51 protein-coding genes and 1 tRNA gene (1 of these 52 running past the window's edge) are annotated in these 57,671 nt (G+C 40.7%); 35 read left to right on the top strand and 17 right to left on the bottom strand.

Annotated elements, in window-relative coordinates; translation table 11 throughout:
* The first annotated feature begins 224 nt into the window (after window positions 1–224).
* The 9 genes from BLQ57_RS10400 (at window position 225) to BLQ57_RS10440 (ending at window position 9,389) form a co-directional block, all read left to right on the top strand.
* Entirely contained in the window at window positions 225–851 is a 627-nt protein-coding gene (locus BLQ57_RS10400) for a hypothetical protein (protein WP_087939218.1), read from the top strand.
* Window positions 852–918: 67 nt separating this feature from the next.
* On the top strand, window positions 919–3,345 hold the full coding sequence (locus BLQ57_RS10405) for a heavy metal translocating P-type ATPase (RefSeq protein WP_087939219.1): 2,427 nt from the start codon (window positions 919–921) through the stop codon (window positions 3,343–3,345).
* 1 nt (window position 3,346) lies between these two features.
* A complete protein-coding gene (ccoS, locus tag BLQ57_RS10410; protein WP_087939220.1) occupies window positions 3,347–3,538 on the top strand; it encodes a cbb3-type cytochrome oxidase assembly protein CcoS in 192 nt (63 codons plus the stop codon).
* Entirely contained in the window at window positions 3,531–5,654 is a 2,124-nt protein-coding gene (gene ccoN / locus BLQ57_RS10415) for a cytochrome-c oxidase, cbb3-type subunit I (RefSeq protein ID WP_087939221.1), read from the top strand. Before ccoS ends, ccoN begins: the two co-directional genes overlap by 8 nt.
* 12 nt (window positions 5,655–5,666) lie before the next feature.
* Window positions 5,667–5,852 (top strand): CcoQ/FixQ family Cbb3-type cytochrome c oxidase assembly chaperone, encoded by a 186-nt coding sequence (locus tag BLQ57_RS10420; protein ID WP_087939222.1) that lies wholly within the window; start codon window positions 5,667–5,669, stop codon window positions 5,850–5,852.
* On the top strand, window positions 5,849–6,784 hold the full coding sequence (locus BLQ57_RS10425) for a cbb3-type cytochrome c oxidase N-terminal domain-containing protein (protein ID WP_087939223.1): 936 nt from the start codon (window positions 5,849–5,851) through the stop codon (window positions 6,782–6,784). Before BLQ57_RS10420 ends, BLQ57_RS10425 begins: the two co-directional genes overlap by 4 nt.
* A 52-nt stretch (window positions 6,785–6,836) precedes the next feature.
* Window positions 6,837–8,249, top strand: a complete 1,413-nt coding sequence (gene ccoG, locus BLQ57_RS10430; protein ID WP_087939224.1) for a cytochrome c oxidase accessory protein CcoG — start codon at window positions 6,837–6,839, stop codon at window positions 8,247–8,249.
* A gap of 7 nt (window positions 8,250–8,256) precedes the next feature.
* Entirely contained in the window at window positions 8,257–8,682 is a 426-nt protein-coding gene (locus tag BLQ57_RS10435; RefSeq protein WP_087939225.1) for a FixH family protein, read from the top strand.
* Window positions 8,682–9,389, top strand: coding sequence for a sulfite exporter TauE/SafE family protein (locus BLQ57_RS10440; RefSeq protein WP_240507789.1), 708 nt, complete (start codon window positions 8,682–8,684; stop codon window positions 9,387–9,389). Before BLQ57_RS10435 ends, BLQ57_RS10440 begins: the two co-directional genes overlap by 1 nt.
* 29 nt (window positions 9,390–9,418) lie before the next feature.
* Here BLQ57_RS10440 and hemN read toward each other — a convergent pair whose 3' ends face one another.
* Complete coding sequence (gene hemN, locus BLQ57_RS10445; protein ID WP_087939296.1) at window positions 9,419–10,777, bottom strand: oxygen-independent coproporphyrinogen III oxidase; 1,359 nt, start codon at window positions 10,775–10,777, stop codon at window positions 9,419–9,421.
* Window positions 10,778–10,950: 173 nt separating this feature from the next.
* On the opposite strand from hemN, the gene BLQ57_RS10450 reads away from it, so the two are divergent.
* Window positions 10,951–12,042 carry an alkane 1-monooxygenase gene (locus BLQ57_RS10450; RefSeq protein WP_087939227.1) on the top strand — a complete coding sequence of 364 codons (1,092 nt, stop codon included), beginning with the start codon at window positions 10,951–10,953 and terminating at the stop codon, window positions 12,040–12,042.
* Here BLQ57_RS10450 and BLQ57_RS10455 read toward each other — a convergent pair.
* From BLQ57_RS10455 to BLQ57_RS10465, 3 genes are read right to left on the bottom strand one after another with little or no spacing between them, the layout of a single operon-like run.
* A complete protein-coding gene (locus BLQ57_RS10455) occupies window positions 12,031–13,074 on the bottom strand; it encodes a VWA domain-containing protein (RefSeq protein ID WP_087939228.1) in 1,044 nt (347 codons plus the stop codon). The two genes, BLQ57_RS10450 and BLQ57_RS10455, sit on opposite strands and share 12 nt — an antisense overlap.
* Complete coding sequence (locus tag BLQ57_RS10460) at window positions 13,055–13,954, bottom strand: hypothetical protein (RefSeq protein ID WP_087939229.1); 900 nt, start codon at window positions 13,952–13,954, stop codon at window positions 13,055–13,057. The genes BLQ57_RS10455 and BLQ57_RS10460 overlap by 20 nt, the downstream gene beginning before the upstream one ends.
* A complete protein-coding gene (locus tag BLQ57_RS10465) occupies window positions 13,947–14,825 on the bottom strand; it encodes a DUF58 domain-containing protein (RefSeq protein ID WP_087939230.1) in 879 nt (292 codons plus the stop codon). The genes BLQ57_RS10460 and BLQ57_RS10465 overlap by 8 nt, the downstream gene beginning before the upstream one ends.
* A gap of 107 nt (window positions 14,826–14,932) precedes the next feature.
* On the opposite strand from BLQ57_RS10465, the gene BLQ57_RS10470 reads away from it, so the two are divergent.
* Both BLQ57_RS10470 and BLQ57_RS10475 read left to right on the top strand, forming a co-directional pair.
* Complete coding sequence (locus BLQ57_RS10470) at window positions 14,933–15,277, top strand: DUF4296 domain-containing protein (RefSeq protein WP_240507790.1); 345 nt, start codon at window positions 14,933–14,935, stop codon at window positions 15,275–15,277.
* A gap of 5 nt (window positions 15,278–15,282) precedes the next feature.
* The gene (locus tag BLQ57_RS10475; RefSeq protein WP_087939232.1) at window positions 15,283–17,670 is read left to right on the top strand and encodes an endonuclease MutS2; all 2,388 of its coding nucleotides are present in this window, start codon (window positions 15,283–15,285) and stop codon (window positions 17,668–17,670) included.
* Between the two features lie 27 nt (window positions 17,671–17,697).
* Here BLQ57_RS10475 and BLQ57_RS10480 read toward each other — a convergent pair whose 3' ends face one another.
* The 6 genes from BLQ57_RS10480 to BLQ57_RS10505 are packed head-to-tail and all read right to left on the bottom strand — an operon-like array spanning window position 17,698 to window position 23,347.
* Window positions 17,698–18,186 (bottom strand): hypothetical protein, encoded by a 489-nt coding sequence (locus BLQ57_RS10480; protein ID WP_087939233.1) that lies wholly within the window; start codon window positions 18,184–18,186, stop codon window positions 17,698–17,700.
* A 57-nt stretch (window positions 18,187–18,243) separates the two neighbouring features.
* Window positions 18,244–18,864 carry an ABC transporter ATP-binding protein gene (locus tag BLQ57_RS10485; RefSeq protein ID WP_087939234.1) on the bottom strand — a complete coding sequence of 207 codons (621 nt, stop codon included), beginning with the start codon at window positions 18,862–18,864 and terminating at the stop codon, window positions 18,244–18,246.
* A gap of 2 nt (window positions 18,865–18,866) precedes the next feature.
* Complete coding sequence (gene lpxA / locus BLQ57_RS10490; RefSeq protein ID WP_087939235.1) at window positions 18,867–19,646, bottom strand: acyl-ACP--UDP-N-acetylglucosamine O-acyltransferase; 780 nt, start codon at window positions 19,644–19,646, stop codon at window positions 18,867–18,869.
* Window positions 19,643–21,037 (bottom strand): bifunctional UDP-3-O-[3-hydroxymyristoyl] N-acetylglucosamine deacetylase/3-hydroxyacyl-ACP dehydratase, encoded by a 1,395-nt coding sequence (locus tag BLQ57_RS10495; protein ID WP_087939236.1) that lies wholly within the window; start codon window positions 21,035–21,037, stop codon window positions 19,643–19,645. Before BLQ57_RS10495 ends, lpxA begins: the two co-directional genes overlap by 4 nt.
* 38 nt (window positions 21,038–21,075) lie before the next feature.
* Window positions 21,076–22,098: a UDP-3-O-(3-hydroxymyristoyl)glucosamine N-acyltransferase gene (lpxD, locus tag BLQ57_RS10500; RefSeq protein ID WP_087939237.1), complete on the bottom strand. Its 1,023-nt coding sequence runs from the start codon at window positions 22,096–22,098 to the stop codon at window positions 21,076–21,078.
* A 16-nt stretch (window positions 22,099–22,114) separates the two neighbouring features.
* Window positions 22,115–23,347, bottom strand: coding sequence for an HD domain-containing protein (locus tag BLQ57_RS10505; RefSeq protein WP_087939238.1), 1,233 nt, complete (start codon window positions 23,345–23,347; stop codon window positions 22,115–22,117).
* Window positions 23,348–23,407: 60 nt separating this feature from the next.
* Between BLQ57_RS10505 and porX the strand changes: the two genes are divergently transcribed.
* Genes porX through BLQ57_RS10520 form a run of 3 tightly spaced genes read left to right on the top strand, consistent with a single transcriptional unit; the run spans window position 23,408 to window position 26,610 of the window.
* Complete coding sequence (porX, locus tag BLQ57_RS10510; protein ID WP_087939239.1) at window positions 23,408–24,964, top strand: T9SS response regulator signal transducer PorX; 1,557 nt, start codon at window positions 23,408–23,410, stop codon at window positions 24,962–24,964.
* 13 nt (window positions 24,965–24,977) lie between these two features.
* Window positions 24,978–25,409: a tRNA (adenosine(37)-N6)-threonylcarbamoyltransferase complex ATPase subunit type 1 TsaE gene (gene tsaE / locus BLQ57_RS10515; RefSeq protein ID WP_317042223.1), complete on the top strand. Its 432-nt coding sequence runs from the start codon at window positions 24,978–24,980 to the stop codon at window positions 25,407–25,409.
* Window positions 25,399–26,610 (top strand): alanine dehydrogenase, encoded by a 1,212-nt coding sequence (locus tag BLQ57_RS10520; RefSeq protein ID WP_087939240.1) that lies wholly within the window; start codon window positions 25,399–25,401, stop codon window positions 26,608–26,610. The genes tsaE and BLQ57_RS10520 overlap by 11 nt, the downstream gene beginning before the upstream one ends.
* Here the strand turns inward: BLQ57_RS10520 and BLQ57_RS10525 are convergent, their stop codons facing one another.
* On the bottom strand, window positions 26,611–27,084 hold the full coding sequence (locus BLQ57_RS10525; RefSeq protein ID WP_087939241.1) for a response regulator: 474 nt from the start codon (window positions 27,082–27,084) through the stop codon (window positions 26,611–26,613).
* 201 nt (window positions 27,085–27,285) lie between these two features.
* On the opposite strand from BLQ57_RS10525, the gene BLQ57_RS10530 reads away from it, so the two are divergent.
* The 5 genes from BLQ57_RS10530 (at window position 27,286) to BLQ57_RS10550 (ending at window position 34,031) form a co-directional block, all read left to right on the top strand.
* Window positions 27,286–29,553: an Rv1355c family protein gene (locus BLQ57_RS10530; protein WP_087939242.1), complete on the top strand. Its 2,268-nt coding sequence runs from the start codon at window positions 27,286–27,288 to the stop codon at window positions 29,551–29,553.
* A gap of 4 nt (window positions 29,554–29,557) precedes the next feature.
* Entirely contained in the window at window positions 29,558–30,244 is a 687-nt protein-coding gene (locus tag BLQ57_RS10535; RefSeq protein ID WP_087939243.1) for a hypothetical protein, read from the top strand.
* Window positions 30,241–32,340 (top strand): sensor histidine kinase, encoded by a 2,100-nt coding sequence (locus tag BLQ57_RS10540; RefSeq protein ID WP_087939244.1) that lies wholly within the window; start codon window positions 30,241–30,243, stop codon window positions 32,338–32,340. The genes BLQ57_RS10535 and BLQ57_RS10540 overlap by 4 nt, the downstream gene beginning before the upstream one ends.
* Window positions 32,333–33,418 carry a hybrid sensor histidine kinase/response regulator gene (locus BLQ57_RS10545; protein ID WP_087939245.1) on the top strand — a complete coding sequence of 362 codons (1,086 nt, stop codon included), beginning with the start codon at window positions 32,333–32,335 and terminating at the stop codon, window positions 33,416–33,418. The genes BLQ57_RS10540 and BLQ57_RS10545 overlap by 8 nt, the downstream gene beginning before the upstream one ends.
* Window positions 33,419–33,491: 73 nt before the next feature.
* Window positions 33,492–34,031 carry an inorganic diphosphatase gene (locus BLQ57_RS10550; protein ID WP_087939246.1) on the top strand — a complete coding sequence of 180 codons (540 nt, stop codon included), beginning with the start codon at window positions 33,492–33,494 and terminating at the stop codon, window positions 34,029–34,031.
* Window positions 34,032–34,048: 17 nt separating this feature from the next.
* Here BLQ57_RS10550 and BLQ57_RS10555 read toward each other — a convergent pair whose 3' ends face one another.
* Both BLQ57_RS10555 and BLQ57_RS10560 read right to left on the bottom strand, forming a co-directional pair.
* Window positions 34,049–34,507 (bottom strand): hypothetical protein, encoded by a 459-nt coding sequence (locus BLQ57_RS10555; RefSeq protein ID WP_087939247.1) that lies wholly within the window; start codon window positions 34,505–34,507, stop codon window positions 34,049–34,051.
* A complete protein-coding gene (locus BLQ57_RS10560; RefSeq protein ID WP_087939298.1) occupies window positions 34,494–35,099 on the bottom strand; it encodes an acyl carrier protein phosphodiesterase in 606 nt (201 codons plus the stop codon). The genes BLQ57_RS10555 and BLQ57_RS10560 overlap by 14 nt, the downstream gene beginning before the upstream one ends.
* A 62-nt stretch (window positions 35,100–35,161) precedes the next feature.
* Between BLQ57_RS10560 and BLQ57_RS10565 the strand changes: the two genes are divergently transcribed.
* From BLQ57_RS10565 to BLQ57_RS10580, 4 genes are all read left to right on the top strand, one after another.
* On the top strand, window positions 35,162–37,090 hold the full coding sequence (locus tag BLQ57_RS10565) for an AAA domain-containing protein (RefSeq protein WP_087939248.1): 1,929 nt from the start codon (window positions 35,162–35,164) through the stop codon (window positions 37,088–37,090).
* Between the two features lie 122 nt (window positions 37,091–37,212).
* A complete protein-coding gene (locus BLQ57_RS10570; protein ID WP_087939249.1) occupies window positions 37,213–37,422 on the top strand; it encodes a hypothetical protein in 210 nt (69 codons plus the stop codon).
* Between the two features lie 57 nt (window positions 37,423–37,479).
* Window positions 37,480–38,652: a DUF4221 family protein gene (locus BLQ57_RS10575; protein WP_169712733.1), complete on the top strand. Its 1,173-nt coding sequence runs from the start codon at window positions 37,480–37,482 to the stop codon at window positions 38,650–38,652.
* A gap of 1 nt (window position 38,653) precedes the next feature.
* The gene (locus tag BLQ57_RS10580) at window positions 38,654–39,697 is read left to right on the top strand and encodes a hypothetical protein (protein WP_087939251.1); all 1,044 of its coding nucleotides are present in this window, start codon (window positions 38,654–38,656) and stop codon (window positions 39,695–39,697) included.
* Between the two features lie 61 nt (window positions 39,698–39,758).
* Here BLQ57_RS10580 and BLQ57_RS10585 read toward each other — a convergent pair whose 3' ends face one another.
* Window positions 39,759–40,295, bottom strand: coding sequence for a DUF4924 family protein (locus BLQ57_RS10585; protein ID WP_087939252.1), 537 nt, complete (start codon window positions 40,293–40,295; stop codon window positions 39,759–39,761).
* Between the two features lie 275 nt (window positions 40,296–40,570).
* Between BLQ57_RS10585 and lepA the strand changes: the two genes are divergently transcribed.
* The 4 genes from lepA (at window position 40,571) to BLQ57_RS10605 (ending at window position 43,926) form a co-directional block, all read left to right on the top strand.
* Window positions 40,571–42,358, top strand: coding sequence for a translation elongation factor 4 (lepA, locus tag BLQ57_RS10590; protein ID WP_276206189.1), 1,788 nt, complete (start codon window positions 40,571–40,573; stop codon window positions 42,356–42,358).
* A gap of 106 nt (window positions 42,359–42,464) precedes the next feature.
* Complete coding sequence (locus BLQ57_RS10595) at window positions 42,465–42,827, top strand: four helix bundle protein (RefSeq protein WP_087939254.1); 363 nt, start codon at window positions 42,465–42,467, stop codon at window positions 42,825–42,827.
* A 55-nt stretch (window positions 42,828–42,882) separates the two neighbouring features.
* Window positions 42,883–43,764 (top strand): bifunctional methylenetetrahydrofolate dehydrogenase/methenyltetrahydrofolate cyclohydrolase FolD, encoded by an 882-nt coding sequence (gene folD / locus BLQ57_RS10600; protein WP_087939299.1) that lies wholly within the window; start codon window positions 42,883–42,885, stop codon window positions 43,762–43,764.
* Between the two features lie 78 nt (window positions 43,765–43,842).
* A tRNA-Leu gene (locus BLQ57_RS10605) sits at window positions 43,843–43,926 on the top strand.
* A 65-nt stretch (window positions 43,927–43,991) separates the two neighbouring features.
* Here the strand turns inward: BLQ57_RS10605 and BLQ57_RS10610 are convergent.
* On the bottom strand, window positions 43,992–45,518 hold the full coding sequence (locus tag BLQ57_RS10610) for a hypothetical protein (RefSeq protein WP_087939255.1): 1,527 nt from the start codon (window positions 45,516–45,518) through the stop codon (window positions 43,992–43,994).
* A 352-nt stretch (window positions 45,519–45,870) separates the two neighbouring features.
* On the opposite strand from BLQ57_RS10610, the gene BLQ57_RS10615 reads away from it, so the two are divergent.
* The 7 genes from BLQ57_RS10615 to BLQ57_RS10645 all read left to right on the top strand — a co-directional run bounded on the left by BLQ57_RS10615 (window position 45,871) and on the right by BLQ57_RS10645 (window position 54,601).
* The gene (locus BLQ57_RS10615; protein WP_087939256.1) at window positions 45,871–46,410 is read left to right on the top strand and encodes a DsrE family protein; all 540 of its coding nucleotides are present in this window, start codon (window positions 45,871–45,873) and stop codon (window positions 46,408–46,410) included.
* Between the two features lie 135 nt (window positions 46,411–46,545).
* Complete coding sequence (locus tag BLQ57_RS10620) at window positions 46,546–48,429, top strand: amidophosphoribosyltransferase (protein WP_087939257.1); 1,884 nt, start codon at window positions 46,546–46,548, stop codon at window positions 48,427–48,429.
* A 116-nt stretch (window positions 48,430–48,545) separates the two neighbouring features.
* Complete coding sequence (locus BLQ57_RS10625; protein ID WP_087939258.1) at window positions 48,546–49,598, top strand: M42 family metallopeptidase; 1,053 nt, start codon at window positions 48,546–48,548, stop codon at window positions 49,596–49,598.
* A 60-nt stretch (window positions 49,599–49,658) separates the two neighbouring features.
* Window positions 49,659–50,636 carry an App1 family protein gene (locus BLQ57_RS10630; RefSeq protein WP_087939259.1) on the top strand — a complete coding sequence of 326 codons (978 nt, stop codon included), beginning with the start codon at window positions 49,659–49,661 and terminating at the stop codon, window positions 50,634–50,636.
* A 127-nt stretch (window positions 50,637–50,763) separates the two neighbouring features.
* Window positions 50,764–51,642, top strand: coding sequence for a diacylglycerol/lipid kinase family protein (locus tag BLQ57_RS10635; RefSeq protein WP_087939260.1), 879 nt, complete (start codon window positions 50,764–50,766; stop codon window positions 51,640–51,642).
* A 138-nt stretch (window positions 51,643–51,780) separates the two neighbouring features.
* A complete protein-coding gene (locus BLQ57_RS10640) occupies window positions 51,781–52,524 on the top strand; it encodes a 3-keto-disaccharide hydrolase (protein WP_394331264.1) in 744 nt (247 codons plus the stop codon).
* A 964-nt stretch (window positions 52,525–53,488) separates the two neighbouring features.
* Entirely contained in the window at window positions 53,489–54,601 is a 1,113-nt protein-coding gene (locus BLQ57_RS10645; RefSeq protein WP_420835608.1) for an ATP-binding protein, read from the top strand.
* An 80-nt stretch (window positions 54,602–54,681) separates the two neighbouring features.
* On the opposite strand, the gene BLQ57_RS10650 is transcribed toward BLQ57_RS10645, so the two are convergent.
* Both BLQ57_RS10650 and BLQ57_RS10655 read right to left on the bottom strand, forming a co-directional pair.
* Window positions 54,682–57,315, bottom strand: coding sequence for a valine--tRNA ligase (locus tag BLQ57_RS10650; protein ID WP_087939263.1), 2,634 nt, complete (start codon window positions 57,313–57,315; stop codon window positions 54,682–54,684).
* A 207-nt stretch (window positions 57,316–57,522) separates the two neighbouring features.
* Window positions 57,523–57,671, bottom strand: the 3' portion of a protein-coding gene (locus BLQ57_RS10655; protein WP_087939264.1) for a RagB/SusD family nutrient uptake outer membrane protein. The gene runs 1,231 nt beyond the window's last position; the window shows 149 of its 1,380 coding nt (coding positions 1,232–1,380); the start codon falls outside the window, past its right edge; the stop codon is at window positions 57,523–57,525.

Below are 57,671 nucleotides of genomic sequence, written 5' to 3' on the forward strand. Positions count from 1 at the left end.
AGGGTACAGGAACATTGACAACTACATTAACATGATTTATTTCATTGCTGGGAAACTCAAATTCGACTACCCACTATATTCCACATAGAGCCAACAAGATAGATAAACTAAATTCTATTTATTTATTATAATTGTCAAAAACCTGATTTTTATCAGTTATCTATCTGGATTTAGTCACACTCTCAGAAAATGCTTCGCGGTAGTTTTGAATCAAAATAACTGCCATGGAGATCAAAACCTCATACGCTGCTAAATTCCACCTTCCAGAGCAAATTCTGAAGGAATATTACTGTCCACAACTCACTGCTGACTTTTCTCCATCCGATTATGAAAGGGAGTTTTGTGAATCAGACGAAATACCTTCACTTATCAGCGTTGATCTCTATAAAGTACTGGATTGGCTTCATGGAAGTGATTTGCCAAAACCTTTGGAAAAAGAAGTTTGTGAGATTCCTGTTTTACTCTATGTTTCTGATTTTTCAACGCAGCATCTACTTTTTCATTACGACGGAACTCCTCAATCAGCCAATCTGATCAAAAGGTATATAGCTCTTTTTTCTAATCTTATTTCAGATAGTAAGGCTACGATTATCTCCCCAAGTTTTATCCCAAAATCCAAAATCAGGGAAGAGCAAGAAATCATCCAATTGGTTTCTCAGTCAACTAGAGAAACCAGTTTTATCAAGTTTAATTTTTCAAGAATAGGAGACTTTTGGTCCTATGCGGTCAAGCAAAACTGCACCTTGCTAGTGACGACAAAAGAATATCAAGCGGATTTAGCCAAAGTTCTCTTTCATTTTTATAAAGGTAAAATGTGGAGTTCAAGGCTTTCTTTTTATCTTTCAGTATAGGGAAAGGAAAAGTGGTTATGAATTCTATTGTTTTATTTAAGATTACCAGTATATAATTTCTTGATCGATGTCTTCTACTATTCAAAAATCTGACCTCAAATGCTACCATTGTGGAGAACAATGTGAGAATGATTCTTTGGCTATTGAAGACAAAGTTTTCTGCTGTCAAGGTTGCAAGCTAGTCTACGAAGTACTTGCTGAAAATGATCTTTGTACCTACTATGACTTAGAGGCTTTTCCAGGAGAAAGTCAGAGGACTAAGACTTCGAGATCCAATAGGTTTGATTATTTAGACGATGAGACTACAGCTTCGCAGCTATTGGACTTCAAGAATGAAACTGAAAGTCATGTGACTTTCTATATCCCTTTGATTCATTGTGCTTCCTGTATTTGGCTACTCGAAAACTTGTACCAAGTGCATCCCGCCATTAGCTTTAGCAGAGTTGATTTCATTAAAAAAAAGGTACAGATTAAGTTCTTACATTCTAAAATCAGTCTGAAAGAAGTCGTATCACTTTTGTCTACTATTGGGTACGAACCTAAAATCAGCCTCTCCACCATAGACCAAAAGAAAAAGCCTGCCGCGGACCGTAGAACCATTAAGCGTTTAGCTGTTGCGGGTTTTTGTTTTGGTAATATGATGCTTTTTAGTGTCCCTGAATATTTTTCAGAAACCGAACTAATAGCTGAAAACTTTAGGAATCTCTTCAATTACCTAAATGTGATTTTAGCTTTGCCTATCGTTTTATATTCAGCCAATGATTATTATTTATCGGCTTGGAATGCGGTAAAACAGCGTACAATCAATATGGACGTGCCAATTGTGCTGGGGATTATCGCCCTGTTTTTCTATTCCCTTTATGAAATTTTTATTTTTGGTAATGCTGGCTATATGGATAGTTTGGGTGGGCTTTTGTTCTTTCTTTTATTAGGAAAGATTTATCAGCAAAAGACCTTTGCTACCCTAGAATTTGACCGAGACTACAAATCTTACTTTCCTATAGCAGTCACTCGGATGGTGCAGGATCGAGAGGAGGTAATCCCCGTGACCCAATTAGAAGTTGGCGATTTAATTTTGGTCAGAAACGAAGAGCTTATCCCTGCTGATGCTCTACTCTTAAGTCCATTCGCGAATATAGATTATAGTTTTGTCACTGGAGAAGAGGTTCCCGTTCCTAAGCAAAAAGGAGAATTAATCTATGCTGGCGGAAGACAAAAAGGGGAGGCGGTTTTACTCACCGTACAGAAATCTCCTTCTCAGGGATACTTGACTGATCTTTGGAACAATGAGGCTTTCGAAAAGGGCAAAGAAAATTTATTAGAACCACTTTCTAACAGAATTTCCGGCGTATTTACTTGGACAGTTTTGGCAATTGCATTTGTTGCATTTGGTTTTTGGTTCGGTACCGATTTATCCATAGCAGTCAAAGCTTTCACCTCGGTTTTGATTGTGGCCTGTCCATGTGCATTGGCAATGTCCACGCCTTTCACCCTCGGGAATACGCTAAGAATATTTGGAAGAGGGAAATTTTATCTGAAAAATGCAAGCGTAGTTGAGCGTCTTGCCCTAGTCGATACAGTCGTTTTTGATAAAACGGGCACACTGACAGATCCTAAACAAGCTCAAGTTCATTATACAGGAGAGCCCTTGTCCTTAGAAACAAAGGAGATTCTCAAATCCATGGTATCTCGGTCTACTCATCCTTTAAGCCATAGAATTAATTTTTGGTTAAAAGACACACCTAGGATAGGGGTCCAAGAGGTTGAGGAAATCAAAGGGAAAGGAATTCAGTGTATTTACAAAAACCAAGTGATTCGCTTAGGTTCTGCAGCATTTACGGGCTTTAGTCATCAGTCTACAGATCAGATTGGTAACTATGTCTATTTAGTAATAGAAAATACAGCCATTGGCTATTTTAATATTCAATCGGGATTGAGGAAAGAGGCAGATCACGTGGTGAAGTCGCTCGACCCAGCATATGAACTCCATCTCTTATCTGGTGATCATCCTCATGAGCAAGCTTCTCTTCAGGAGAAGCTTGACTCCTCAATCCGATTTAATTTTCTACAGGGACCCCAGGATAAGCTTAATTACCTAAAAGCACTCAATCTTCAAGATCGCTATACTTTGATGGTAGGTGATGGTTTAAATGATGCAGGGGCTTTACAAGAAAGCACGGTGGGAATAGCTGTAACGGATACGGTAAGTCATTTTTCGCCTGCAAGCGATGCGATATTGGATGCCTCAGCTTTCAATAAGATTCCAAGTTTTCTGGAGTTTGCAAAACAGAGTAGGTCGATTATCAAAGCCAGTTTTGCTTTAAGTTTCCTGTATAACATCGTTGGGATTACACTGGCAGTACAGGGGATATTGAGTCCGGTTATCTGTGCGGTATTGATGCCTTTGAGCAGTATCTCTGTGGTCATTTTCACCACTTTATCTACCAATGCGGTAGCTTGGAAAAAGGGTTTATTAAATCAAAAAAGCAACTGATATGGAAGTCATTTTTCTTTTAATAGCGATCAGCCTGGTATTGGCAGTCACCTTTCTGATTCTCTTTTTCAAAGCAATGAAGGGAGGCCAATTTGACGATGACTATACTCCCTCGGTAAGGATTCTATTCGATAATCATAAGAAAACAACAAAAAAAGATCAACCAACAAAAAAACCTAAGTCCTATGAATGAAGCTACACTGGAGAGGTTCCATTATGACAATAAGATTGTCAAGTATTTTGGAGCAGCGACGATTATCTGGGGCCTAATCGGAATGCTTGTAGGGGTACTAGCCGCTACACAGCTTTTTCTACCCGAGGCCAATTTGGGGAATCCTTATACCACCTTTGGTAGGATTAGACCCTTGCATACGAATGCTGTGATTTTTGCATTCGTGGGAAATGCAATATTTGCTGGCGTGTATTATTCCATGCCTAGATTGCTAAAAACCCCCATGTGGAATAAAACCCTGAGTTGGTTTCATTTCTGGGGCTGGCAATTGATTATTTTGGCTGCCGCCATTACATTACCTTTAGGTTTTACTACTTCCAAAGAGTATGCGGAGCTGGAGTGGCCGATAGATATTGCGATTGCGATTGTATGGGTGGCATTTGGTGCGAATATGATCGGAACCCTTATTAAAAGAAGGGAAAGACATATGTACGTGGCCATTTGGTTTTACTTGGCCTCATTTATCACAGTAGCTGTTTTACACATTTTTAACAGCTTGGAGCTTCCTGTTAATTTCTGGAAAAGTTACTCAGCTTATGCCGGGGTTCAAGATGCTTTGGTACAATGGTGGTATGGTCACAATGCAGTTGCATTTTTCTTAACCACTCCTTTCTTGGGTTTAATGTATTATTTTCTTCCTAAAGCGGCCAATAGACCTGTTTATTCTTACAAACTTTCTATTGTACACTTTTGGTCTCTTATTTTCCTCTATATGTGGGCGGGTCCTCACCACTTATTGTACACCGCACTTCCTGAGTGGGCTCAGGTTTTGGGGACTGTTTTCTCAGTGATGTTAATTGCTCCTTCATGGGGTGGAATGGTTAACGGTCTTCTTACCTTGAGGGGTGCTTGGGACAAAGTGAGAGAGGAGCCTGTATTGAAGTTTATGGTTGTGGCGATTACCGCATACGGGATGTCAACTTTTGAGGGGCCAATGCTTTCCCTTAAAAATGTTAACGCGATTGCCCACTACACTGACTGGATCGTGGCTCACGTACACATTGGTGGTTTGGGATGGAATGGTTTCCTGACCTTCGGAATGTTGTATTGGATGTGGCCAAGGCTTTTCAAAACCACTATTTATTCTAAAAAATTAGCCAATGCTCACTTCTGGATCGGAACTTTAGGGATTATTTTCTATGCCTTACCTATGTATGTAGCTGCTTTGACTCAGTTCTTGATGCTTAGAGAATTTGATGAGATGGGTAGACTCGCTTATGGTAATTTTCTACAGACCGTGGTACAGTTAGTGCCCATGTATGTATTAAGAGCTTTTGGAGGGTTATTGTACTTGAGTGGTGCTGTCATCATGGTTTATAACATGTATAAGACCGCCAAAAAGGGTGTCTTCCAGGAGTATGAAGAAGATCAAGCTCCCGCATTGACCAAGAGCTACAACGCTACCGGTGAGTTTTGGCATAGAGCATGGGAAAGAAAGCCTATTTTCTTTACGATTTTGGCTACGATCGCTATTGCCATAGGTGGAGCTATAGAAATTATACCAACTATTCTGGTGAAGTCAAATGTACCGACTATATCCTCTGTCAAGCCATATACTCCACTTGAGCTAGAAGGAAGAGATCTCTACATCGCTAATGGTTGTGTAGGTTGTCACTCTCAAATGATTCGACCTTTCCGATTCGAAACCGAACGATATGGTGAATATTCCAAAGCAGGTGAATTTGTCTATGATCGACCATTCCTTTGGGGCTCTAAGAGAACTGGCCCGGATCTTCATAGAATCGGTGGTAAGTATCCGGATTCTTGGCATTACTTCCATATGGAAAACCCCGGATCGATGTCTCCCGGATCATTGATGCCTCCTTATCCTTGGATGACGACTAATTTGATGGATTACTCAGATCTTCCGGCAAAAATCCGCACGCTTCAAAAGTTAGGAGTCCCTTATCCTGAGGGCTACGATGAGCAAGCGATGGAGGAATTAGATGCTCAAGCAAATCAGATTGTGGATAACCTAAAGGATGCCGGTGTCGAAGTATTGCCCCATACAGAAATTGTAGCACTCATTGCTTACTTGCAGCGACTGGGCACAGATATCAAAACAGCCTCAAATTAAACTTCAGAAATCATGTATAAAGAAGTATTAAGATCAATCGAAAATATAGAGATCTACCCCATAATATCCTTGCTGATCTTTGTTTTGTTTTTTCTCGGAGTATTCGTTTGGGTAAAAACTATGCCAAAAGATGTGGTAGATCATTTGAAGTCTTTGCCTATGGAAGAAGACGAAGAAATAACCAAAAAACAGCCATGAAAAAGTTACTGACCCTCACTATGATATTGAGCTCTGTTTCAGCCAATGCTGCTTGGGCTCAAAGCGAATCCTCTTCTTGGTATACGGACTTACAAGCTATGGATTCTGGTCAATTGACCTTATTGATTATTCTAGCCATTGTATTAGGAGTGATTTTGTTACTTCTGGTACTGATGGTGTACTTGATGTCCTTCATGGCAACTGTGCTTCGAAAAGAAAATCCCGAATTGGTCAAAGAGCCAAGTTGGTGGGATAAATTTAAGGAGCGCTTTGTGACAGGCAAGATGGATGAGGCCGGTGGACAAGCGGAGCGTCAAAAAATGATGGCCGATCACTCCTATGATGGAATCACGGAGCTTGATAATTTTATGCCTCCTTGGTTACAGTGGGTATTTATTTTATCCATTGTCTTTGCCGTGGTATATTACGTTCATTATACGGTGCTAGGTACAGGGAAAACAGGTATTGAGGAATACCAAGAGGAGTTGCGTCTTGAGGCAATCGCTGCTGAAAATAGACAAGCCTCCATGGTTGCCTCCATTGATGAAACCAATGTAGAGTTTGATGAGTCAAGTGGATCACTTAGTGTCGGGAAGTCAATTTTTGAAGCCAATTGCGCTGCCTGTCATGCCAATGATGGTGGTGGCGGAGTTGGTCCAAATTTGACGGATGATTATTGGATACACGGAGGATCGATTCAAGATGTCTTTAAGGTAGTCAAATATGGAGTAGTCAGCAAGGGAATGGTGCCTTGGGAAGATCAGCTGAGCCCACAGGAAATGCAGCAGGTTTCTAGTTATATTCTGACCTTGGTTGGTACCACTCCTGCTAATCCGAAAGATCCTCAGGGAGATCTATTCACTCCTGAGGCTGAAGCTGAATCTGCAGAAGATGAAGTGACAGAGAGCACAAGTGAAGTAGCAGCTCTTTGATACATTTAGGACGTCGGGAAGCTTTCCCGACGTTCTTTTAAAATACCTTATCATGGCAAAGAAAAATCCACATCTAAAACCTGACACCTTCAGGGATTCATTAGCTACAGTCCAAGAAGATGGAAAGAGAAACTGGGTATATCCTAAAAAAGTAAAGGGCTTCTTTTACAAGTACAGGACTTACCTTTCATGGATTTTACTTGCCGTTTTATTCGCTGGGCCCTTCATTCAAGTAGATGGAAGGCCATGGTTGCTATTCAATATTTTCGAAAGGAAGTTTATTATTTTTGGAGCGGTTTTCTGGCCACAGGATACCCATCTTTTGATTTTTTTGCTACTTATTTTCTTTGTATTTATCATTTTGTTCACAGTTGTTTTCGGGAGAATCTGGTGCGGATGGGCCTGTCCACAGACGCTTTTTATGGAAATGGTATTCAGGAAAATAGAATACCTGATTGAAGGAGATGCCAATCAGCAGCGTAAATTGAATGAGGCCCCCTGGACAGGAGAAAAGATTTTCAAAAAAGGAATAAAATTAGCTGTGTTTGCTAGTATATCTCTTGCTATAGGACATTTGGTGATGGCCTATTTGATAGGAGTAGATCAGGTCGTGGAAATTGTATCAAAACCTCCTGCTGAGAACCTGGCTGGTTTTATAGGGTTAGTTGCTTTCTCGGGTATATTCATGTTTGTGTTTACCTGGTTTAGAGAGCAAGCATGTATTGTGGTGTGTCCTTATGGACGATTGCAAGGGGTTTTGCTTGACAACAACTCCATTAATGTCATGTACGATTATGTCCGTGGAGAGCCGAGAGGGCCTATTCGGAAAAGTGAACAAGAAGTCTCTACCAAAGGAGATTGTGTAGATTGTAATTTATGTGTCCAAGTCTGTCCCACGGGTATAGACATCCGAAATGGCATTCAAATGGAATGCGTCAATTGCACCGCCTGTATAGATGCCTGTGACGAAGTCATGGTCAAGGTAGATAGACCAAAGGGACTGATCCGATATGCTTCTGAGAATAGTATCAAAGAAGGTTTTCAAAAACTAATCACCAATAGAGTAAAGGCTTATACGGTAGTCTTGGTATTGCTTATTGCAGCTTTCATTACGCTGATTGCGACTCGAGATGTTCTTGAGGCTACAGTGACTCGGTTTCCGGGGATGACTTATCAGCTTCGAGATGATCAGACCGTATCTAATCTTTACCAGATTACATTGATAAACAAAACTTTTGAAAATCAAGAGGTAAAGTTGGAAACATTAGTTCCAGGATATAAAATAGAAAAAATTGGAGGTGACTGGATATTAGAACCGCAGTCAAAGGTAGAAGGAAGATTTTTCTTAGTAAAAGAACAATCTGAGGTTAATATACCTCAAGAAAATGTAATACTCTCGCTAATGTATGAGGGGGAGGAAATCGAACAAATAGAAACGAGCTTTATGGCTCCCGTGACTAAATAAAATAACTATGGACTGGGGAAAGGGAATCTTATTGAGCATTATTGCTTTCATTGCCATCATTATGACCATGGTGGTCATTTCGGTAAGGATGGAAGGGATCGAATTAGTGACAGACAACTACTATGAGGAAGAAATCAAATATCAAGATAGGATTGATGACACAAATTCTACTCTGGAATTGAATAGAGAGGTTTTGACCTTTGAAGCTGCCTCTAAGTCAGTCTTATTGGATTTACCAGTAGGGTCAAAAGGAACCCTCAACCTCTTCAGGCCTTCTGAAAGAGCCTTGGATCAAGAATTGGCTGTTTTTATCGAAGATGAAGGAATGAAAAGAGTTTCCATCGATCATTTGAAAGCGGGGTACTGGAAGGTTCAGCTTTCATGGACAGAAAATGGAAAGTCCTATTATCAAGAAAAAAAGATTACAATCTAGTGTTACTTTGGACAGCTTTTCTTTTGGGTTTTCTTGGTTCCTTTCACTGCGTGGGCATGTGTGGGCCTATTGCATTGGCAGTGGCAAACTCCAAAGAAAACACCTTTCTGCATCACAAGATATATTATAATCTAGGAAGGAGCGTCACCTATGCTTTTCTAGGCCTGATTGTAGGAAGTTTGGGCTTTACACTGTCTCTAGCAGGAGTACAGCAATGGTTTTCCGTGGCTATGGGACTGATAATTTTAGTACTTGCTATGAGTTATAAAAAGGCCGATCAGTTTATGGCCATACCAGCTTTATCCGGAATAGTCAGGTGGATCAAGTTGAAACTATCATTTTTTCTAAAAAAGGGCGGAAGTACAGCATTTTTCGCCACAGGCTTGGCTAATGGACTTTTACCTTGTGGGATGGTGTATATGGCGTTGATTGCAGCTTTGGGTCTACAAAATCCGCTTCTTGGTGCCTCCTATATGCTTTTCTTTGGCTTGGGTACTATACCGCTTTTGATGGTATTAATGTACTCAGGGAGTGTAATTCCAGTTAAGATTCGGATGCAGTTTCAAAAAGCCATTCCCTATGTAGGAGTGTTGATAGGGTTGATTTTTATAGTAAGAGGCTTAGGGCTCGGCATTCCAGGCTTGAGTCCAAGTTTTGAAATTTTTGATTATGGTTCAGAGCAATTTGAAATTACCATGTGCCACTAAACGGATGAATGGGCTTTTTTTTGGAAGGCTTAAATAGCTTTACTGAACGTCAGCTTTTCCTGTGATTTAGAAATCATTCTTAAATCAAACTGCATACAAATTGATCTGATCAATGCCATCCCGATTTCAGTTACTTCAATGGTGTTTCTATTGATTAGCATGAGGTTTTCTGCCTGCATTTCCTGAAGATTGTTAAGATTTTCAGAAGGCATCCTGTCCAGGATAACTTCAGGTATGCTGGCTTTTCCCAAACAAATCAATTGAAGAATTATTTCTTTTATGATCAAATCCTCTTCACTCAAGCGATGACCTCTTTGGATTGGCCACTTTGAATCACCGATGATATCTTCGTATTCGGAGATGGATTTTTCATTTTGTGCATAGGCCAAATAAATATCACTGATACTACTAGCTCCCAATCCAATCAAAATTTTGGATGGGGAAGTCGTATACCCCATAAAATTCCTATGAAGTTTTCCGTCCTTCTTGGCTAAGCTTAAGGGATCCGTGGCTTTTGCAAAGTGGTCCATTCCTATTTCCTCATAGCCCATTTGAAGAAGTTTTACTTTACCGTACTCATATAGTGCTCTTTTTTCTTGTTCAGAAGGCAGATGCTTTTCAAAGCTTTTTTGGGCAGGAAATGCACTCGGGACATGCGCATAGCTATAAAATGCGATACGGTCAGGAGATAAAGATTTCACCTCTTTAAAAGTGGATTCTAGGCTCTCTAAGGTTTGATGAGGTAATCCATAGATCAGGTCAAAGTTGATAGAGCTATACCCCAGTCGACGAGCATTTTCTGTAGCCTCTCTTACTTTTTCGACAGGTTGTATTCTGTGGATAGATTGTTGGACTTTGAGGTCAAAATCCTGAATTCCATAGCTTACTCGATCAAATCCCAATTCTGCTAAGACTTGTAAGTGCTCAATGGTAGTATTGTTGGGATGACCCTCAAAGCTAAATTCTTTTTCTTCCATAACATCAGCCCCAATTAGGATCTTGCTCAAAAGGAATTTCAAGGATTCTGGACTGAAGAAAGTAGGAGTGCCTCCGCCAAGATGGATTCCGGCTAGCTTTGGTTTTTCATCAAATAATTGGAGGTATTTGTGCCATTCTGCTAATAACGAAGCGATGTACGGCGACTCCACTTTGTGATTTTTAGTGATTCGCTTATTGCAGCCGCAGTACGTGCAGAGACTCTCGCAAAAAGGAAGATGTATGTATAGCGTGATCCCTTCTGATTTTCCGTAAAGATGAAATGATTTTTTTAGCAAGGATTCCCAATCTTCGTCTAGCAAATTATTTTCCCAGAGAGGAACAGTGGGGTAGCTAGTATATCTAGGCGTAGGTTTATTGTATTTGGTGATTAACTCGGCGGGTAATGTCATTTTCAAAAGCTTTTGGCAAAAATGGCTTGAGAAAAAGTTAATTTTGATGATATACATGGTCTGGAAAACTGATAAAAGTCAGATTTTAGACTCGTCTTCCAAGTTTCTTTTGAACCACCTGTTTTTCTTTAGACTGGAATCACTTATTTTGAGTGGGTTAATACAGGAGAAAAATGAAAAAAAGCTTTAAAAAGATAGGGTTCTTTAGTGCGCTTATTTTACCAGTTTTACTAATTGGTGGCTACTATTTAGGAGGTTTAGCTTTATTTTCTATTCATTTCTTTGTTTTCTTTCTGGTGCCTTTGATGGATTATATTCTTGATCAAGATCATGAAAATGTCCCCAAGGAGTATATTTCTCAAGTTTCAAGAGATCGATTTTATCGATGGGTTACTTACGGGTGGGTTTACGTGCAATTGATTGTTTTGGGCTGGGGGATTTATGTGGTTTCAGCGGACTCGTTGTCTTTCCTTGAGTGGCTAGCTTTAGTTTCAGGAATGGCCCTTGTCACTGGAGGTGTAGGGATCACTGTAGCGCATGAGCTCGGGCATAAATCTTCATCATTAGAGCAATTTTATGCTAAATTATTACTCATGACGGTGGGATACATGCACTTTTTCATAGAGCATAATCGAGGTCATCATGTAAGAGTGGCTACTCCTGAGGACCCTGCTACAAGTAGGTATGGAGAAGATTTTTACAGTTTTTGGTTTAGGTCGGTTTGGAGAGGATATCTCAGCGCTTGGAAGATAGAAGGTGAGCGACTTTCGAAAAAAGGAATAAAATTTTGGTCTGCTAAGAATCAGATGATTCAATTTTTATTGTATCCTATTCTCTTTGTAGGAGTAGCATTTGCTGGGGTTTCCATTTTGCAAGAGCGTTTGGTTTGGGAGATTCCGATTTTCTTTTTTGGACAAAGTATCTTGGCATTTAGTCTTTTGGAAATCGTGAATTACTTGGAGCATTATGGTATGGAGCGTAAAAAACTCCCCAATGGCTATTATGAAAAGGTAAGCCCACTTCACTCTTGGAACGCCAGTCAACAGGTGAGTAATTTCTTGTTATTTCAGCTTCAGCGCCATTCTGATCATCATGCTTTTGCCCACAAGCCTTATCAGGTCCTGAATCATTTTGATCAAAGCCCACAGTTGCCTGCGGGTTATTCGGCTATGATTTTGGTAGCATTGATTCCTCCTGTTTGGTTTAAGATGATGAATCCCCGATTGGAAGAATGGAAAAACAAACAATTGGAATCAGTCCAATAAATAGTTGTTAAGGAAACTGCTCTTTAGCATCATCCAAATCAGAAAGAAAAAGATCCCCCAAAACAGATATATCCGGTAGTAATCTGTCGTCTCTTTGTAGCGATTTTCGATGATCTCTGTTTTCTCCATAGTATCAATTTGATCAAAGATATTCTGGAGTGCATTGCCGTCTGATGCTCTGAAAAATTCAGCTCCTGACACATTTGCTATTTCTCTGAGGGTTGTCTCATCCAAGTAGCTTTCCACCATCTGAGGTCGTCCAAAAAAATCTGTACCATAAGGGACCATTCCGTCCTTGCCTACTGCGATGGTATATATTTTGATTTCCAAAGCCGCTGCCAATTGGGCGGCAAAAAGTGGATCGACATTTCCCGCATTGCTTTCTCCATCACTCAAGAGGATCATTACTTTTGAGGCAGATTCAGCTTCTTTCATTCGATTGGTTCCCGAGGCAATTGCCGATCCGATCGCGGTACCCTTAGCTTCCATCATATCAAATGAGATCTCGCTGATAAGATCGGTCAACAGCTTGTAATCATTAGTCAATGGAGCCAAAGAATAAGCTTCGCCTGCAAATACAACCATACCGATTCGATCCCCTATCCGTCCATTGATGAATTCGATCGCGGTATTTTTGGCAGCTTCAAGTCGATTAGGCGTAAAGTCCTGAAGATCCATGGATTCTGATATATCCATGACCAGCATGATGTCTATTCCTTCTGTAAACTGTTCCACGCGTTCATTGCTACGCTGGGGTCTAGCCAAAGCTAAAATTATCATCCCGAGGGCCAAGAGGAAAAAGCCAGTTGGGATCAGCCTCAGGTAGGTCCAAGGATTGTTACGTGCTACTCTTTTGGGTAGGGAAAGCTCTAAGACTGGATTTTTCAGAAATTTGATAAACTTCCTGATGATCAGCAAAAGAGGAACTGCCCAAAGAAGGTTCAGCAAAAAGGGTTTTTCCCACTCGTAGGTACTGAAGGTCTCCGGTAAAAACCACGACCAGCTAAAAAACTCATTTAGTTGCTCGATCATGTTTTAGTTGGATTAGTTTTTCTTGATATTTAGTACGTGCGAACTCCAGGAGGTAATTGTTGGCTTCTTGATATTCCCCGGTCTTTCCGGCATAGATGAGGATCTCTACGGACCTGAGCGAACTGAAGACTTTGGGATCATTCAGTTTTACTCCGATTTCACTTGCAGTCCACTCTTTTACAGGCAGACCGGTCAACTGCTCCAAGTAGCCTTTCCAAAGTCCCAAAAGCTCATCCCCAGCCTGGGTGGTTTTTTCTGTTTCTAGCTTGATTGTGGATTTAGTCCATTCCTTTTCAAACCTCGACCATTGTTTTTTCAGGCTGTTTTTATGCCAGAAACGCTTCACTCTATCCGCAAAAAGCCAGTAAAGTATTCCTACAAAGACCAAAAAGGCTAAAATCGATAAGCCCAGAAGGATCCAGTTCCATCGCTTCTCGATCGGTTGATAGACATTGTTTTCTTTAAATACTAACTGCTCGGGAATGCTATCAAGCGTAAGCTTGAGTTTTAGTTCGGCCTCGAGAGGAAAATGGGTAATGCTATCATAGCGACTCAATTCAAACACAGGAAGTGTCAGATAACTACTTGGATCTAGTGAGAAATTGGATAGAAAATAGATCGTACTATCCTGAGTGATTCCTTCGGTAGTGGAGGAGATGAATGTTTTTTTCTCCAAAAGTACAAAGGGACTGAAATCAAAGGTCGTATCCGGAAAGGTCAGCTGCTTGTTGGAAGGATAGTTGGCCTTGAGTACATATCCTACTCGCTCTCCAAGCTTGGCCGAATCTTGTGTAAAATAGGCATCCACACTGACTTCTTGCTGCGCAAAAAGCGGTGAAATTGGAAGTAAAAAAAGAATGAAAAGCCAAATTTTACCCACGTTTCATACTTTTATTTCGGTACCTGAATAGCTCTATGAGGGGCAATACGATATCCTGTGTGGTATCTATGGATAAATAATTGATTTGATTTTTTTTGCACAAGTCTTTAAGATTAGCTCTCTCGGTAGTGAAGGTATCAGAGATTTTTTTTGAAAAACTGCCAAATGCTGTATTCACCCAAGTAGTCCTTCCTTTTTCCTTGTCAAAAACAGGAATGATCCCTAAAGAGGGTAAAGCTGATTCTCTCGGGTCGGTTAATTGTATGGCGACAAGATCATGACGCTCGGCCAAAGCTCTAAAAGGTCTCTCATAGCCGTCATCGATAAAGTCAGATATTACTATAATTATGCTACGTTTTTTGATCAAATTAAGTGCAAAAGTAAACATCGCCGTGAGATTAGTCTTGAGTGATTTGTTTTGATGATCAAAAATCCCGCGTATCATCTTCACGCCTTGCTTCCCCCCTTTGCCCGGAAGGATTATTTTTTCCTTTTCATCCGAAAAACTGATCAATCCCACCTGACTGCCTTCGAAAATAGCCGCTAGAGTCAATACTCCACTGATGATTTTTCCTTGATCTATTTTTTTATTACCAGCCTGTCCTATATCCTGGGATCCAGAAATATCGAGTAAGAAATAGACAGACTGATCTTTATCTTCCCTGAAGGTCTTGACAAACGTACCATGACCCTTTGCAGAAACTTTCCATTCTATGGTACGTACATCATCTCCGTACTGATAGGGCCTAAGATCATCAAATTCAAGCCCGGAACCTTTGAATATTGATTGATATTCTCCCTGCAAGTGGTTGTTGGCCACTTTTCTGATCATAATTTCATATTTCCGAAGTTTACTAAAGAGCTGATTCATATCAGGGTGATTTGAACTGCCTAAGTTATGGTACTATGAGCAATTATAAAATTTCACTTACAGGAAGGGTAAGGAGATTATCCGTTAAAAAAACCTAATTTTGTGTTGTGAACAGATACATAGCTTTATTACTTATTTCCATGTGCTTGATTTCCTGTGAAAAAAAGGAAAAACCCACCGGAATTCTGAATGAAGATAAAATGGTCAATGTCCTGATAGATATTCACGTGACCGAAGGAATTTCCAGTGCGATGCCCGTTCCTTATGATTCTTCTCAGGTATTGTATAAATTATTGGAAAGGGAAGTTTTTTTAAAACATGAAGTCACAGATTCTGTTTTTACCGAGAGTATGAGGTATTACTTACAATACCCCGATCGAATGGATCATATTTACGCTAGAGTGATCGATTCATTGGTTGTACTTGAATCCAAGCCTAAAAGCGAAGAATAACGCTGATGTTATATCCCAAAAACCTCGAACAAAAAATTAATTTTCAGAAGATCAAAGAGCTGCTCAAGGAGGAATGTACTTCTCCTTTAGGGATGGAATATGTCGATAAAGTTTCTTTTTCTTCCGACTCTAGATTAGTACAGAAATTACTGGATCAGACAGATGAGTTTTTACAAATCTTGATTTCTGGAGAGCTTTTCCCTTCTTCCAACTTCACTAATCTGAATCCTTATCTTGAAAAGGCCAAATTGGAAGGAGCCTTCCTGGATCAGGATGAATTTCATGAAATCAAACTGTCCCTACAGACCTTACAGTCTTGTTTGAGGTTTTTTGCGAAGCATGGAGAGATTTATCCGGCACTCAGTCAGTTGTTGGGATTAGTTATAGATCTTGATTTGGGGCTGTTGAAAGCTATCGAGCTCGTAGTAGACGAAAAAGGTAAAATTAGGAGTAATGCCAGTAAGGAGCTACAGCTGATCAGGAATCAAATCATTTATGAGGAGGGCAGGTTAAGGAAAGTCATGGAGCGGATTTTCAAAGAGGCTCGCGCCAAAGGTCTGACTCCTGAGGATGCTTCGATTACCATTCGCTCAGGAAGATTGGTGATTCCAGTGGCTGCAGAAAACAAAAGGAAACTTCGGGGTTTTATCCACGATGAGTCCGCTACAGGTCAGACGGTATTCATGGAGCCTGAGGAAGCACTGGATATCAATAATGAAATCCGTGACCTAGAGTACATGGAGCGGCGAGAGATCATCAAAATCTTAACGAAGCTCACCGACCGGCTTCGGCCTTCTATACTTCTTCTTCGGAAAGCTACTAATTTTCTGGGTCTAATAGATTTTATCAGAGCTAAGGCCAAATTTGCATATAAAACTAACAGCGTTAGACCCGTTTTGGTCAAGGAGAGGGTGATTTCTTGGACTAAGGCCAAGCACCCCTTGCTGGAGTTGGCATTAAAAGCACAGGGTAAGGAGGTAATACCGCTCAGTATTGAACTAGGAGGTCAAAATAGACTGTTGGTTATCTCCGGACCTAATGCTGGCGGTAAATCCGTCACATTAAAGACTGTTGCCCTTCTTCAGTATATGCTTCAGTGTGGGATCTTGATTCCGGTCCATCCGGATTCAAAAAGCACCTTGTTTGATAATTTTTTCATCGATATTGGTGATGAGCAAAACTTGGAAAATGACTTGAGTACTTATTCCTCTCATTTGATGAGTATGAAATACTTTACTCAATTTGCAAATAAGAAAACCATCCTTTTCATAGATGAATTTGGGACAGGAACCGAGCCCCAATTTGGAGGGGCTATTGCAGAGTCTATCTTGCTGTCCCTTAACAAGGCAGGAGCTTTTGGAGTGGTGACTACCCATTATGGAAATCTCAAGCAGGTAGCGAGCAAAAATCAGGGCTTAGTCAATGGTGCCATGCGCTATGATGTCGAAAAACTAGAGCCTTTGTATCAATTGGAAATTGGTAAACCAGGCTCTTCTTTTGCCTTGGAGATCGCATCGAAAATCGGAATCTCAAATGAGATTTTAGGCTATGCCAAAGCTCAAATCGGAGAAGATAGAGTTAGGTATGATCGATTGTTGACCAAGCTGGAGAATGAAAAAAACCAATATGCCGAACTATTAAAAGAAGTTACCGATAAAGATAAACTGCTCAAAATCCGACTCAAAGAATACAACGAATTGAAAGAGTCGCTGGAGCAAACCAAAAAACGCTACATCCAAGAAGCCAAGCAAGAGGCTAAACAACTCCTAGACGAGACCAATAAACGCATAGAGTCCACTATCAGAGAGATCAAAGAAGGGAAAGCTGAAAAGGAAAAAACCCTTCTATTGAGAAAGGAACTTGAATCGTTTAAAGAAAAAGTCAAACCAGAAAAACAAGTAATCAAAGATCCAGAAGTTAAGGTATTGGGTGGGAAAATAGAAACAGGTGACTGGGTCAGATTGAAAGATAATGGCGCTATTGCTCAGGTATTGCAGCTAAAATCCAAAGAAGCTGACATCGCCATAGGAGAGTTGAAATCGACAGTGAAACTTAACAGGCTTGAAAAGATTTCGAATACTCAACTGAAAAAGGAACAAAAATCATCGAGTTCAAAAGGGGGATTCAGCACGACACAAAAAATGATGGATTTCTCATCCAATTTAGATCTTAGAGGAAAGAGAGGGGAAGAAGTGCTGCCTTTGATTCAGAATTTTGTCGATGAAGGCAATATGCTGGGATTGAAAGATCTTCGGATCGTACATGGAAAAGGGGACGGGATTCTCAGAGAGATTACCCGTAATTTATTGCGGACTATGCCACCGGTTAAAAAGGCAGAAGATGAACACGCGGACCGTGGAGGGGCTGGTGTAACACTGGTAACTTTGAAATAAAGAAAATCAGCAGCTCGTTTTTAGAGCTTACTTCTTTATTAGGTTGAAAATATAGCTTCCGGCAAGCGCAGCGCTTTGATTCATTCTTCCACTTGGTGCGGGGATATTAAATTCCAGCCGAAGGTTTTCGCCGGTAGCAGTGAAGGAAATTTCTCTTCCTGCAGCAGGACTTTGCCCTGTCAGGGTAAGCTTGTCAAAATTAGTCCCCGCAAAGCTCCAATTTCCAGAGTTATCAAAGAGGTCATTGTTGTTTCGAGTGGTGTAGGTTTTTGAAGAACCTGAGTTGAGAATGATCTCAAAATTTTGATAGAGATCGGTGACATCATTACCTCCCCTGCTGACTGAACCTCCATTAGCGATGGACCAACTCTGAGATCCTGAGCCTGTCAATGCTTCTATTGCTAATTCTTCGGGTGTTTTTTCTGGCGGTTGAGGATTAGGATTGTCATCACCGCATGCAAAAAAGCCTAGGGAAACGAAAGTGATCAAAACGATTTTAAACAATGCTGCTTTCATACTATTCTTATTGTACCAATAAAATTAAGAGTTGAATCCGAAGATCAAAGCATTCCTCTACTTATAATCTTCCAAGACAATTTTCTTTTCACAAAACTCAAATTCCCGGGGCTCATTGGAGCAGATGATCAGGATTTGGTTTTTTGAATAAGTACCAACCATTTCCAGATACCAAGCAATTCCTTTCTTGTCCAAATTCGACGTCGGTTCGTCCAAATATACCACGTTTGATTGAGAAAAAAGTGCGAGTCCTAATTTTAGCCTTTGCTTCATCCCTGAAGAAAATAATGCCACTTGTTTGGTTTTATGTGCTTCAAGGTAAAGGATTTCCGGAATCGATTCGATTTGGATTCCTTTTTTGGGACGTTTAAACTTGAAATGAAATTGAATAAGCTCTTGTAGGTTGAGTTCCTCAGGAAGCTCCATGTAGGGAGCTGATATTGTGATGTTTTTAAACCAATCTGACTCTGGGATCAGCTGATCGTCAATATGGTAGGAGATTTTACCCTGACTCAGCGGGATAGCTCCGGCTAGGCATTTTAACAGGGTGGATTTGCCAGATCCATTGCTTCCTGTAACAGCCATGGCAGTGCCCGAAGAAATCTCTAAGCTTAGATTTTTAAAAATCCATTCGTATTGAAATCGCTTAGAGGCTCCTTCTAGACTGATTTTCAGCATGATTAGTTAATGTAGCCTTTCATGACTCCACGCTCTGAAGAGCGGATAAAGTTCAAGATCTCATCTCGCTCTTTGGTAGCAGGTAGATTGACTTCGATTTCCTCGAGTGCTTTACTATTGTTGAGACTGTTGAGGAAAAGATAGCGGTAGACTTCCTGAATATGGGCAATAGTCTCACTTGTAAAGCCTCTTCTTCGAAGTCCTAGAGAGTTGACCCCTGCATAGGATAGCGGCTCCCGAGCAGCTTTGGTGAAAGGGGGGACATCTTTCCGAACCAGTGAACCACCGGAAATCATGGAATGCATGCCGATTTTCACAAATTGGTGAATCGCACTGCTTCCTCCGACTATGGCCCAATCATCAATAGAGACATGACCTGCTATCTGTACAGAATTGGCGATGATCACATTGCTACCAATGACACAATCGTGTGCCACGTGCACATAAGCCATCAGGAGACAATTGCTGCCTATGACAGTGGTCTGCTTGTCCACGGTCCCACGACTGATGGTGACACATTCGCGAATGGTAGTATTATCTCCGATGATGACGGTGGATTCTTCTCCTTGGAATTTTAGATCCTGTGGAATTCCAGCGATGACAGCACCGGGAAATACTTTACAGTTTTTTCCAATGTGTGCACCTGGAAAAATAGTGACATTAGGACCTATCCAAGAATTATCACCGATGGTCACATCTTTGTGGATCATGGTAAAAGGATCAATGGTGACATTGTTCCCGATTTTGGCTCCTGGATCGATGTGTGCTAATGGGCTTATCATGACTCTTTTCTAGTTATACTTGCAGTCATGACTGCTTCACAAACTAAGGTATTTCCTACATAGGCTTCTCCTCGCATTTTGGCGATACCTCTGCGGATCGGCGCCAAAAGCTCACATTTGAAAATCAAGGTGTCACCTGGGAGTACCATTTTTCTGAATTTGCAGCTTTCAATCCCCAAGAAGTAGGTCCAATAATTCTCTGGATCATCTACCGTGCTCAATACAAGTATCCCTCCAGTCTGCGCCATGGCTTCTACTTGGAGTACTCCAGGCATTACAGGGTTGGCGGGAAAATGACCCATAAAGAAGGGCTCATTCATCGTTACATTTTTGACTCCTGCTACCACAGTCTCATCCAAATAAATGATTTTATCTATCAACTGAAAAGGGTATCGGTGAGGAAGGATATTGCTGATCTGATTGATATCCATGACAGGAGGTAGCTTCGGGTCATAATGTGGAATGTGTGAAGCCCCTGCTTTTTCCATCGCTCTTTTTAGTTTTTTGGCAAAAGCCACATTGGCGGCATGTCCTGGCCTTGCGGCTAAGATTTGTGCTTTGAGTGGTCTACCGACCAAAGCTAGATCTCCTACAACGTCGAGAAGCTTGTGTCTTGCAGGCTCATTTCGATAACGAAGATCCACATTGTTTAGAATGCCTTCTTTCTTGACCTCTACCCGTTGCTTGTTAAACATTTTGGCCAGATTAGCGAGTTCTTTTTCTTCCACCACTCTGTCGACTACAACTATGGCATTATTAAGATCTCCCCCCTTGATGAGATTGGAGTTGTAAAGCATTTCTAGCTCGTGCAAAAAGCAAAAGGTTCGACAGGAAGCAATTTCGGATTTAAACTGCCCGATATCTGTAATGGAGGCATGCTGACTACCCAAAACCGGGGAATTATAATCTACCATTACAGTCACTCGGTAATTGTCGGTTGGAAGGGCTACCATTTCCACTTCTCTAGAAGGATCCTTGTATTGGATACTTTCTTGTACTTCAAAAAATCTTCTGAGTGCATTTTGTTCTTCAAAGCCAGCATCCTCAAGCACTTCAATAAACTGAATGGAAGATCCGTCCATGATGGGCGGCTCGGGTCCATCTAGCTGGATCAAAACATTGTCAACTTCCATTCCTACTAAAGCAGCCAAAACATGCTCTACGGTGTAGACTCGCGCGCCATTTTGCTCTAGGGTAGTACCTCTTGAGACATCCACTACCAAGTCACAGTCAGCGTCCACTGTTGGATTTCCTTCTAGATCGATCCTTTGAAATTTGATTCCGTGATTTGGGGGCGCAGGCAAAAAAGTCATATTGGAAATAACTCCAGTGTGGAGTCCTACTCCAGATAGTTCTACCTGCTTCTTTATCGTATGTTGTTTTACTTTCATTTCTTTTTCAGCCTTTTGACTTGCATTGGGGCGCAAAATTAAGGCTTTTTTTCCAGTTCTCTGATTCGATTTTCCAGACGCTCCAAGTTTTTGAAGATAGAATAGGACTTCAGGAAGCTTTTCATTTCCATCCCCATATAGCCTAAGAGGGTTTCTCCCGACTTTTTGATGGATTTGCTAATGCCGGTATTCGCCCCTATTGTGGTTTGATCGGCGATTTTGATATGACCTACAATTCCTGCTTTCCCAGCAATGATGCAGTTTTTACCGATTTCTGTAGATCCAGAAATACCAGCTTGAGCTGCAATCACAGTATTCTCTCCAATGATCACATTGTGAGCAATTTGTACTTGATTATCTATTTTCGCTCCTTTTTTGATGATGGTTGACCCCATCGTAGCACAATCTATGGTGGTATTTGCTCCTATACTCACCTGATCTTCGATGATGACATTTCCCAGTTGAGGAATTGCCTTATAGGTACCGTCTTCCTGTGGAGCAAAGCCAAAACCATCTGAGCCAATCACAGCTCCCGGAAGAATCTCGCAGTTTGCGCCCACCTGAGTGTCTGCGCAGATCTTTGCTCCGGCGTGGATAATGGTATTGTCTCCGATTTTGACTCGATCTCCTATGTAAACTTGTGGATGGATTTTTACATTTTGACCCAGGCTACAGTTTTTCCCAATATAAGAAAAAGCTCCTCTGTAAGCATTAGAACCAATACTGCTACTTTCGTCAATAAAAGAGGGTTGCTCTACGCCTACCAAAGCAGCCTTGTTGAATTCTGCATAGGCCTCTAATAATTGGGTAAAGCCCAAGTAGGGGTCTTTGACACGAATTAAGCTCGTCGAAATGGATTTACTGGGCCTAAATTCCTCAGAAACGATTACTGCAGATGCTGCCGTCTGATAGAGATAGGGCTCATATTTTTCGTTGGCCAAAAAACTAATCCCTCCGGGCTGTCCTTCTTGGATTTTGTCCAGGCGAGATACTTTAAGGTCTGGATTTCCTTCTACCTTACCTTTCAAAAGTGATGCGATTTGTCCTATGGTGAATTCCATATTTTCTCTGATGGATTTAGGAGTTTAAATTTAGGCTTTTGGCTTTACATACATAATGTTTCTCTACGATTTTACTCATCACTTTGATGTTCGGTAGATCAGCAGCCTGAGCCACATCGATTACTTTTCCTTTTTTGGTCAAAATATTTATCCGATCCTTGATGAGGTAGCCGTAGTTACTTACGGTGCCGCTAGAAAAGAAATAGGATAGATCCTCCTTTGGGATGCCTAGTTTCTTTTGAGTCTTGAGTTGGAGTTGGGAAATCTCCTCTAGGGTAGGTTTTTCGTTGCTGAGTGTGATTTTAAATAGGTTTCTGGTGAGAAACATTTGAGAAATATTTCTCAGCACGTAGTCATCATGTCTTTTCCAAAGTTTGATAGCTCCCCATATATCGAGGTCATCCAACTCCAAGAAAATACGGAGTAGTTCCGGTTTTCTTTTAAAATCATCTAAACTTAGCTCATGAGAAAGTAAATAATCAAATTCTTCTGAGATCATAAACTCTTGGCCAGATTGCTTCAGGAATTTTGCTCTGGAGATCAGGTTGATCAGCATTTTCTCTGCGCTGACAGTGGTTTTATGCAAGTAAACCTGCCAATACATCAATCTTCTGGCGCTTAAAAAGTTTTCGATGGAGTAGATCCCCTTTTCTTCAATGACCACTTGATCATTTTTGACATCCATCATTTTAATGATTCTGTCGGCACCGATTGTTCCTTCTGAGACTCCTGTAAAAAAGCAATCTCTTTGTAAATAATCCAATCTATCTATGTCTAGCTGACTAGAAACCAATTGAAAGAAAAATTTTCTTTCGTATTGATTCTTAAAGATTCTTAAAGCTAGACTTAGCTTGCCACTAAATTCCTCATTTAGGAGTTCTATAGTTAACAAGGATAAGCTCTCGTGTGGAACTGCCTGGAGCAAACTGTACTCCAAAGCGTGGGAAAAAGGCCCATGACCAACATCGTGTAGCAGAATAGCTATTAGCGCTGCTTCATATTCTGCATCGCTGATTTCTGTCCCTTTGTTTCTGAGATTGTCCAAGGTGATGCTCATCAAGTGCATAGCACCGATAGCATGGTGAAATCGAGTATGGTGAGCACCAGGATAAACAAAGTCAGTCAAACCTAGCTGCTTGATTCGGCGTAATCTCTGAAAGTAAGGATGATCTATAATGGCAAAAATCAATTCACTTGGAATAGTGATGAAACCATAGACGGGGTCGTTCAGTATTTTCTGGCTTTTCAATGAAGGCCTATTTTTGTTTACCCAAAAGTAATTATAATTTTAAAAGAAACGGAAAACCCTATGTCTCAAAAATCCAAGATACTCTGGGCAGATGATGAAATCGATCTGCTAAAGCCCCATATTCTTTTCCTCGAGCAAAAGGGATACGATATCACCACAGTCAACTCCGGTGTAGACGCCATAGAAGAAGTGGAGTCTCATAATTTTGATGTGATTTTTCTGGACGAAATGATGCCGGGAATGACCGGCCTCGAAACGCTGCAGCAAATAAAACAAATCAAGCCTCAGATCCCTGTGGTGATGATCACCAAAAGTGAAGAGGAGCATATCATGAATGATGCGATTGGGGGTAAGATTGCAGATTATTTGATCAAGCCACTCAATCCCAGTCAAATATGGCTTTCGGTCAAAAAAATTCTTCAAAACAAGCAGCTCATAGAAGAAAAAACCACCCTCAACTACCAGCAAGAATTTATGCAGATCAGTATGGCTTTTGGGGATGCAGTGGACCACGAAGACTGGGCTAGTATCTACAAAAAACTGATCTATTGGGAGCTGCAGATCGATGATACAGAAAATAAAAGCATGCAGGAAGTATTAGAAACACAAAAAGTGGAGGCTAATTCTTCTTTTGCACGCTTTGTCAAAGAGAACTATTTGGACTGGATGGAGGAGCGAAACCAAGAAAAGCCACTCCTATCCAATCAAGTCATGAAAAAGAAAGTATTTCCTAAGTTAAAAGAAGGGAAACCTCTGTTTTTTATAGTCATTGATAATTTGCGTTATGATCAGTGGGAAGAAATAGAACCCTTGATCAGCCCCTATTTTAATATTCAGGAAAAGGAAACCTATTTCAGTATTCTTCCGACCACTACTGCCTTTGCACGAAACGCGCTTTTCAGTGGAATGATGCCTTCTGATATGGCTAGGTTTTATCCCAACCTCTGGGAAGATGAAGATTCTGACGAGGGAAAAAATAATTTTGAGCAGGATTGGTTGAAGATTAATCTTGAAAAAAATCGGATTCCTTATCGTTTCTCTTATTCCAAAATTATTCAAACCCAGCAAGGAAAAGCTGTCTTGGATCAGTTTCATTCCATGATGCAAAACGAGCTGAATGTCTTGGTGTATAATTTTGTCGATATGGTTTCCCATGCGCGCACTGACATGAAAATGATCAGAGAATTAGCTCCGGACGAATCAGCTTATCGCTCCTTGACCAAAAGTTGGTTTGAACATTCTAGTCTGTTTGACCTGTTAAAGAAAATCCATCAGTCAGATGCGGAAGTTATAATCACTACGGATCATGGCACCAAGCGAGTGAACAAGCCTTATCGGATCATTGGGGATAAAAATGTCACTACCAATCTTCGCTATAAGCAGGGCAGAAACTTAAACTTCGAGCCCGGAAAGGTTTTTGAAATCAGGAAACCCGAAGAAGCAAAACTGCCTAAATTAAACGTCTCTTCTTCCTATGTTTTTGCGGTGGAGGATTATTTCTTTGCCTATCCCAATAATTACAATTACTATGTCAACTACTACAAGGACACTTTTCAGCATGGAGGTGTATCTTTGGAGGAAATGATCGTGCCGATCGTTTATCTTACTTCAAAATAAACCAAACAATACATTGATTGAAAAAGAGTATTTGCTGGGAGATTTACCCTCTTTGTCAGAGGAGTTATTATCGGTAGCTGGCAAAGAGAGAATTTGGATATTTCAAGGTCAAATGGGTGCAGGCAAAACCACAATGATCAAAGCTATTTGTGATCATCTGCAAGTGGTGGATCCAGTAAGTAGCCCCACATTTGGTATCGTCAATCATTATGAAACTGCCCAAGGACAGACGCTTTATCATTTTGATTTTTACAGAATGGAGGATCCGATGGAGGCCTTGGACATTGGTGTGGAGGAGTATTTTCATAGTGGGAATTATTGCTTGATAGAATGGGCAGAGAATCTTGGTGGCTTTATTCCAGAGCAATTTTTTCTGATTAAATTGGAAGTTCTTTCAGAAGACAAAAGAAAAATCACCTACCAACACATCGATTATGCCCACTGAACTCAAAGAATTTACCGCTGTAGGATTGATTCCTAAAGAGTCTCCACTCCAATCCAAAAAAGGGGGGAAGCATCTTCTCATTGGGATGCCCAAGGAGAAATCTTCAGAGGAAAAGCGGATAGTTTTGACTCCAGAAGCGGTAGGATTACTTACCAATAATGGATTGAGGGTAATTGTAGAAACTGGTGCGGGGCTACAGGCTCAGTTTACAGATCAGGACTATTCGGATGCCGGGGCAAAGGTGGTTTACACGGCAAAGGAGGCCTTGGAGGCTGAGATAGTATTAAAAGTAGACGCTCCCAGCATAGAGGAGATTGAGCAAATGAAACCCGGTTCCTGTCTGATATCAGCATTGCAGGTCGGTAGACAGTCCAAGGAATACATAGAGGCCTTGAATGCCAAGAAAATCACCGCTTTGGCTTATGAATATTTAGAAGATAAGGTGGGAGGGATGCCCGTAGTTAGGGCGATGTCAGAAATTGCCGGCAGTACAGTGATGCTGATCGCTTCAGAATATTTATCTAGTGTCAACGAGGGTAAAGGTTTGATCATGGGGGGAGTGACAGGAGTACCACCTACTCAAGTGGTCATCATAGGAGCAGGAACCGTCGCAGAATATGCGGCAAGGACTGCTTTAGGCCTTGGAGCAAATATCAAAGTATTCGATAATCATATCTACAAACTCAGAAGGCTGAAGCAGTTGCTAGGCCAACAAATTTATACCTCAACCATTGATAACCTGACCTTGAGTCAGGCCCTGTCTGAAGCAGATGTGGTGATTGGTGCCTTAAGGGCTGAGAAGGGGAGAAATAAAATCGTCATTTCTGAGGAAATGGTAGCAAACATGATGCATGGAAGTATCATTATCGATGTCTCCATAGATCAAGGAGGATGTATAGAGACGGCAAAGATGACCTCCCACAGCAATCCTACTTATAAAATGCATGACATCATCCATTATTGTGTGCCAAATATCGCCTCTAGGGTAGCAAGGACTGCATCTTATTCTCTAAGCAATATTTTCACCCCGATAATTTTGCAGATGGCAGACTTGGGTGGATCTGAAGAGATGATATTTAATTACCGATGGTTTCTGCGTGCGGTATATACTTATCGAGGTAGCCTTACTCATGCCTACCTAGCCAAGAAATTCAATCTCAACCACAAAGAACTTCAGCTTTTATTAGCGGCGAGGTATTGATTAGGAAAGAAGGTTTTGTCTAAGTAAAAACTCAAGCTGATCATTAGCTTTGATCAGCGCCTGGGTCAGTCGCTCATTTTCGCGGCGAAGCGTATAGATTTCGAAGGCATTTTTTATGACAGTACGTAAATAATCTTCCTCCCAAGGCTTGGTCAAGTAATGGTAAACTTGCCCCTTGTTAATTGCATCTATAACCGCTTGGATATCTGTATATCCTGTCAAAAGCACCCGGATTGGATTAGGGTGAATCGGTATGATTGACTCAAGAAATTCTACCCCAGTCTTTTCAGGCATCCGCTGATCAGTGATGATGATATCGATGTCTTCTTGTGCGAGAATATCCTCTCCCTCCTTGGCCGAAATCGCTAGAAAAATTTTGTAATCTCTTCTAAAAGTAGCCTTAAACGCCTGAAGATTGTTTTCTTCATCATCGACGTATAGAATTTTTATTTTTTCTTCTGTCTTCGTTTCCATTCTAGATTAGGCCAATAAATTGTAAAAACTACCCTAAATAATCGCTTTTTTTACGTAAAAACAAACTATTTCTTTTAGAGGTACTGATAATAGTGGACAAATTTATATCAATAAACGATAAAATAATTACTAAAATTATTTGAGTTATAAAATCAAAAACTAACTTTACAAGGCTTATCACCATGTTGCAGTTAAAAAATCATGCTTAAAACACCCCAACTTGATCGTCAAGGTCAAGCATATCCAGTTTTTTTCTACCCTTCAGAAGCAGAAGATGCAGTTGCTCTAAATGAATTAAGAAGCAATCCTCAGATAAGGGTAGTGGACGAAATAAGAAGTCAGGTAGCAGATTTGATTAAAGCCAAAAACCCTTCAAAATCCTACCAAACAGAAGAGCTAAAACAAGCTGTAAAGGAATTTTTTGAAGACATAGATGAAGATGAATACGGCGCTTGGGTATATTACCCATGGAAACTAACCTTGGTTCATCTCTTGGGTCGAGAGGATTTTATAAGGGTAAGGACGTCAAGAAATAACTATAAAATAACGCCTGAAGAGCAAGAAATTCTAGCTTCCAAAAAAATAGGAATTGTGGGTTTGTCGGTGGGGCAAAGTATTGCTTATGCGATAGCTCTGGAGCGTGGAGCAGGTCTTTTGCGATTGGCTGACTTTGATACTTTGGAACTTAGCAATCTCAATCGCCTCAAAGCGGGAGTGACCAGTTTGGGCTTGGAAAAAGTAGTGATTGCAGCTAGGGAAATTAGTGAGATTGACCCTTACCTCCGACTGGAGCTGTACAGAGAAGGAGTAAATGAGGAGAATATTGAAGATTTTTTAAGTAAAGACGGCAAGCTTGATTTGCTTATCGACGAGTGCGACAGCCTTGATATCAAAGTACTGCTTCGACAGCGAGCAAGAAGTCAGGGAATTCCGGTCATGATGGATACTTCGGATCGAGGGATGTTAGACATAGAGCGTTTTGACCTGGAGCCAGACAGACCTGTGTTTCATGGATTACTGGGGAATATTGATTTAAGTTCTCTGAAGGGACTTTCCAACGCTCAGAAGGTAGGTACGGGCTTGAAGATCACAGGAACAGACACACTTTCCCCTAGAATGAAAGCATCTCTACTCGAGGTGGGACAGACGATTAGTAGCTGGCCACAGTTGGCTTCGGCAGTTTACCTCGGTGGGGCATCTGTTGCGCATGTGGGCAGGAAGTTGCTTTTGGGCGAGGAAGTGAAATCGGGCCGATTTTATGTCGACTTGGATGAGATTGTCAATATAGATGCGCCTGTAGAGCTTGTTTCAGCAGCAGTTAGCTCCGTTTCCAGTGATGAATTAAAAGATAAAATTCCGCAGAATATCCTGCCTTCAGGCTATTTGTTGACGAAAGAGGAGTTGGAAGATTTGATTGCATTTGCAAATCTCGCCCCATCAGGGGGGAATATTCAGCCTTGGATTTGGGTTTTTGATCAGCGTGGAGTTTTACATTTGTTGCATGACCAAAAGCGTAGCCATTCATTGTTGGATTTTTTAGGTACTGGGTCTTTGATCGCCTTTGGGGCGGCTTTGGAAAATATCCGTCTCTATGCTGCAGATAAGGGCCTTGAAATAGAAGTGATTAATCACCTAAGTGAATTTGAGCAGGAGCCTGTAGCAAGTATTCGCTTTACTTCCAAACAAAATTCAGCCATTGAGCTTCCTTATTCAGACTTGGTCGATGGAGTAAAACTTCGGTGCACCAACAGAAAAAATGCTAAAAAAATAGCCTTGGATAGAAAAGTCCTTGATGAAATGGAGGAAATGGCCGAGGCCGAGCAAATGGTATTGGAATACATCGAGTCAGAGGAAGACTTAGAAAAGCTATCTAAAGTGATCGGGGGAATGGACCGGATGAGGCTATTTCATGAGCAAGGCTTGAAGGATTTCATAGGCGAGGTAAGGTGGACCGAGAAAGAGGCCAAAGAAACAGGCGACGGTATAGATATCGCTACTTTGGAATTGTCTGGTACAGAGCGTGCAGCGATGGGACTTTTGAAAGACCCGCGGACCGTTAGGTTTTTTAGGAAATTTCTGATGGGATTTGGATTGACAAAAATTTCACATGAGACCCTGATGAGTTCCTCGGCGATTTTCCTTCTACAGGCCAAGGATTTCACTCCGCAGTCCTATTTGAAGGCGGGACAAGTTCTCCAACGAATGTGGATCAAAGCCAATATGCAAGGGCTGAGTTTTCAGCCTGTGACAGCTGCGATGTTTATATTTCATAAGTTAGCGAGAGATCCAAATCATGGATTTAGTCAAGAAGAGGTGGGTATGATAGAGAAATACAAAAAAGAATTCAATACCTTGTTCAATATGAACCTCGAAAACCAAGAAATATTTATGTTTAGGTTGAATTTGGCGGGAGAGCCCACAATGCGCTCCTATCGACGAGATGTAAGTGATACTTTATTTGTTTTATGATTCTATGTTTAAACTGATTGCATTCAAGGCGATAGATGACCCCGAGAGATGTCAAAAGTTTATCGATGGGCATCGTCAAGTTTTAGAAAGTATAGGCGTTAAAAAGGTCACTTCAGCTAATGACTCCTGGACAGAAAACCCAGATGTAATCGTTGTTATTGTCGAGTCAGACGAGGATGGTTTGATTTATGGAGGAGCACGAATTCACAAAGCAAATGACCGTTTCCCACTTCCTATGGTGGAAGCAATAGAGGATCTAGACGAATCCATAAAAGAAGTAATCAGTAAAGATCTAGATGCCGGAACAGGTGAAATTTGTGGTTTGTGGAATTCACGTAAAATAACAGGTATGGGGATCGGTGCGATTTTTATGTCTAAAGCCTGTTTAGCACTGACTCCAAAGCTTGGACTTTCTTCTTTATATGCTCTGTTTGCACCTACTACTGTTAAATTGGGGCTTGAGATGGGATACGAGATATTGACTCAGGTCGGTAATAATGGTACTTTTTACTATCCCAAGTTAGATTTAATAGCCACTGCAATGAAGTTACATGACGCTGTCGGTCTACCCAGAATGGCAGATGATATTAGATCGTCAATTTTTGAAATCAGAGATAACCAAAGACTTATCATACAAGAAAACTACCGAGGTAGAGATGTTACACTAGAATATACTTCTTATATAGAATGAAATTCAAGAATTTGTTTTTCCTTGCCCTCATCTTATCATTATTTTCCTGTGTAAAAGAGGAAAGTGATTTTGAATTTATTGGGTGGTTACCAAGTACAGAAGCAACAAAAAGCATAAATGACCTTTTGAATATTCCGGAGGGTGAATTGAATCGTGTTGAAGAGGATTTTTTGTCTCTTGGCTATTCCAATAGTGCCTTTTGGATTAAGCTTCGTGCAAAAGTTGATGTTTCGGAATTTGATGGTGCCTATTTGTCATTTGCTAATCCAATGCTTAATGAAATTGACGTTTATAATGAGCAGGGTCAACTGATTCAGAAGGTAGGCCGATTGAATTTTAGGCAGTCAGATTATAATACTTTTTTCAATCAAATTAATGTCTCTGATCAATCGGGAAGAACTTTTTATGTACGCGTAAAAAGCTTTGGAAACAATAACATTCCGATTAAGATTGTGGAAAAGTCAAATTCAGGACTTTCTCTAGACGAAAGAAATGTTCTTTTCGGTTTGTATTTCGGGATTGTGATCGCCATGTTCTTTTACAATCTCTTTCTGTGGGTTTCTACCAAGGATAGTATTTACGGACTTTACATAAGCTACATTTTCTTTGTAGGTATGACTCAAGGCATTCTAGGGGGATATGTTGATTCCTATCTTTGGCCGGAGAATACATTCTTAAGGCAGTATAGTTTCTACCTCAGTACCGTTTTGGTCAATATTGTGGGGATTTATTATTCTCTTAAGTTCTTAAACATTAAATCATTTAACAGAAAAATCTTCAAACTTGGCCAAGTTATCATTGCCATTTATTTCCTTATACTTTTTGCTTTTTTGGTTGATTTAGGAATTGGACAATTTAAGTTTAGACTACTCCAGATATTTTTAGGCATAGTACCTATCTTTTTGATTTCCATTTCAATTTATTCTCTGAGAAAAGGGTATCGTCCCGCTAAATTCTTCCTGATTTCATGGTTTTTGTTGATTTGTAGCATGGTCATTTTTCTATTGAGTGACTTAAATATTCTGCCTCATAATTTTATAACCAATTATATTTTCACATTTGGTTCAGCTTTCGAGGCGCTACTCCTTTCCTTCGCCTTGGCTGATAAAATCAATATCCTCAAAAAGGAAAAGGAAGCAGAGCAAATGGAGCGTCTGCGGGTGTTGAAAGAAAATGAATCTTTGATCAAAGAGCAAAATAATCTTCTTGAGGAGAAAGTAAGACTTCGAACAGATGAGTTGGAGCAAGCACTAAGAAATCTGCAAAATACGCAAAGCCAATTGGTGAGTCAGGAAAAAATGGCCTCTTTGGGCCAATTGACAGCCGGCATAGCCCATGAAATTAATAATCCGATCAACTTTGTGAGCTCCAATATCACACCACTCAAGCGGGATGTGGCTGATATCATGGAAGTGATTGAGTTTTATAGAGAAACTGCCAATACTGAATTTACGCCCGATTCGATCAAAAAAGCCAAACAGCTTGAGGAGGATTTGGAACTTGACTATGTATTGGAAGAAGTGGATCAGCTACTCAAAGGAATGGAAGAGGGGGCTAAACGTACAGTGGAGATTGTAAAAGGACTCCGACTGTTTTCCCGAGTAGATGAGCAAGACATTAAAAAGGTTGATTTGCATGATGGGATAAACAGTACTTTGATCCTTTTGAACAGTTCTATTCCTGGAAAAATCCGAATCGTCAGGGAGTTTGGTGAGCTTCCTATGGTCGAATGTCTTGCAGGGAAAATCAATCAAGTCTTTATGAATATTATCAACAATGCCGTCCATGCATTGAGCGATCATATGGATGAAGTCAACGATCCTAAAATCGAAATAAGGACCAAGTCTCTCGGAGAGACCGTCGTAGTGGAGATAGATGATAATGGTCCAGGAATGCCGGAGCATGTAAGGCAGCGAATTTTTGAACCTTTTTTCACTACTAAGTCTGTAGGAAGGGGCACAGGTTTGGGGCTTTCAATAGTTTATTCTATTATTGAGAATCACAAAGGCACACTAGAGGTGGAAACTGAAGTGGGCAAGGGAACTACTTTTATCATAACGCTACCTATTTATCAAAGTACATCCAAGTATGAATAGTAATATCCATGTACTCTATATTGATGATGAGGATAATAATCTCAAGTCATTTCGGGCCACTTTAAGAAAGGATTTTAAAATTTTTACCGCTATAGATGCCGAACAAGGCCTGAAAATAGCTCAAGAAGAAGATTTCCATGTCGTGATCGCAGATCAGCGTATGCCTGGAATGACGGGGACAGAATTTTTTGAAAAACTCATCGAGATCAATCCGGACCCGATTCGTATTTTGCTGACAGGCTACTCGGATATTGCAAGTGTAATCGATGCGATCAATAAAGGGGAAGTTTATCGATTTATTGACAAGCCTTGGAATATCGAACAGATCAAAAACTCCATTAAAAATGCAGCGGATATTTTCTTTATGCGGCAGGAGTTGAAAGAAAAAAATGTCAGGCTTAAAAAGTTACATACTGAAATGAATCAGTTTGTCTACAGCCTTTCTCATGAGTTGAGAGGTCCCCTGATGAGTATTTCCGGGGTATCTAAACTCGCCAAAATGGAAGTGGCTGACCCTCAGATCTTGGAGTATTTTGACATGATCGACACTGCTACGACTAAGTTGGATGACTTTATCTACAAAATGCTCGATTTTTATCGCTCTACCAAGATCGACCATAAAGTAACCGAAATCAATTTTGCCGACGTGGTCAATCAACAAATGGAAGCTTACAGAGCAAAATTTGATTTGAGTCACTTTCATATCGAAACACAAGTCAATCAAGAAGTTCCTTTCTTCTGTGATGACTCAAAAATCAGGGTGATATTGAATAATCTTTTTAGCAATTCGGTGCAGTTTCAAAAGCACGAACCCGGCGAAAAACGAATTGCCATCACCGTAGACGTAAGAGAAGATGAAGCCACGATACTGCTTGAAGACAATGGTATCGGTATAGAAGACCGGCATCACCCGGAGGTTTTTAACCTTTTTACCCGTGCTACTCAAAAAAATGTAGGCACAGGCCTTGGGCTATATATGGTCAAAGAAGCCGTGGAGCAGCTGGGGGGCACCATCACCCTTGAGTCTATCCTCCATGTAGGGACTACCTTTAGAGTAATTCTTCCTAGTCTAAAATAGGGTTTAGGCTGGGGATTTTTAAAGGAAAGCGTATCTTTGCAGCCTAACTTTTTATTAACAAAAGCGAAAAATTATGATTAATCCTTGGCATGATGTCCAAATAGGTAAAGGAGCCCCAGAAGTAGTCATGGGCGTAGTGGAAATTCCCAAAGGAAGTAAAGGAAAGTATGAATTGCATAAAAAAACCGGAATGCTTATGCTGGACCGCGTTTTATTCTCTGCGGTGCACTATCCTGCCAATTATGGATTTATTCCCCAGACCTTCTGCGAGGATCATGATCCCTTGGATATTTTGATTATTTCTCAGATTGATATCCCTTCCATGTGCTTGGTAGAGGCCAAAGTGATCGGCGTGATGCGGATGGTCGATGGAGGTGAAGCAGATGATAAAATCATCGCTGTGGCAGCAGGTGACCAATCAGTAAACTACATCAATGACATCGACGAACTTCCACCACACCTGATGAAGGAAGTTCACCGATTCTTCGAAGACTACAAAAAGTTGGAAAACAAAGAAGTCAAAGTAGAAGACTTTCTTGGAAAAGATGAGGCAGTTCGAATCATCAACGAGAGTATAGCGCTCTACGACAAAAACTTCCGAAACCAACGCTAAAATCAAAGCCTGAGCAATCAGGCTTTTTTGTTTTTCACCTCTTTTTTGGCTGCTTTTTTCCTAAGGTATTTGACTAGGTCGCTATAAGCTTCGTGCTCATGATTGGACACGCTGATGGACTGCTGATCGGAGAAGGCTACGGTTAGTTGACGGAATTCTTTTTTGTTGGCTAGAATCACCTCCTCCTCCCAGACTAAAATGTCGGCAATGGGGTAAGCTTTTTGATAACCACGCAGCGGAAGTTTGACAATAATCTGATCTCGACCTGCAGTAATAAATCGAAATCCCGCCAGCATTTTCACCAAAAGCATCAGCAATACCAAGGTGATGATAGAAGCCGCCACCAAGTAAAACCAAAGTCCAAAACTTCCGGTATAAGCAAAGTCTCTCAGAATGAATACCAAGCCAGCCAGCAGGGCGATTACAATCAGTCCTAGTGAGAAATAAGTGGAGCCTTTGGGTTTAATGACGACCATGTGCGTTTTTGATTTCTTGAAGTTTTGCGAATGCAAAAGTCTCCAAATCCTTGAAAAAAGCGAAGAAAATTACTTGAAATTGAGGTTCGTATTCCAATAGCGCCAAATGGGCTTCTTCCATTTTGGACTCGAATTTGGTGCGCTTGGACATTCCCGTCAGTGATCGCCGGATGCCTTCTATCTCTCCATAGTGGAGCAGCCAATTGTCCCTTTTCATGAAGGAGTACATATAGGCAAATCGCTCAGGGAATATATCTGAAAACTGATCCAATGCTGCGTAGGTATCTTGTATAAACTCCGGAAGGGATCGGCTGGAAAATTCCTCCCAGTTTTGGATGAGAAAATAGTCGAAAAACACATCTGTGATGACTGTAGCGTAATGACCAAATTTCTTGCGCAGATAAGATTGTCCAGCTTTGACCAAAGGATGAGAATCTGTGAAATAATCTATTTCCCGATGAAGCAAAATCCCCAACATGATCTCATCTTCGAAATCATTGATCTGTTTTCCTTTCACAAAATCCGCAATAAAATTCCCCACGAGGATTTTTTCCTGTCCAAAAGATAAAAAGGCATGCGCGAGAAAATTCATGAGCGGTTTTGGTACAAAAACACAAGGGCTTTTGATTAGTTTCGTTCCCAAATTACACATTGATGGACAAAGTCACCGAGGAATTAAAAAAAGGACTGAAACTTTTGAAGCAGGAGTGGCAAGAGGACCTAGCCCAATACAAAAAAAAGTTTTTGAATACTTCTCTGGCGGATAAGAAAAAAGAAGGAATTACCTGGCACCCCATTCAGGTCAAAAAAACCAAAATTGGAATGGGAGAGCGACTTTTGGTAGAAATAGAAAAGTTGGATCAAAGCCAGAACTCTAGTTTTCACTCGGGTAAATCAGTCGCTTTTTTCTCTACTCAAGACGGCTATGCCTCTTCCGAAAACCGAGTGAATGGTGTGATCAATCAAGTAAAAAAGGACAGCATGATTGTCACGCTTCAGGCGGATGAACTCCCGGACTGGATGGATAGCAGCCGATTGGGGGTGGATTTGCTCTTTGATGAAGCAAGCTATCGAGAGATGGAATTTGCTTTGAAAAAAGTGATTTCTCCAGAAAATCAACGACTCAAAGAGCTCAGAGAAATTCTGATTGGAGATCGAGCTGCAGCATTTAGTGATCTGTCAAGGAGGGCGTCTGAGCACCTGAATTTTTCCCAAAATCAAGCTTGCCAAAAAATCGCCAATGCAAAGGATGTAGCAATTATCCATGGACCTCCGGGAACCGGAAAAACCACTACCTTGATCAGAGCTATTTCGGAGGCTACTGATAAAGGATTATCCGTTTTGGTTTGTGCGCCAAGTAATGCCGCGGTGGATTTATTGGTAGAAAAATTGACGGATTCAGGGATTTCAACTTTACGATTGGGACATCCGGCCAGAGTGGAGGAGAAGATTCTCAATCAGACTCTAGATGCTAAAACAGCCAATCATGAGTCTTACCGAGACCTGAAAAAGCTTCGAAAAGACATCAATCAGTACCTCAAATTGGCTAAGCAATACAAGCGAAATTTTGGACCTGAGGAGCGTCGGCAGCGGAAATTACTCTTTGACGAAGTAGGCAGAATTCGGGAGGCGGCCAAGCATTTGGAGGAGTATATTTCCTTCGATATTTTTCAAAAGACGCAGGTCTTTGCCAGCACCTTGGTCGGAGCTTCTTCTCATCACTTGAGAGGGATGACCTTCGATGTGGTATTTATTGATGAGGCAGCTCAGGGATTGGAAGCGGCAACTTGGATTCCAATCCTGAAGGCTAAAAAGGTGGTTTTTGCTGGTGATCACTTACAACTTCCGCCAACGATCAAATCCTTCGAGGCTGCAAAAGAAGGTTTAGCGATTACTTTGATGGAAAAGGTCATTCAGAGAAAGCCTCTAGTAGCAGAACTGCTGCAGATGCAATACCGCATGAAAGCCGAAATCATGGGATTTTCCAATGAATATTTCTACGGTGGTAAATTGCTAGCTGCAGAAAATACCAAGCAGCATTTCTTTGAAGATGAATCCATATTAGAATGGATTGATACCGCCGGTGCAGGCTATACTGATCGGCAGGAGGAGGAAAGTCTGAGCACATTTAATCCTGAGGAAGCTTTATTCGCTTGTAAGTATTTGAATGAACTGATCAAGCGGATCGGTATTTCGAAATTCAAGGAAAACGGCTGGACTATCGGTTTGATTGCGCCTTATTCAGCACAGGTGAGACATCTGCGTTCCTTGATTTTTGAGAGCTTTGATTTTCCCAACCTTAAGGCTTTTGCTGACCTGATTACCATCGATACCGTAGATGGATTTCAGGGGCAAGAGCGAGACTTGATGCTGATTTCCCTGACTCGATCCAATGAGCGTGGAGAGATCGGTTTTTTGGCAGATGAACGAAGGATGAATGTGGCTATTACCCGAGCCAAAAGGAAGCTAGTTTTAATCGGAGATAGCAGTACATTGGCTGTCAATCCCTTTTTTGATTCCTTGCTAGGGTATTTTGAAGAAAAGGGAGGTTATCGAAGCGTGTGGGAGTTTTTGGTGAATTGATTTTGGCAGGCTAATCACGACTTAAGGGTTGTGTGTAAATCTTTTCATTAAAAAATTGGACTAATCATTTTTTTTTAATATTTGGAAACTAAATTTAATTTTAATCTTTAACCAAATTTATTATGAAAAGAATTCTTTTTGAAGGAACGGCCTTAGCTATACTTTTGGCTTTTGGCGGAACCTTTACAACAGAATCCAATGCTGGTCCTTTTGGAAATCAGGGTCATTGGGTAACCTTGGGAGACGGAAGCGAAGAATGTTTAAAGCATTGGTGGCAAAACAATTGCAAAGTTGGTGATACAAGGCCAGGATCAGGAGCCGGTATTGAATAAAATTATTAAAGGCTTCGATTTTCAAATCGAAGCCTTTCTTTACTAGAGTATAGGATTTTGAAAAAAACTAAATTAACATCTATTTTATTCATTTTTTTGGCCTTTGCATGCGGTAAAGCTGAAAAAAGAAAAAAGGCAAGTAGTGCTGGAAATGAAATTTTAGAAACCGAAATGATTAAATCTTTTGATTTAAAAATTTCAAACCCGGAAAGTTATGGAGGAGGAATGGTGGCATCAGATCTATTTCAAGACACCTTGGGCTGTTTTCTTCCGTCAAAACCTAAAGATAAAATATTCATAGTAGATTTAAAAAATCAACAATTCGTTGATGAAATTCCATTAGATCCAAATTTTATCACCTATCCATCTGGAATTCAGGTAGTATCTAGAGACAGTATTTTTATAAGTGATCATCAGTTTCCCGTGATATTTTTGATCAATCATTCTGGCGAAGTCTTGGATTCTTATAATTTATATCGTGAAAATTTATGGGATTTGCCACAGGAGGGGTTCCCTAATTTTTCCCTTTATTTCGGATTCGGTAAAACATTTTATTTCAACCCTAATAATAAAAGTTTCTTACTCCCTTTAAAGCAAATTGATCTTTGGTATTTTATCGAGCAAAAAGGGGAGTTCCCTACATTTGCGGAATTTGAAATACAAAAAGAAAATTTTACTGGGCTATATGGCCACTACCCGGGTATATATGGGTCTAAGGAGAATAATTTTTTACCTTTTTTTCTCAGTCATCCTATCATGGAGGTAAATGAAGGAAAAGTAATCATTAGTTATCCTCTCTACGAAAACCTTTTAATTTATGATCTAGAAGAAGGCATTCTAATAGAGGAAAAAAATGGGTCAATTCCGAGTATTGAGCTTGGAAAACCTTTAGTTTATTCTATAGATAATTTTGATTATGAGGGAGAAAGATCTTTCAGCCTAAAGAATTCTTTTTTTGGTAATTTTTTCTACGTCCAGAAACAGAAAAAATATGTTAGGATGTTTTTAGAGTGTGTTAAAGGTGTTGATGGTAATTGTTTAGCAAAAAAACTCCATGCTCTTATTTTTGATCAAAATTTAGATTTGCTGGAAGTAAAGGTATTGCCAGGGGATTATCCGCCCAATTATTTTATGTATCAAATTGGATTTGATGAAGGGATTCTTTCAAAGCCTTCGGAATTGAAATCTGATGACATCTTTTCTCCTAACGAATATTTTAAAATTGATTAAAATGATAAAGATTCGAATCCTATATATTTCAACTATTCTTCTTGTTTTTTCTCTGTCCAAATTAGGCTTTGCTCAAGTTGATGAAAAAGATTTTGGCCTAAGTATGGAAAGCCTTTTTTACGGGAATGAAAATGAAGTTCTAACCAGACTTTTTTGGCTTAATGAGGAAGAAATTATTGGCATTCGGTACTCAGGTGATATTCCAAAGGATCTGGTCTTGTTAAATCACCAACGATTGATAAAAGATAGTTTGAGTATCAATCAATTATTTCTAGATGGCTACCACTTTAATTCTAAGCGATTTATTTCTATTCATGGGATTATTCAGACTGGTGATCATGAGGGAGTGATAGTACATAATTTTGGAAGCACACATTTTCAAATAGCTGACGAAAAGATAAAAATGATTACCAAAGTGCTTCCAGAAAAAAGGCCTAAAATTGATGATGAATATTTTGATGGTTATGAGTTAGTTCAACTGGATGGGTATACCTTAGGATTTAAAGGTGATCGTAAAAAATGGGTAAAGGATGCAGATTATTGGATTTATAATTGGGATTCGGGAGAGTTTTCAATTTATGAGGATTCCAAACATCCGGTAATGTCCAAAAATGATTTTTGGGATAAAAAAAATGATCCGGAAACCTTTAGTACTTATAGCTATTTTTTCTACAATATTATCCAAACTAAAGATGGCTTTTTGTTTAATCTTCCTTTAAAAAACAGATTTGTGATTTATGACTCAATGAATAACAAAATGCAGGGGTATAACTTTCCGGAGCTAAAAAACAAAAAACAATCTTGGTTTGCTTTTTATGATCGGATATTGGGTCGGTATTTTGCGGTTCTTGATGCAGGGACCGAATACCTAATTCACAGTTTGAATGTGGCTGAAAATTCTTTTTACGCATTGGGGAATTTGGGGCATAAGCCCTTAGGCGTCGCTGGAGGAAAAGCCTATATCCGAGAGATTACGTACAAAGAAAATAAAAAAGGGTATTATTTTGATCATCATTTGTTGGATTTATATCCAAGATTAAAATGATGAAATTTTCAAATCTTTCAATCCGCCGCGGCGGACAAGTACTTCCAATGTTACAATCAGATCAATTCCTCGAAATCCTTTCCTGCTGATACACCAAATTCAAGAGACTCAAGACTTCCCCAAAAGCTTCCGCGGATTTCAATTGCTCATCCGATACTTTTTTTCCCAATAGTCGACAAAGCAAGAGACCATAGACTCCATTCAGGCAGATTTGGATTTCATTTCCAAGGTCTTGTCCGTCAGCTTCCATCACAGCTTGGAGGATGTAGGGTTTAGCTTTTTGATAGCTTTCAAAATAAGTTTGATCCGCTTTGAGTAATTGCCAGTGCAGTTGGGAAAGCTCAGCAACCAATTTTTTACTTTCTTCCAAATGACCTTTCTCCATAATTCCTTCTTTCTCCATTTGATTTCGGAAGTCCTGATACCAATTAAAAATGGTATTCTTTTCCCTTTCTTCAACGGGAAAGTGAGAAATTACATATTGCCGTATTTCCTCCAAATTACCCTGAAAAGACCGAATCAAGTCCTCCTGCTGGTAGATATAGAGGATATATTCTGCGATGTTTTGGGATTTTTTGTTTTCGGCTATGGATTGCATGGATTAAAATATTTTCGGGGTAAAGTTAAAAGCTAAATGTCAGAGGTCGAAATACAGTGGAAATACTATTGAAATAAATTCACCTTTGGTGAATGAAATATTAATCTAATCAAGGAGTCCTGAACTGTTGGAGTTATTTCGCCGAAGGCATATTTCACTTGGTGTAGTGAAGTGTATTTCTACTGTATTTCTATTGTACTTCATCTAAGCTGTATTTCAACTGTATTACTCATAAATTCTCCTTCTTTTTTCCTATTTTTGCGCCACAAATGCTTATGAAAAACATTAGAAATTTCTGTATCATCGCCCATATTGATCATGGGAAGAGTACATTGGCGGATAGATTGTTGCAGGAGACCCATACGGTCGCAGATCGGGATATGCAGGATCAGTTGTTGGATAATATGGACTTGGAGCGAGAGCGGGGAATCACCATCAAGTCTCATGCGATCCAGATGAAATACATTCATGAAGGGGAAGAGTACACACTCAACCTGATTGATACCCCAGGACACGTTGATTTTTCCTATGAAGTGTCTCGGTCCATTGCGGCTTGTGAGGGTGCACTGTTGATTGTAGATGCCTCTCAGGGGATTGAAGCCCAGACGATTTCCAATTTGTACTTAGCCTTGGGACATGATCTTGAGATCATTCCTGTCTTGAATAAAATTGATCTTCCTGGAGCAGATCCGGAGTCAGTGGCCGACGAAGTGATTGATTTGATCGGTTGCGACCGGGAAGAGATTATTTTAGCTTCCGGGAAAGCAGGAATCGGAATTGACGATATCTTAAAGGCAGTCGTGACTCGTATTCCTGCTCCTACAGGAGATCCAGAAGCCCCACTTCAAGCGATGATTTTTGATTCGGTTTACAACCCTTTTCGAGGTGTGGAGGTGATTTTCCGGATTTTCAACGGTACCTTCAGCAAAGGCGACAAGATTAAATTTGTCAATACGGGTCGGGAATACGAAGCCGATGAGATCGGAATTTTAGGACTCAATCAGATTCCCCAGCAAACGATGTCTGCCGGGAATGTGGGCTACTTGATCTCCGGGGTGAAAGTCGCCAAAGAGATCAAAGTAGGGGATACTATCACGCATATTAAGCGTCCTTGTGATAAAGCCATTCAGGGATTTGAAAACGTAAAACCGATGGTTTTTGCGGGGATTTATCCTGTGGATACCACGGATTATGAAGAGTTGAGAGCTTCTATGGAAAAGCTTCAGCTAAATGATGCTTCTTTGGTATGGGAGCCCGAAACTTCCGCGGCCTTAGGCTTTGGTTTTCGCTGCGGCTTCTTGGGAATGCTTCACATGGAGATTATTCAGGAGCGATTGGAGCGTGAATTTGATATGACGGTGATCACGACCGTACCTTCGGTGCAGTTTAGGGCGCTTATGACCAATGATACCTATCAGGTGATCAATGCTCCCTCGGATATGCCCGATCCTACCAAGTTCAAACACATCGAGGAGCCCTTTGTCAAAGCTTCCATTATCACAGCCTCCGAATATGTGGGTCCGGTCATTCAGCTTTGCATGGATAAGCGGGGTCAGATCAAAAATCAGGTTTACCTCACAGCCGAACGAGTTGAATTGCAATTTGATATGCCTTTGGCGGAGATTGTATTTGATTTCTTTGACAAGTTGAAAACCATCTCAAGAGGTTATGCCTCCTTGGATTATGAGCTGAAAGGCTATCAGCCTTCACACATGGTCAGACTCGATGTCATGCTGAACGGGGAGCCGGTAGATGCGCTTTCGGCGATCGTTCACCGAGACAAAGCCTACGAATGGGGGAAGAGATTGTGCGAGAAGTTGAAAGAATTGGTCCCTCGTCAGATGTTTGAAATCGCGATTCAGGCCGCTATTGGCACCAAAATCATTGCCCGAGAGACCGTGAAAGCCTTGCGTAAAAATGTCTTGGCAAAATGTTATGGGGGTGATATTTCCCGAAAGCGAAAATTGCTAGAAAAGCAGAAAAAAGGTAAAAAACGTATGAGACAAGTCGGAAACGTCGAGGTGCCTCAGGAGGCGTTTATGGCGGTGTTGAAATTAGATTAGTAGTTCTTTTTACTTCATTATTCGTCATTTATCATTCGATATTCATTATTGAGCTTTTTATTTTAGCTATGGTTTTTATCCTAACACTAACTTAAAAACAGATAAAATGAAAAGGAAATATGATCTTGAAGAACGATTAATCGATTTTGCCGCTGAAATAATATCCTTTACTGATTCGATGATAAACTCCAAGGCAGGCAACCATATGTCAAATCAGCTACTTAGAAGTGGAACCTCTCCTGCATTAAACTATGGAGAAGCTCAGTCAGGAGAGTCTAGAAAAGATTTTATTCATAAGATACAAGTTGTCCTAAAAGAATTAAGAGAAAGTCGAGTGGCTTTATTGATCATTCAAAAAGCAAAACTCCACAATGATCTTAATTGGTTAAAATCTATTCTTGAAGAGTGCACTCAATTAATTTCAATTTTTGCAAGAAGTGTAGAAACAGCGAAGCGAAATAATTTATAAATATCGAATAAAAAACGTCGAATGATGAATTTCGAAGTTTTAAATCCAAATGACCATGATCTTAATCGACGGTAAAAAAACCTCCCAAGACATAAAAAATGAAATCGCAGCACGTGTCGCTGAGATCAAAAAGGAGGGAGGAAAACCCCCCCATTTAGCGGCAATCCTGGTTGGAAATGACGGAGCTAGCCAAACCTACGTGGGAGCCAAAGTGAAATCCTGTCATGAAATTGGCTTTGAGTCTACTTTGATTCGATTGGAGGAGACAGTATCTGAGGAGGAGTTACTTCGAGTCGTGGAGGAGGTTAATGAAAACTCTGAAATCGACGGACTGATTGTTCAGCTACCCCTTCCCAAGCATATTTCTGTAGAAAAAGTAACCAATAAGATCAAGCCTGAAAAGGATGTGGACGGCTTCACTCCAGCAAATGTTGGCCGGATGACCTTGAATTGGCCGGCATATGTGGCTGCTACTCCTTACGGAATTGTGGAGTTGCTCAAGCGTTATGAAATCGAGACCTCTGGAAAGCACTGTGTGGTCATAGGTAGAAGTCATATTGTCGGCAGCCCGATGAGTATTTTGATGGCGCGAAATGATAATCCAGGTAACGCCACTGTGACCTTGACGCACAGCCGAACTCAGAATTTGAAAGAACTCACAAGAAGCGCTGATATTTTAATTGTAGCCATTGGCAAGCCGGAATTTGTTACCGAAGATATGGTCAAAGAGGGAGCTGTTGTTATCGATGTGGGGATTCACCGGATTGAGGATTCTAGTAAGAAATCTGGATTTAGACTAATCGGAGATGTGAAGTTTGATGAGGTTTCCAAAAAAGCTTCTGCGATCACCCCGGTTCCGGGTGGAGTAGGACCGATGACTATCGCTTCCTTACTTTACAATACCCTGCAGGCAGCAGAGAAGAAAATTTACCAATAAAACATAAAATTTATTCAAAAAGCCCAAATCGGGTTTGCTTCGAAAGTTCTGGCTTTCTACTTTTGCAGTCCCTAAACTGCGCACGTGGTGAAACTGGTAGACACGCCATCTTGAGGGGGTGGTGCATTAAGTTGTGTGGAAGTTCGAATCTTCTCGTGCGCACAAAATGGCTCATACGCTCTGTATGGGCCTTTTTTGTGTATTAATTGGTAACTTTTTCGAGCACTTTAGTGTATTAAGGACCGGATTTTCTCAGGCATTGGGTTTTTCGACGTGATTTCCTTTTCACTAAATTCATCATCAAAACCTGTACTATTTACAATATTGTATCCGGTGCTTATTCCTTCTCCTTTGGTGCTTTCTCGATAGTATCCTTGAAGATGAACATTGTCAGCCCAAATTGTGATGTCTCTGTGATTATAGGCAATGTGAGTAGCCCCTCTTGCTGAAATTACATGATGGTCGCCAAATTTGGTATCTGACTTTGTTTTAAAGTTAAAATCATCCTTGTATACCAAATAAATCGGCTCTTCCTTGTCATACAAATTAAATGATGATTGGTAGCTTTCAATTTCATAAAATCCATCTTCCAAGGCTAATTCCTCTTCTGTTTTGCATTGTGGGCTGAAGGTAGTTTCAGGTGAATCTCCATTCCCGAAGTCATTCGTCCATTCATTATTTTCCGTTTTCAACTTTTCGTTGATAGTATAACTTTTACCGTGAATTATAAAAATATCATTGACATGAGGCTCTTTTCCTTTGAAAAAAGCTCTGCCACTTTTGATAAATACCTTTTCTCCCGCTTTTGGGCTTGGACGTAGTTGTATTTTTCTTGAATTGATCACGGCATCAATGGCGTCTATCATAAAAGTAAATCGACCAATATTGCAAATGGTTGATCGATTCGCACCCTTATCTACATTAAAAAAATGATTGTAAAGGCATGATGCATCTGTATCTGCCACCAAGTCGAGGGTATTGTCTGATCGGTTGATGATACCTTTTGTCAAATGCTGTCTTTTTGCCCAAAGGGAATTGTCTTCATAATCGGTAAATACATCCTTCATAGTTAGGCATATGATTCCATTTTTGTAAGGATTTTTAATTTGTAAAAGAGAAGGACCAGCGTGTTTGTAATTAATCAAAGCGAGGTGATTTTCATTTATTCCTCCATAGACTACTCCAGTTCCAAAACCTCCGTATTTTCCAAGTTTGGTAGTGTCTATATCTTTCAAAATAGCTGTCCAGCGCGCGTTTTCATTTTGTTGGCTTGTAAACCAATCTACTAAATACATCTGCTGAACATCTCTTCGTTGAGGCCTTTGGGATATATTGATGTTTTCGATCACTACCTCTGCTCCATTTTGCAAATCAAATAAGACAGTGTCCTCTCCCTCATCGACATACAAAGTGTAATTTTCTTTTCCCACCCAAAGATTCGCAGGCTCTTTTCCGCTTGAAGTTATTTTCAGTTTACCATTAATCTTTTGCCTTTTCACGGAACTGATCGAATAGGTTTTTCCTGACTCCAAGATCATTTCACCACCACCTGATTTAAAAACGTTATACCACAAATTCGTGATGTCTATCACTTTCTTATTTGGAGGATGCGGCTTTTCTGGCTTTTCCAGCTCCGGACCGAGATCCATCGGTTGCTCAACCGGTTTTGGATTTTGCTGAATCATTTGATCCATCTTCTTCTCCAGGCGATCGAGACGACTGATGATTTCTGAGATGTATGATAGTAAGTTCATTATCAGATTAATATTAGGATGGCGTCCAAAAAGCCTGCTTTGATGACAACTATTTAAAATAGATTTTCCATCGTTTAGAGAATCCCGAGTGTTTCCGAAATAGTAGTTTTTCTAGCCTTTTAGCACCTTGATAATTGATCTTATCAAGTTAATAATTTATTTCCTTGATTCTAAAAGCTAGTTGGAAGTTACCTTTGTGCTTATGATTGTTTCAAGAGGGAAGGTTTAAAAAAAATGGCTAGAGCTTATTAGTTTGCGTTGATTCTTTCCAAACTTTTTGAAAGGGCTTTTTTGATTAAAGGTGTTCAGGGATTTAGATTTTTACTTACTTTCAAGTCTCAATTTCTAATCCATGACTAAGAACCTTTCTATTCTATCGCTTCTATTTGTGTTGACTTGTTCATCCTTAATGGCACAGCAAGCGCAATTTCCAATCGTCAAAGGCTTCGGAGGCATCTACGAGGTGCCAGAAGCTACTGAGCGACCTGATCCTTCTCTGGAGTATAAAATTTTGGTAGACCTTATCACCGGGGCAGATAATCCTGAAAATGTAAACCGCTATGTTGACAATGTCGCAAGGTTGATGAATTTGCATGGCTTGGCAGGCGTGCCTAAAGAAAGGCTACATGTGAAGGTAGTAGTACACGGTGGGGCTATTTTTTCAATTTTGAATGATGAAAAATATCAGGAGCGTTTTAAGGTAGCCAATCCTAACGCAGCTGTTTTTGAAGCCCTTCGTGAGGGAGGTGCAGATATTTTGGTCTGTGGTCAATCATTGATTGTCAGAGGGCTGAAAAAAGAGGATTTGGTAGAAGGAGTCGAAGTGGCACATTCCATGCTGACTACTGCGACGACTTACGTCCCTCAGGGCTATGTGATGCTTCGCTTCTAAGTGCTGAGGCACAAAGCAAAAGGACTAAACTTCTTGTTTGAAACTGCTTAAATTTTATTGGAACTTTTTGCAGGGATTATCTTTTTATTAAGCTTAAATTTGAGCTTCGAATTATAAACCCAGAAAGGTTCTCCAATGAGTGACGCGATCAAACACGAATGCGGCATAGCCATGGTCCGGCTCCGAAAATCACCCCAATATTACATCGACAAATACGGGACACCTGCCTATGCATCCAATCGGATGTATATTCTCATGCAGAAGCAGATCAACCGTGGTCAAGATGGCGCCGGTGTGGCCAATGTCAAAATCAATACTCAGCCGGGTACCCGATACATCAGTAGATATCGGTCCATAGAGCCTTCTGCGGTTAATTACATCTTTGACAAGATCAACAAGAAGTACAAAAAGGCTAAGAAAATAGGCGGTGAGGATGCATTACAGGATGCCGAGTGGCTCAAAGAAAACATAGCTTTCTCAGGGGAAGTTTGGCTAGGCCATCTTCGCTATGGCACACATGGAGAAAACAGCATAGAAACTTGCCATCCTTTTTTGAAGCAAAACAACTGGCGTAGTCGGAATTTGGTGATGGCTGGTAACTTCAATATGACCAATGTGGAGGAGCTTTTTTCTCGACTGGTAGAATTGGGACAGCATCCTAAAGAAAAAACCGATACCGTCACTGTGATGGAAAAAATTGGTCATTTTTTGGATGAAGAGAATCAGCGGATTTTTGATAAATACAAACACCAATACTCCAATGAAGAGATTACTCATGTGATTGAGGATGAGCTGGATGTGGCTCGTATTTTACGCCGCTCCTGTCGGGATTTTGACGGAGGATATGCTATGGCTGGATTGATTGGAAACGGATCTTCCTTTGTAGTGAGAGATCCCTCAGGAATTCGACCAGCCTATTACTATGCAGATGATGAGATCATCGTGGTGGCTTCCGAAAAACCTGCCATCAAATCAGCTTTTGATATTGATTTTAAAGCGATTCAAGAGATCAAGCCTGGACATGCGTTAGTCATCAATAAAGATGGCTCTTATGCTGAATCTGAAGTGATTCCTGCAAGGGAAAAGAAATCTTGTAGTTTTGAGCGAATTTATTTTTCAAGAGGTACAGATCCTGATATCTATCAAGAGCGTAAGAATTTGGGCAAAGCTTTGATTCCTCAGATCCTCAAGGCAATTGATTTTGATCTGAAAAACACAGTCTTTTCTTATATCCCAAATACTGCCGAAACTGCTTTTCTTGGCCTGATCGAGGGTTTAGATGAATATTTGGTAGCCAAGCGAAAAGAGGTTCTTTTGGATGGGAAGCCTCATATGGGTGATTTGGATGAATTGCTAAGCTTCCGCCCTAGAGTAGAGAAACTGGTCAGCAAGGATGTTAAACTGAGGACTTTCATCACCAACGATGATGATAGGGATACCATGGTTTCCAGCGTATATGACACGACCTACGAAGTGGTTCGACCGGGAGTGGATACCCTTGTGGTGATCGATGATAGTATCGTTCGGGGTACGACTTTGGAAAAGAGTATTTTGACAACACTGGATAAATTAAATCCCAAGCGGATTGTGATCGTTTCTTCTGCGCCCCAAATTCGTTTCCCGGATTGCTATGGGATCGATATGTCTCGAATGAAGGAATTTATCGCCTTCCGTGCCGCTTTAGCTCTTCTAAAGGAGCGTAAGATGGAGAATGTTTTGGATGAAGTTTATGAGTTGGCATTGGCAAATCCAATGAGTGCCGAGAATTTTGTTAAAAAAGTGTACGAATCCTTCTCAGATGATGAAATTTCAGATAAAATTGCTGAAATAGTTACAGCTCCTGAATTGACGGCTGAAGTTCAAGTAATTTATCAAACTGTAGAAAATTTGCACAAGTGTATTCCCAATCACCTAGGAGATTGGTACTTTACTGGAAATTATCCAACTGAAGGAGGTACTCAAGTAGTCAATCGTGCGTTTGTGAACTATATGCAGGGCAAGACGGTCAGAGCTTATTAAACTAATAGGGAATTTTGATAAGAGGTGCCAAACTTTAATTTTGGTACCTTTTATCATTTAGGGGAGAAATACGGTATAGAAAACCGTATTTTAATATCTAAATAGTTTTTGATAAAATGGAAATAAATGTAAAGTCGCTCAAGCAAATCTGCGAAATCGCTGGTGCTCCAGGCTTCGAAAAGCGAGTCAGGGAGTTGGTAATCGAGCTGGTCACGCCGCATGCGGATGAGGTGAAAACTGACAATCTGGGTAATGTCATTGCGGTAAAAAAAGGAACTCGAAATCCGGATGGTAAGCGGGTGATGGTCGCTGCACACATGGATGAGATTGGTTTTATTGTCACTCACATCGATGACAATGGATTTTTGCGATTTCATACCTTGGGAGGATTCGATCCCAAAACGCTAACTGCCCAACGAGTGATTGTGCATGGCAAAAAAGACCTCATCGGCGTCATGGGAAGTAAGCCTATTCATGTGATGAGTCAGGAGGAGCGGAATAAATTGCCTAAGACCACTGATTTTTTTATTGATCTGGGGATGCCTAAAGAGGAGGTGGAAAGATACATCTCAATAGGTGACTCTGTTACCCGCGATCGAGAACTGATTGAAATGGGCGACTGCGTCAACTGTAAATCCATTGACAATAGAGTGGCAGTTTTCATCTTAATCGAAGCGCTTAAAAAGCTTGAAAATCCGGCTTATGATGTCTATGCGACTTTCACCGTGCAGGAAGAAGTGGGGATTCGTGGGGCAAATGTGGCAGCACATGGAATTAACCCGGATTTCGGGATTGCCTTGGATACTACCATAGCTTTTGATGTACCCGGAGCTCAGGCCCATGAGAAAGTGACCGAATTGGGAAAAGGGACCGCCATAAAAATCATGGATGCCATGACGATCTGTGATTATCGAATGGTCGAATTCATGAAGCAAACTGCCAACAAGGAGAAAATCACATGGCAGCCTGAGATCCTCACCGCAGGTGGTACAGATACAGCAGGAGTACAGCGAATGGGAAAGCAAGGTGCCATCGCTGGAGCGATTTCTATTCCAACCCGTCACTTGCATCAAGTGATCGAAATGGCACATAAGCAGGATATTGCTTATTCAATCGACTTGCTCGTCGCCTGCCTTGAGCAACTGGATAGCTATGACTGGAAACACTAATAAATAGACCCTGAGCAATCAGGGTTTTTTATTTTTTAAACTATACCCTATCTTATCCTCATGCTTTTTTGGAACAAGTTTTTAAAATGGATCGGCAAACTCGACCTTATTCAAATCGAAGCCTTTTTGGCTTTTAGCAATGGGAAAGAAGTCTTTGTAAAGGGGCGGGTGATTTCCGCTTATAAACAAAGCCGGCCCAAAGAGAAGAATAATCCTTTTACCAATATCTTGGCTTCTATTCGACGCTATGCGGTGACCACTCTACCTGAGGTCGAAGTGGATATCCTATTAGGAGAAATACAAAAACGAGTGACTACAGACCAAGAAGGGGTTTTCGAATGTTTGTTGCCCTTTAAAGAAAGTGAAAAAGTGAATATCAGCGTCCACTCCAGAGAACAAGGGCTGAAATACAAAGATGCTTCCCTGGCAGTTCATCGGGTTCGCTGTAAAAATGGAGTGATCTCAGATATCGACGATACCATTTTGATATCAAATGCTACAGAGATTGGGAAGAAGTTTTGGCTTTCGGTATCCAAAAATGCCTATACGCGAAGACCTTTTCCAGGGGTTTCTGCTTTTTATCAAAAGCTTCAAAGATCAGGTGAAAATGAAGTCTTTTATGTTTCTAGTAGTGATTGGTCTTTGTTTGATTTGATTCAGGATTTTTTACGGTTTAGAGGAATTCCAAAAGGCCCTATTTTGCTGAAGGACAAGCATATTAATCTAAAAAATATATGGAAATCGGGAGGAGGGAGTCATGATCATAAATTGGAGAAAATCCGGTTTTTATTCTCCTTTTTTCCAGAAATTAAATTCATTTTAATCGGAGATAGCGGGCAGCATGATCCTGAAATCTATGCTCAAATCATTGAAGAGTTTCCAGAAAGAGTTCGGATGGTGATCATAAGGGAAATTCGTTCCAAAAATATCTCCCGTACTTCTCGAGAGGATATTAAAGCAGACCCCAAGTTTTTCTTTGTCCAGTCCACCGAAGAAGCCATGCAAGTGGCTGAAAATCTTAACCTTTTTATACCATGAAATCGAGCACGACGCAAGCGACGCACAGGGGATGCCCCGATGTATCGGGAAAAATGTGCGAGATTCTCTCGTATCCCAACCTTTGGTGCTGGACAAGTTATGACCTTTAAAAATCAAATATAGACACATGGAAAAGAAAGCCTTACTGATTTTTAACCCCAAATCTGGAGATTCCAAGCTCCAACTAGAAGAGTTGAAAGAGCGCATTTTGTTACACTTATCCAATTACGAGTTGGAATCTTTTGTCACGTCGGGGGAGGGGGATTTGTCAAAAATTAAGGAAGAAATCAACCTACTTAATCCTGAGCTTTTGCTCATCGCAGGAGGAGATGGCACCGTTAAACTTGTCGCGGAGAGTAATCAAACCCAGACGCCAATGGCAGTTTTGCCTCTGGGTTCTGCCAATGGATTAGCCAAATGCTTGGAAATTGATACGCTGGAGGATGGATTGGATGCGCTTCGTGGTTTAGAGACCATTGCAATGGATGGTTTGAAGATAAATGGAGAGTCCTGTCTTCACATGTCAGACTTTGGTTTGAATGCCAATATTATTGAGAAATTTGAGGAGGAGGGAGAAAGAGGTATGATTGGCTATGTCAAAGGCTCTATTTCTCAATTATTTTCAACTCCTAGGTATCGCTTCCAACTTTCATCCAAGGGGGAGAGTTGGGATTTTGATGCGCACATGCTTGTCATCGCGAATGGTGATCGGTACGGAACTGGGGCGGTAATTAATCCTACTGGAAAATTGGATGATGGTAAGTTTGAAGTGATTGCCATTGATTTTATACGCTGGGATGATTTTTTTTCTATCACTAAGGGCATGCTTGATGGGGAGGTGCCAGATAGTGAAAATATAAGAACCTGGACGGTGGATTCCTGTGAGATTAAAAATTTGCAATCTGCCAATTTCCAGATTGATGGAGAAGTGAAAGGGAATCCTAATGAAATTGAGGTTATTCTACAAGTAGGCCAGTATAAAATGGTGGTTCGAAAGAGTTCTTGATCCACTGATCCCTTTTTTCATTTTACCCAAAGGCTTTTTTGTATTTTACTCTTCTAAAAAACGAGCACAATGAGGACGAGAATTTTATCAGCCTTTTTAGGAATTTTGATAAGCATTCAGGCTTGTGACGATTCAAAAATGGAAACAGAAGCTGTCCAAATGTCCATACCGGATTCGGAATGGGTAAATCTGTTTAATGGTCATGACTTAAAGGGTTGGATCCCTAAAATTCATCACCATGAAGTAGGCGACAATTACGCCAATACATTTCGGGCAGAGGATGGTGTCATTGAGGTGAATTACGATGAATATGAATCCTTTGAAGAGCGATATGGGCACTTGTTTTATAAAGAGCCCTTTTCTAATTTTCATCTAAAATGGGAATACCGATTTACCGATCAATGGCTGGAAGATGCTCCTATTTATACTTTTAGAAATTCCGGAGTCATGTTTCATTCCCAAGCACCTGAAACGATTTTGAAAGAACAGGATTGGCCTATTTCAGTCGAATATCAAATGCTTGCGGAAGAAAATGAAGGTGAGCTTCGTCCCACAGGAAATATGTGCAGTCCCGGAACGGATGTAGTTTTCGAAGGTGAAATTGATGATCGACATTGTATTAACTCCACTTCGTCAACATACCGATGGGATGAGTGGGTAAGTGCCGAGCTTATCGTCTATGGAGACTCCATTGTTCATCATCTGGTCAATGGAGATACGGTGTTAACTTATAGCCAACCTCAAATCGGAGGAGGCGTAGCCAACCGTTTCGATCCTACTATTAAAGTAGATGGCCAATTATTAAAGTCAGGTTATATCGGCTTGCAAAGTGAAGGTCAGGGGGTGTTGTTTCGTGAAATCAAAATCAAGGAGTTGAGGTAAAGCGTATTTCGAGGAGGGATTTTTTATTAAAAAACATAGAAATTAGGTTTTTTTATATCCAAAATAAACAAAGACTAGTAAAAACTGTATCTTCCAAAAGTCATCATTTATCTAATTAAACCTATTTCCTAACAGTCCAATTATGCTTAAGCTTCATGCGGTTTTTGTCCTTTTCTTTTTTCAAGGACTTAGTTTGGTGGATAGTCTTAAAAAGGAAGTGCTTCTCACGCAGGATTCCTCCCAAAAAGCCGACTTGTATTACGCTTTGTCTAGGGCAAATTATGCGGCAGATCAAGAAATGGCCATTGCTTATGCAGACTCTGCCATTGCTCTATCAGAGATATTGAATTTGCCAAAAATCAAGGCTAATTCATTAAACATAAAGGGAGTTTCTCAATTGATTCAATCTAACTTTGAAGCTGCGATGGCCACTCATTTAGAAGCACTTAGCCTTAGAGAAGAGCTTCAAGATACGGTAGGTTTGCTCGAATCTCAGTTAAATATTGGTAATATTCTATATCGAACAGGAAATGCTAATGAAGCAGCCCAAAGGTATCGAAAGGCGCTTTATTTTGCTCAAGTCTCGGGAAATCAGCGTGGACAAGGCTTGCTTTACAATAACTTGGGCAGCTACTTTAGAGACCTTTGGCAGGAAACAGACGACAAGTCAGACTTGGATTCCGCTAACTTTTACCTTCAGCAATCTCTAAAAATTAAAACGGATCTCAATGATTTAGGAGGGGCTATTAATACCTTGAATCAACTGGCTGAACTGGCCCGAAAGGAGGGGGACTTAAGACTAGCTGAAAATTACCTAAATAGAGCTTTGGAGGTATCCGAGGGTACTCAGGATAAGGAGTTACAGATTTCATTGTTGACTGAATTAGCTGAATTTAGTAAAGAGAAAGGGGAATTTCGAAAGGGAGTAAATTATGCTGAGAGTGCTTTTCAAATTGCAGAGGAAATGGAGTCTACTTTCCTCATCAGCGCTACAGCAGGTTTGCTAGCCAGTGCTTATGAAGCAGTAGGGGACTACCGAAATGCATTTATCTTTTCAGAAAGAAAGATAGCCGCAGATCAGGTTCTCAATGTAGAGAAAAACAAGAGAGCCTCAGAGGATCTTCTCATCAAATATGAGTCAGAAAAAAAGGAACTTGAAAACCAGCGACTTCAAGAGCAGCAAAAGTTTTTGGATTTGAGTATTCGGAGAAAAAATGAAATTCTAATTGGGTTTGGTGTATTATTACTTGTTTTGGTTGCGGGATGGGTGTACCAAAAGAAGAAAAATGAAGAGCTGGATTTAGCTCATCGTGAGACCAAGGAAATTTTGGCTCAGCTAAAGGTTCAAAACGAAAAAATAGAATTACAAGCGAAGGAATTGGAGTTAGCAAACCTGGCCTTAAAAGAGTCAAATCGTATCCGTGAGCGTTTATTTTCTGTAGTTTCTCATGATTTGAAATCTCCCTTGGCGTCACTTCAGGGTTGTTTGAATATTTTCGAAAACGATTTGATCACAGAAAAAGAATTCCGGGAGCTTCTTCCGAGGATTTCCTCTCAAACCGAGGTAGTAGGTAGGCTTTTGGAGAATCTGCTGGAATGGTCTAGTGCCCAATTGGAGTTTAATCGCATTGAGTTTTCTCCTGTTAAAGTAAAAGATTTAGCTTCTGAGTCCCTCAATTTTTATGCTCAGAATATCAAGACAAAAAATCTTCAAGTATTCAATGACATTCCGGATGATCTCCAACTCATTTTGGATCGAGAGAGACTTAATTTCATCATTCGAAATCTTATTTCTAATGCCATTAAGTTCACTCCTAAAGGAGGCGAAATCAGAATATCCTATTCTCCGGAGGGAAAAGGAAAGATAATGGTTTCGGATTCCGGATTAGGGATGAATTCAGGGCAATTGCAGGCCCTATTTTCAGGTAGAGTAGCCTCTGGTAAAGGAACTCAGGGAGAAAAAGGAGCCGGAGTAGGCTTGATGCTTTGTAAGGAATTTACCGAAAGTATCGGGGCTCAGCTTCAAGTGGATAGCCAAGAAAATAAGGGCTCTACCTTTAGTATAGCATTTACTTGATAGTAGTTTTTGGTGTAGTTTAGAAAACAAAAAAGCTCCGATAGGATTAGTATCGGAGCTTTTGATTTGACTTGTAAATATTAACCTAATTTTGCTAAGCTTTCCTCTAGGGCCTTGATCTTGGCTTCGGCATCAGCTTGTTTTTTCTTTTCATTTTCCACAACCTGTGCAGGAGCTCCAGCTACAAATCGCTCGTTGGAGAGCTTTTTCATGACTGAAGTTAAGAAGCCTTTGGTGTATTCGATTTCTTTCTGAAGATTCGCTTTTTCCTCCTCAATATTAATCGAGTCACCCATCGGGATGAAGCATTCGTCGGATTTGACCACAAAGCTCATGGCGTTGTCCACTTTTTCAGAGAAATTCAGTGAGGATAGATTGGCCAACTTTCTTAATACGGCTGCAAAACGATTATAAAGTTCAGGAGACTTAGCATTGATGCTCAAGTCTAGTGCTTCCTTGGGCGACATTCCTTTGGATGCCCGAAGATTTCTAACCTGAGAAACCACCTCAAATACTTGATTGGCCTCTTCAGTGATTTTCTTGTCAAAAGAATGCTGATCAGGCCAAGTGGATAAAATCAAGGACTCTTCTACGCTACGCTCCTTGATTTGATGCCAGATTTCTTCAGAGAGAAAAGGCATGAAGGGATGAAGTAGCTTCAATATATCTTCAAAAAAGACGATTGTGCGATCATAGGTGGCTTGATCTATTGGCTGCTGATAGGCCGGCTTGATCATCTCCAAGTACCACGAGCAGAAGTCGTCCCAAACGAGCTTATAGGTAGACATCAAGGCATCAGAAATCCTGAATTTTTCAAAGTGATCATTGATCTCTTCCAGTGCTTCTTGGAACCGATTTTCAAACCAGGCAATACTAGCTTTGTTTTCCGAACCTTCCAGCTTAGGATCAATTTCCCAGCCCTTCACTAATCGAAAAGCATTCCAGATTTTATTGGCAAAGTTTCGGCCTTGCTCTACGAGTTTTTCATCAAAGGGGAGGTCATTTCCTGCCGGAGAGGAAAAAAGCATCCCTGTCCGTACTCCATCGGCACCATATTGGGCGATCAGCTCCAGAGGATCCGGAGAGTTGCCGAGAGACTTGGACATTTTTCGGCCCTGTTTGTCTCGAACGATTCCGGTGAGGTAAACATTTTTAAAGGGCTTCTCACCCATGTATTCATAGCCAGCGATGATCATCCGTGCGACCCAGAAGAAAAGGATCTCCGGTGCAGTTACCAAATCATTGGTTGGGTAATAATATTTCAGCTCTTCATTGGGTTTTCCGGTAGAAAAGACTTCGGTATCAAAAACTGAAATCGGCCATAACCAAGAGCTGAACCAAGTGTCTAAGACGTCCTCATCTTGTTTCAAATCCTCCATAGTATAACTGGAGTCGTATTCTTTTCGAGCCATTTCCAGCGCTTCTTCTGCTGTTTTGGCTACAACAAATTCTCCATTTGGAAGATGGAAGGCAGGAATCTGATGTCCCCACCAAAGCTGTCGGGAGATACACCAATCTCTTACATTTTCCATCCATGCCCGATACATATTTTTGAATTTGGGCGGATGGAGTTGAATGATATCCTCCATCACAGAGGAAAAAGCAGGTTTGGTGATTTCATCCATTTTGAGAAACCACTGCAAGGAAAGTTTGGGCTCAATGACAGCATCGGTCCGTTCCGAATGCCCAACATTTGATTTGTAGTCTTCGATTTTTTCGAGTTGACCAATTTCATCGATGAGTTTTCCGATTTTCTTTCGAGCGATAAAACGGTCTTCGCCGACTAGGATTTCTGCCTTTTCATTGAGCGTCCCGTTGTCATTTAAAATATCGATGACCTCTAATTTGTGCTTAAGTCCTAATTCGTAATCATTGATATCATGAGCAGGGGTTACTTTCAGGCAGCCTGTTCCAAACTCCATGTCGACGTACTCATCTTCGATAATGGGTATAGCCCGATTGATTAATGGGATAATGGCTTTTTTACCTTTCAGATGAGTAAATCTCGGATCATTCGGATTGATGCAGATCGCGACATCGGCCATGATGGTCTCTGGACGGGTGGTGGCTATAGTCAAATACTGATCAGTTTCTCCCTCGATTTGGTACTTGATATAGTATAGTTTAGAGGCGATTTCTTTGGTAATTACCTCATCATCAGAGAGAGCGGTTTGTCCTTTGGGGTCCCAGTTGACCATGCGGATGCCTCGGTATATTTTACCTTTGCGATACAGATCGACAAATACTGTAATCACCGCATCACTGAGTCCTGCGTCCATGGTAAAGGCTGTCCGGTCCCAGTCACAAGAGGCTCCGAGTTTCTTGAGCTGCTCGAGGATGATTCCTCCGTATTTTTCTTTCCATTCCCAAGCGTGAGTAAGAAACTCCTCACGTGAAATATCTTTTTTATCTATGCCTTTTTCTTTTAATAGCTGAACCACCTTGGTCTCTGTGGCGATAGAGGCATGGTCTGTTCCAGGAACCCAGCAGGCATTTTTTCCCTGCATTCGAGCACGGCGAATTAAAACATCTTGGATCGTATTGTTCAGCATGTGTCCCATGTGAAGGACTCCTGTGACATTGGGAGGAGGGATGACTATGGTGTAGGGTTCTTTGCTCGGGTCAACTTTGGATGAAAAAAGTTTATGCTCCATCCAATAGGCGTACCATTTGGCTTCGGTTTGGGATGGGTCGTATTTACTGGCAATAGACATAATGATTGGTTGATTTCGATTCGCAAAAATAGAGGAAAAAGGCGAAATGCCCTTAATGCTGATCCATAAGTACCAAAGAGATGAGTATAATCTAAGGCGAATCCATTTTTAAAAATCTATTCTAGATTAAATTACTTGGAGCTAGCTTCACCTTAGAAAAAAAAAAGGCCGACATCGCTGCCGGCCTTTTAAATATTTAAAGATTAATTAATTTCCTGTGTATTCCTCCCAGCTAAGCTCAGCTTGTGGATGAGGGAATTGCTGGAAGATGGTGCCACCATCAAAGCTTGTAGGGATTTCACTCAATCTATTGTAGCGACGAGCATCGATCCAGCGATGACCCCAAGGCTCTGCCC

This window comes from Algoriphagus faecimaris (assembly GCF_900101705.1).
Classification (GTDB): Bacteria; Bacteroidota; Bacteroidia; order Cytophagales; family Cyclobacteriaceae; genus Algoriphagus; species Algoriphagus faecimaris.

Excerpts from the sequence above, each read along its gene's own strand:
- BLQ57_RS10620 (WP_087939257.1), top strand. The coding sequence starts at position 46,546 with ATGAGTGACGCGATCAAACACGAATGCGGCATAGCCATGGTCCGGCTC.
- BLQ57_RS10495 (WP_087939236.1), bottom strand. The coding sequence starts at position 21,037 with ATGAAAGTAAAACAACATACGATAAAGAAGCAGGTAGAACTATCTGGA.
- folD (WP_087939299.1), top strand. The coding sequence starts at position 42,883 with ATGATCTTAATCGACGGTAAAAAAACCTCCCAAGACATAAAAAATGAA.
- BLQ57_RS10545 (WP_087939245.1), top strand. The coding sequence starts at position 32,333 with ATGAATAGTAATATCCATGTACTCTATATTGATGATGAGGATAATAAT.
- BLQ57_RS10485 (WP_087939234.1), bottom strand. The coding sequence starts at position 18,864 with ATGCTGAAAATCAGTCTAGAAGGAGCCTCTAAGCGATTTCAATACGAA.
- lepA (WP_276206189.1), top strand. The coding sequence starts at position 40,571 with ATGAAAAACATTAGAAATTTCTGTATCATCGCCCATATTGATCATGGG.
- ccoS (WP_087939220.1), top strand. The coding sequence starts at position 3,347 with ATGGAAGTCATTTTTCTTTTAATAGCGATCAGCCTGGTATTGGCAGTC.
- BLQ57_RS10540 (WP_087939244.1), top strand. The coding sequence starts at position 30,241 with ATGAAATTCAAGAATTTGTTTTTCCTTGCCCTCATCTTATCATTATTT.
- BLQ57_RS10630 (WP_087939259.1), top strand. The coding sequence starts at position 49,659 with ATGCTTTTTTGGAACAAGTTTTTAAAATGGATCGGCAAACTCGACCTT.
- hemN (WP_087939296.1), bottom strand. The coding sequence starts at position 10,777 with ATGACATTACCCGCCGAGTTAATCACCAAATACAATAAACCTACGCCT.
- BLQ57_RS10535 (WP_087939243.1), top strand. The coding sequence starts at position 29,558 with ATGTTTAAACTGATTGCATTCAAGGCGATAGATGACCCCGAGAGATGT.
- BLQ57_RS10625 (WP_087939258.1), top strand. The coding sequence starts at position 48,546 with ATGGAAATAAATGTAAAGTCGCTCAAGCAAATCTGCGAAATCGCTGGT.
- BLQ57_RS10635 (WP_087939260.1), top strand. The coding sequence starts at position 50,764 with ATGGAAAAGAAAGCCTTACTGATTTTTAACCCCAAATCTGGAGATTCC.
- BLQ57_RS10420 (WP_087939222.1), top strand. The coding sequence starts at position 5,667 with ATGTATAAAGAAGTATTAAGATCAATCGAAAATATAGAGATCTACCCC.
- BLQ57_RS10585 (WP_087939252.1), bottom strand. The coding sequence starts at position 40,295 with ATGCAATCCATAGCCGAAAACAAAAAATCCCAAAACATCGCAGAATAT.
- BLQ57_RS10560 (WP_087939298.1), bottom strand. The coding sequence starts at position 35,099 with ATGAATTTTCTCGCGCATGCCTTTTTATCTTTTGGACAGGAAAAAATC.
- BLQ57_RS10640 (WP_394331264.1), top strand. The coding sequence starts at position 51,781 with ATGGAAACAGAAGCTGTCCAAATGTCCATACCGGATTCGGAATGGGTA.
- BLQ57_RS10615 (WP_087939256.1), top strand. The coding sequence starts at position 45,871 with ATGACTAAGAACCTTTCTATTCTATCGCTTCTATTTGTGTTGACTTGT.
- BLQ57_RS10455 (WP_087939228.1), bottom strand. The coding sequence starts at position 13,074 with ATGATCGAGCAACTAAATGAGTTTTTTAGCTGGTCGTGGTTTTTACCG.
- ccoG (WP_087939224.1), top strand. The coding sequence starts at position 6,837 with ATGGCAAAGAAAAATCCACATCTAAAACCTGACACCTTCAGGGATTCA.
- ccoN (WP_087939221.1), top strand. The coding sequence starts at position 3,531 with ATGAATGAAGCTACACTGGAGAGGTTCCATTATGACAATAAGATTGTC.
- BLQ57_RS10555 (WP_087939247.1), bottom strand. The coding sequence starts at position 34,507 with ATGGTCGTCATTAAACCCAAAGGCTCCACTTATTTCTCACTAGGACTG.
- BLQ57_RS10645 (WP_420835608.1), top strand. The coding sequence starts at position 53,489 with ATGGAGTCTACTTTCCTCATCAGCGCTACAGCAGGTTTGCTAGCCAGT.
- BLQ57_RS10475 (WP_087939232.1), top strand. The coding sequence starts at position 15,283 with ATGTTATATCCCAAAAACCTCGAACAAAAAATTAATTTTCAGAAGATC.
- BLQ57_RS10565 (WP_087939248.1), top strand. The coding sequence starts at position 35,162 with ATGGACAAAGTCACCGAGGAATTAAAAAAAGGACTGAAACTTTTGAAG.
- BLQ57_RS10610 (WP_087939255.1), bottom strand. The coding sequence starts at position 45,518 with ATGAACTTACTATCATACATCTCAGAAATCATCAGTCGTCTCGATCGC.
- BLQ57_RS10595 (WP_087939254.1), top strand. The coding sequence starts at position 42,465 with ATGAAAAGGAAATATGATCTTGAAGAACGATTAATCGATTTTGCCGCT.
- BLQ57_RS10570 (WP_087939249.1), top strand. The coding sequence starts at position 37,213 with ATGAAAAGAATTCTTTTTGAAGGAACGGCCTTAGCTATACTTTTGGCT.
- lpxA (WP_087939235.1), bottom strand. The coding sequence starts at position 19,646 with ATGATAAGCCCATTAGCACACATCGATCCAGGAGCCAAAATCGGGAAC.
- lpxD (WP_087939237.1), bottom strand. The coding sequence starts at position 22,098 with ATGGAATTCACCATAGGACAAATCGCATCACTTTTGAAAGGTAAGGTA.
- BLQ57_RS10520 (WP_087939240.1), top strand. The coding sequence starts at position 25,399 with ATGCCCACTGAACTCAAAGAATTTACCGCTGTAGGATTGATTCCTAAA.
- BLQ57_RS10650 (WP_087939263.1), bottom strand. The coding sequence starts at position 57,315 with ATGTCTATTGCCAGTAAATACGACCCATCCCAAACCGAAGCCAAATGG.
- BLQ57_RS10580 (WP_087939251.1), top strand. The coding sequence starts at position 38,654 with ATGATAAAGATTCGAATCCTATATATTTCAACTATTCTTCTTGTTTTT.
- BLQ57_RS10400 (WP_087939218.1), top strand. The coding sequence starts at position 225 with ATGGAGATCAAAACCTCATACGCTGCTAAATTCCACCTTCCAGAGCAA.
- BLQ57_RS10480 (WP_087939233.1), bottom strand. The coding sequence starts at position 18,186 with ATGAAAGCAGCATTGTTTAAAATCGTTTTGATCACTTTCGTTTCCCTA.
- BLQ57_RS10465 (WP_087939230.1), bottom strand. The coding sequence starts at position 14,825 with ATGAATCAGCTCTTTAGTAAACTTCGGAAATATGAAATTATGATCAGA.
- BLQ57_RS10435 (WP_087939225.1), top strand. The coding sequence starts at position 8,257 with ATGGACTGGGGAAAGGGAATCTTATTGAGCATTATTGCTTTCATTGCC.
- BLQ57_RS10530 (WP_087939242.1), top strand. The coding sequence starts at position 27,286 with ATGCTTAAAACACCCCAACTTGATCGTCAAGGTCAAGCATATCCAGTT.
- BLQ57_RS10450 (WP_087939227.1), top strand. The coding sequence starts at position 10,951 with ATGAAAAAAAGCTTTAAAAAGATAGGGTTCTTTAGTGCGCTTATTTTA.
- BLQ57_RS10425 (WP_087939223.1), top strand. The coding sequence starts at position 5,849 with ATGAAAAAGTTACTGACCCTCACTATGATATTGAGCTCTGTTTCAGCC.
- porX (WP_087939239.1), top strand. The coding sequence starts at position 23,408 with ATGTCTCAAAAATCCAAGATACTCTGGGCAGATGATGAAATCGATCTG.
- BLQ57_RS10550 (WP_087939246.1), top strand. The coding sequence starts at position 33,492 with ATGATTAATCCTTGGCATGATGTCCAAATAGGTAAAGGAGCCCCAGAA.
- BLQ57_RS10405 (WP_087939219.1), top strand. The coding sequence starts at position 919 with ATGTCTTCTACTATTCAAAAATCTGACCTCAAATGCTACCATTGTGGA.
- BLQ57_RS10525 (WP_087939241.1), bottom strand. The coding sequence starts at position 27,084 with ATGGAAACGAAGACAGAAGAAAAAATAAAAATTCTATACGTCGATGAT.